This is a genomic window from Deinococcus piscis, from assembly GCF_014653275.1.
GTDB classification, from domain to species: domain Bacteria; phylum Deinococcota; class Deinococci; order Deinococcales; family Deinococcaceae; genus Deinococcus; species Deinococcus piscis.
In genome coordinates this window covers 56,406-111,656 of record NZ_BNAL01000004.1, presented here as the reverse complement: position 1 = coordinate 111,656, position 55,251 = coordinate 56,406, and the positions used below count along the sequence as shown (strand labels likewise).

57 protein-coding genes and 4 tRNA genes (1 of these 61 cut by a window edge) are annotated in these 55,251 nt (G+C 63.1%); 36 read left to right on the top strand and 25 right to left on the bottom strand.

Features of this window, described 5'->3' with window-relative positions; translation table 11 throughout:
- Positions 1–183 precede the first annotated feature (183 nt).
- The 3 genes from IE158_RS03030 to IE158_RS03020 all read right to left on the bottom strand — a co-directional run bounded on the left by IE158_RS03030 (position 184) and on the right by IE158_RS03020 (position 1,951).
- Positions 184–993, bottom strand: coding sequence for a PSP1 domain-containing protein (locus IE158_RS03030; RefSeq protein ID WP_189642195.1), 810 nt, complete (start codon positions 991–993; stop codon positions 184–186).
- 117 nt (positions 994–1,110) lie between these two features.
- A tRNA-Leu gene (locus tag IE158_RS03025) sits at positions 1,111–1,193 on the bottom strand.
- 392 nt (positions 1,194–1,585) lie between these two features.
- Positions 1,586–1,951 carry a hypothetical protein gene (locus tag IE158_RS03020; RefSeq protein WP_189642194.1) on the bottom strand — a complete coding sequence of 122 codons (366 nt, stop codon included), beginning with the start codon at positions 1,949–1,951 and terminating at the stop codon, positions 1,586–1,588.
- Positions 1,952–2,227: 276 nt separating this feature from the next.
- Here IE158_RS03020 and IE158_RS03015 point away from each other — a divergent pair, with 276 nt between their 5' ends.
- The 3 genes from IE158_RS03015 to IE158_RS03005 all read left to right on the top strand — a co-directional run bounded on the left by IE158_RS03015 (position 2,228) and on the right by IE158_RS03005 (position 4,792).
- Positions 2,228–2,524 carry a DUF4212 domain-containing protein gene (locus IE158_RS03015; protein ID WP_189642193.1) on the top strand — a complete coding sequence of 99 codons (297 nt, stop codon included), beginning with the start codon at positions 2,228–2,230 and terminating at the stop codon, positions 2,522–2,524.
- A gap of 1 nt (position 2,525) precedes the next feature.
- Positions 2,526–4,229, top strand: coding sequence for a sodium:solute symporter family protein (locus tag IE158_RS03010; RefSeq protein WP_229838859.1), 1,704 nt, complete (start codon positions 2,526–2,528; stop codon positions 4,227–4,229).
- 110 nt (positions 4,230–4,339) lie between these two features.
- Complete coding sequence (locus tag IE158_RS03005; protein WP_189642191.1) at positions 4,340–4,792, top strand: RidA family protein; 453 nt, start codon at positions 4,340–4,342, stop codon at positions 4,790–4,792.
- A gap of 83 nt (positions 4,793–4,875) precedes the next feature.
- On the opposite strand, the gene IE158_RS03000 is transcribed toward IE158_RS03005, so the two are convergent.
- Positions 4,876–5,607, bottom strand: coding sequence for a GNAT family N-acetyltransferase (locus tag IE158_RS03000; RefSeq protein WP_229838858.1), 732 nt, complete (start codon positions 5,605–5,607; stop codon positions 4,876–4,878).
- A gap of 87 nt (positions 5,608–5,694) precedes the next feature.
- Here IE158_RS03000 and lepA point away from each other — a divergent pair, with 87 nt between their 5' ends.
- The 3 genes from lepA (at position 5,695) to IE158_RS02985 (ending at position 8,847) form a co-directional block, all read left to right on the top strand.
- Positions 5,695–7,494, top strand: a complete 1,800-nt coding sequence (gene lepA, locus IE158_RS02995; RefSeq protein ID WP_189642190.1) for a translation elongation factor 4 — start codon at positions 5,695–5,697, stop codon at positions 7,492–7,494.
- A gap of 119 nt (positions 7,495–7,613) precedes the next feature.
- On the top strand, positions 7,614–8,504 hold the full coding sequence (locus IE158_RS02990; protein WP_189642189.1) for an alpha/beta hydrolase: 891 nt from the start codon (positions 7,614–7,616) through the stop codon (positions 8,502–8,504).
- A gap of 175 nt (positions 8,505–8,679) precedes the next feature.
- Positions 8,680–8,847 carry a hypothetical protein gene (locus IE158_RS02985; RefSeq protein ID WP_189642188.1) on the top strand — a complete coding sequence of 56 codons (168 nt, stop codon included), beginning with the start codon at positions 8,680–8,682 and terminating at the stop codon, positions 8,845–8,847.
- A 74-nt stretch (positions 8,848–8,921) separates the two neighbouring features.
- On the opposite strand, the gene IE158_RS02980 is transcribed toward IE158_RS02985, so the two are convergent.
- Together IE158_RS02980 and lepB are read right to left on the bottom strand one after the other, a co-directional pair.
- Positions 8,922–9,443: a hypothetical protein gene (locus IE158_RS02980; protein ID WP_189642187.1), complete on the bottom strand. Its 522-nt coding sequence runs from the start codon at positions 9,441–9,443 to the stop codon at positions 8,922–8,924.
- 121 nt (positions 9,444–9,564) lie between these two features.
- A complete protein-coding gene (gene lepB / locus IE158_RS02975; protein ID WP_189642186.1) occupies positions 9,565–10,161 on the bottom strand; it encodes a signal peptidase I in 597 nt (198 codons plus the stop codon).
- A 66-nt stretch (positions 10,162–10,227) separates the two neighbouring features.
- On the opposite strand from lepB, the gene IE158_RS02970 reads away from it, so the two are divergent.
- The 5 genes from IE158_RS02970 (at position 10,228) to lplA (ending at position 14,073) form a co-directional block, all read left to right on the top strand.
- On the top strand, positions 10,228–10,563 hold the full coding sequence (locus IE158_RS02970; RefSeq protein WP_189642185.1) for an FKBP-type peptidyl-prolyl cis-trans isomerase: 336 nt from the start codon (positions 10,228–10,230) through the stop codon (positions 10,561–10,563).
- A gap of 79 nt (positions 10,564–10,642) precedes the next feature.
- Complete coding sequence (locus IE158_RS02965; RefSeq protein WP_189642184.1) at positions 10,643–10,795, top strand: hypothetical protein; 153 nt, start codon at positions 10,643–10,645, stop codon at positions 10,793–10,795.
- Positions 10,796–10,843: 48 nt separating this feature from the next.
- The gene (locus IE158_RS02960) at positions 10,844–11,347 is read left to right on the top strand and encodes a tetratricopeptide repeat protein (RefSeq protein ID WP_189642183.1); all 504 of its coding nucleotides are present in this window, start codon (positions 10,844–10,846) and stop codon (positions 11,345–11,347) included.
- A 34-nt stretch (positions 11,348–11,381) separates the two neighbouring features.
- Positions 11,382–12,914 (top strand): DNA polymerase/3'-5' exonuclease PolX, encoded by a 1,533-nt coding sequence (locus IE158_RS02955; RefSeq protein WP_189642182.1) that lies wholly within the window; start codon positions 11,382–11,384, stop codon positions 12,912–12,914.
- A gap of 145 nt (positions 12,915–13,059) precedes the next feature.
- Positions 13,060–14,073, top strand: a complete 1,014-nt coding sequence (gene lplA / locus IE158_RS02950) for a lipoate--protein ligase (RefSeq protein ID WP_189642181.1) — start codon at positions 13,060–13,062, stop codon at positions 14,071–14,073.
- Positions 14,074–14,275: 202 nt separating this feature from the next.
- Here lplA and ftsY read toward each other — a convergent pair whose 3' ends face one another.
- Complete coding sequence (ftsY, locus tag IE158_RS02945) at positions 14,276–15,223, bottom strand: signal recognition particle-docking protein FtsY (RefSeq protein ID WP_189642180.1); 948 nt, start codon at positions 15,221–15,223, stop codon at positions 14,276–14,278.
- A 60-nt stretch (positions 15,224–15,283) separates the two neighbouring features.
- Entirely contained in the window at positions 15,284–15,592 is a 309-nt protein-coding gene (locus IE158_RS02940) for a glutaredoxin family protein (RefSeq protein ID WP_189642179.1), read from the bottom strand.
- Positions 15,593–15,673: 81 nt separating this feature from the next.
- Here IE158_RS02940 and IE158_RS02935 point away from each other — a divergent pair, with 81 nt between their 5' ends.
- Positions 15,674–17,002 (top strand): N-acetylmuramoyl-L-alanine amidase family protein, encoded by a 1,329-nt coding sequence (locus tag IE158_RS02935; protein WP_229838857.1) that lies wholly within the window; start codon positions 15,674–15,676, stop codon positions 17,000–17,002.
- 22 nt (positions 17,003–17,024) lie between these two features.
- Positions 17,025–17,516, top strand: a complete 492-nt coding sequence (locus tag IE158_RS02930; protein ID WP_189642178.1) for a phosphoribosylanthranilate isomerase — start codon at positions 17,025–17,027, stop codon at positions 17,514–17,516.
- A 5-nt stretch (positions 17,517–17,521) separates the two neighbouring features.
- On the opposite strand, the gene IE158_RS02925 is transcribed toward IE158_RS02930, so the two are convergent.
- A complete protein-coding gene (locus IE158_RS02925; RefSeq protein ID WP_189642177.1) occupies positions 17,522–18,838 on the bottom strand; it encodes an MFS transporter in 1,317 nt (438 codons plus the stop codon).
- A 58-nt stretch (positions 18,839–18,896) separates the two neighbouring features.
- On the opposite strand from IE158_RS02925, the gene IE158_RS02920 reads away from it, so the two are divergent.
- On the top strand, positions 18,897–20,093 hold the full coding sequence (locus tag IE158_RS02920) for a peptidylprolyl isomerase (RefSeq protein ID WP_189642176.1): 1,197 nt from the start codon (positions 18,897–18,899) through the stop codon (positions 20,091–20,093).
- Between the two features lie 46 nt (positions 20,094–20,139).
- Here the strand turns inward: IE158_RS02920 and IE158_RS02915 are convergent, their stop codons facing one another.
- The 7 genes from IE158_RS02915 to rpsP form a co-directional block, all read right to left on the bottom strand.
- A complete protein-coding gene (locus IE158_RS02915) occupies positions 20,140–21,003 on the bottom strand; it encodes a DNA/RNA non-specific endonuclease (RefSeq protein WP_189642175.1) in 864 nt (287 codons plus the stop codon).
- A gap of 96 nt (positions 21,004–21,099) precedes the next feature.
- On the bottom strand, positions 21,100–22,257 hold the full coding sequence (locus IE158_RS02910; protein WP_308430667.1) for an acyl-CoA dehydrogenase: 1,158 nt from the start codon (positions 22,255–22,257) through the stop codon (positions 21,100–21,102).
- Positions 22,258–22,345: 88 nt separating this feature from the next.
- Positions 22,346–22,621, bottom strand: coding sequence for a hypothetical protein (locus tag IE158_RS02905; protein ID WP_373295817.1), 276 nt, complete (start codon positions 22,619–22,621; stop codon positions 22,346–22,348).
- Entirely contained in the window at positions 22,618–24,366 is a 1,749-nt protein-coding gene (locus tag IE158_RS02900; protein WP_189642174.1) for a VanW family protein, read from the bottom strand. The genes IE158_RS02905 and IE158_RS02900 overlap by 4 nt, the downstream gene beginning before the upstream one ends.
- Positions 24,367–24,475: 109 nt before the next feature.
- On the bottom strand, positions 24,476–25,594 hold the full coding sequence (locus IE158_RS02895; RefSeq protein WP_189642173.1) for a phosphohydrolase: 1,119 nt from the start codon (positions 25,592–25,594) through the stop codon (positions 24,476–24,478).
- The gene (locus IE158_RS02890) at positions 25,594–26,391 is read right to left on the bottom strand and encodes an enoyl-CoA hydratase/isomerase family protein (RefSeq protein WP_189642172.1); all 798 of its coding nucleotides are present in this window, start codon (positions 26,389–26,391) and stop codon (positions 25,594–25,596) included. Before IE158_RS02890 ends, IE158_RS02895 begins: the two co-directional genes overlap by 1 nt.
- A 126-nt stretch (positions 26,392–26,517) precedes the next feature.
- Positions 26,518–26,766, bottom strand: coding sequence for a 30S ribosomal protein S16 (rpsP, locus tag IE158_RS02885; protein ID WP_189642171.1), 249 nt, complete (start codon positions 26,764–26,766; stop codon positions 26,518–26,520).
- A gap of 241 nt (positions 26,767–27,007) precedes the next feature.
- Between rpsP and IE158_RS02880 the strand changes: the two genes are divergently transcribed.
- On the top strand, positions 27,008–28,834 hold the full coding sequence (locus tag IE158_RS02880; protein ID WP_189642170.1) for a 30S ribosomal protein S1: 1,827 nt from the start codon (positions 27,008–27,010) through the stop codon (positions 28,832–28,834).
- A gap of 220 nt (positions 28,835–29,054) precedes the next feature.
- Here the strand turns inward: IE158_RS02880 and rpmE are convergent, their stop codons facing one another.
- The 5 genes from rpmE to IE158_RS02855 all read right to left on the bottom strand — a co-directional run bounded on the left by rpmE (position 29,055) and on the right by IE158_RS02855 (position 31,098).
- Entirely contained in the window at positions 29,055–29,270 is a 216-nt protein-coding gene (gene rpmE, locus IE158_RS02875; RefSeq protein ID WP_189642169.1) for a 50S ribosomal protein L31, read from the bottom strand.
- Between the two features lie 177 nt (positions 29,271–29,447).
- A complete protein-coding gene (gene tuf, locus IE158_RS02870; protein WP_189642168.1) occupies positions 29,448–30,665 on the bottom strand; it encodes an elongation factor Tu in 1,218 nt (405 codons plus the stop codon).
- A gap of 147 nt (positions 30,666–30,812) precedes the next feature.
- A tRNA-Thr gene (locus IE158_RS02865) sits at positions 30,813–30,887 on the bottom strand.
- 19 nt (positions 30,888–30,906) lie between these two features.
- Positions 30,907–30,992, bottom strand: a tRNA-Tyr gene (locus tag IE158_RS02860).
- Positions 30,993–31,022: 30 nt separating this feature from the next.
- Positions 31,023–31,098: transfer RNA gene (locus IE158_RS02855), tRNA-Thr, on the bottom strand.
- Positions 31,099–31,589: 491 nt separating this feature from the next.
- Here IE158_RS02855 and IE158_RS02850 point away from each other — a divergent pair.
- From IE158_RS02850 to IE158_RS02825, 6 genes are all read left to right on the top strand, one after another.
- Positions 31,590–33,485, top strand: a complete 1,896-nt coding sequence (locus tag IE158_RS02850) for an ABC transporter ATP-binding protein (RefSeq protein ID WP_189642167.1) — start codon at positions 31,590–31,592, stop codon at positions 33,483–33,485.
- Positions 33,482–35,347, top strand: coding sequence for an ABC transporter ATP-binding protein (locus tag IE158_RS02845; protein WP_189642166.1), 1,866 nt, complete (start codon positions 33,482–33,484; stop codon positions 35,345–35,347). Before IE158_RS02850 ends, IE158_RS02845 begins: the two co-directional genes overlap by 4 nt.
- Positions 35,348–35,619: 272 nt before the next feature.
- On the top strand, positions 35,620–36,003 hold the full coding sequence (gene rpsL / locus IE158_RS02840; RefSeq protein ID WP_041222713.1) for a 30S ribosomal protein S12: 384 nt from the start codon (positions 35,620–35,622) through the stop codon (positions 36,001–36,003).
- 116 nt (positions 36,004–36,119) lie between these two features.
- Entirely contained in the window at positions 36,120–36,596 is a 477-nt protein-coding gene (gene rpsG, locus IE158_RS02835) for a 30S ribosomal protein S7 (protein ID WP_013615185.1), read from the top strand.
- Positions 36,597–36,731: 135 nt separating this feature from the next.
- The gene (fusA, locus tag IE158_RS02830; protein ID WP_189642165.1) at positions 36,732–38,837 is read left to right on the top strand and encodes an elongation factor G; all 2,106 of its coding nucleotides are present in this window, start codon (positions 36,732–36,734) and stop codon (positions 38,835–38,837) included.
- 97 nt (positions 38,838–38,934) lie between these two features.
- Positions 38,935–39,357 carry a hypothetical protein gene (locus tag IE158_RS02825; protein ID WP_189642164.1) on the top strand — a complete coding sequence of 141 codons (423 nt, stop codon included), beginning with the start codon at positions 38,935–38,937 and terminating at the stop codon, positions 39,355–39,357.
- Between the two features lie 68 nt (positions 39,358–39,425).
- On the opposite strand, the gene der is transcribed toward IE158_RS02825, so the two are convergent.
- Positions 39,426–40,751: a ribosome biogenesis GTPase Der gene (gene der, locus IE158_RS02820; protein ID WP_189642163.1), complete on the bottom strand. Its 1,326-nt coding sequence runs from the start codon at positions 40,749–40,751 to the stop codon at positions 39,426–39,428.
- A 155-nt stretch (positions 40,752–40,906) separates the two neighbouring features.
- On the opposite strand from der, the gene IE158_RS02815 reads away from it, so the two are divergent.
- From IE158_RS02815 to IE158_RS02800, 4 genes are all read left to right on the top strand, one after another.
- A complete protein-coding gene (locus IE158_RS02815) occupies positions 40,907–41,668 on the top strand; it encodes a uroporphyrinogen-III synthase (protein ID WP_189642162.1) in 762 nt (253 codons plus the stop codon).
- Between the two features lie 221 nt (positions 41,669–41,889).
- Positions 41,890–42,984, top strand: a complete 1,095-nt coding sequence (hemA, locus tag IE158_RS02810; RefSeq protein WP_189642161.1) for a glutamyl-tRNA reductase — start codon at positions 41,890–41,892, stop codon at positions 42,982–42,984.
- A gap of 71 nt (positions 42,985–43,055) precedes the next feature.
- Entirely contained in the window at positions 43,056–43,970 is a 915-nt protein-coding gene (ygfZ, locus tag IE158_RS02805; protein WP_189642160.1) for a CAF17-like 4Fe-4S cluster assembly/insertion protein YgfZ, read from the top strand.
- Positions 43,960–44,439, top strand: coding sequence for a hypothetical protein (locus IE158_RS02800; protein ID WP_189642159.1), 480 nt, complete (start codon positions 43,960–43,962; stop codon positions 44,437–44,439). The genes ygfZ and IE158_RS02800 overlap by 11 nt, the downstream gene beginning before the upstream one ends.
- Before the next feature lie 125 nt (positions 44,440–44,564).
- Here IE158_RS02800 and IE158_RS02795 read toward each other — a convergent pair whose 3' ends face one another.
- On the bottom strand, positions 44,565–45,584 hold the full coding sequence (locus tag IE158_RS02795) for an ABC transporter permease (RefSeq protein ID WP_189642158.1): 1,020 nt from the start codon (positions 45,582–45,584) through the stop codon (positions 44,565–44,567).
- Positions 45,584–46,624, bottom strand: coding sequence for an ABC transporter permease (locus IE158_RS02790; RefSeq protein ID WP_189642157.1), 1,041 nt, complete (start codon positions 46,622–46,624; stop codon positions 45,584–45,586). Before IE158_RS02790 ends, IE158_RS02795 begins: the two co-directional genes overlap by 1 nt.
- Before the next feature lie 489 nt (positions 46,625–47,113).
- Between IE158_RS02790 and IE158_RS02785 the strand changes: the two genes are divergently transcribed.
- The 7 genes from IE158_RS02785 to IE158_RS02755 all read left to right on the top strand — a co-directional run bounded on the left by IE158_RS02785 (position 47,114) and on the right by IE158_RS02755 (position 51,860).
- Complete coding sequence (locus tag IE158_RS02785) at positions 47,114–47,482, top strand: Asp23/Gls24 family envelope stress response protein (RefSeq protein WP_189642156.1); 369 nt, start codon at positions 47,114–47,116, stop codon at positions 47,480–47,482.
- Entirely contained in the window at positions 47,479–48,069 is a 591-nt protein-coding gene (gene nusB, locus IE158_RS02780; protein WP_229838856.1) for a transcription antitermination factor NusB, read from the top strand. The genes IE158_RS02785 and nusB overlap by 4 nt, the downstream gene beginning before the upstream one ends.
- Positions 48,070–48,110: 41 nt before the next feature.
- Positions 48,111–48,965 (top strand): bifunctional 5,10-methylenetetrahydrofolate dehydrogenase/5,10-methenyltetrahydrofolate cyclohydrolase, encoded by an 855-nt coding sequence (locus tag IE158_RS02775; RefSeq protein WP_189642155.1) that lies wholly within the window; start codon positions 48,111–48,113, stop codon positions 48,963–48,965.
- Positions 48,966–49,036: 71 nt separating this feature from the next.
- Positions 49,037–49,822: a hypothetical protein gene (locus IE158_RS02770; RefSeq protein ID WP_189642154.1), complete on the top strand. Its 786-nt coding sequence runs from the start codon at positions 49,037–49,039 to the stop codon at positions 49,820–49,822.
- A 22-nt stretch (positions 49,823–49,844) separates the two neighbouring features.
- Positions 49,845–51,134, top strand: coding sequence for a flavodoxin-dependent (E)-4-hydroxy-3-methylbut-2-enyl-diphosphate synthase (gene ispG / locus IE158_RS02765; protein ID WP_229838855.1), 1,290 nt, complete (start codon positions 49,845–49,847; stop codon positions 51,132–51,134).
- Positions 51,127–51,399, top strand: a complete 273-nt coding sequence (locus tag IE158_RS02760) for a DUF7710 domain-containing protein (protein WP_189642153.1) — start codon at positions 51,127–51,129, stop codon at positions 51,397–51,399. The genes ispG and IE158_RS02760 overlap by 8 nt, the downstream gene beginning before the upstream one ends.
- The gene (locus tag IE158_RS02755; RefSeq protein WP_189642152.1) at positions 51,396–51,860 is read left to right on the top strand and encodes a zinc-binding metallopeptidase family protein; all 465 of its coding nucleotides are present in this window, start codon (positions 51,396–51,398) and stop codon (positions 51,858–51,860) included. The genes IE158_RS02760 and IE158_RS02755 overlap by 4 nt, the downstream gene beginning before the upstream one ends.
- 3 nt (positions 51,861–51,863) lie before the next feature.
- On the opposite strand, the gene IE158_RS02750 is transcribed toward IE158_RS02755, so the two are convergent.
- Entirely contained in the window at positions 51,864–52,364 is a 501-nt protein-coding gene (locus tag IE158_RS02750) for a hypothetical protein (RefSeq protein ID WP_189642151.1), read from the bottom strand.
- Between the two features lie 107 nt (positions 52,365–52,471).
- On the opposite strand from IE158_RS02750, the gene IE158_RS02745 reads away from it, so the two are divergent.
- The 4 genes from IE158_RS02745 to IE158_RS02730 all read left to right on the top strand — a co-directional run.
- Positions 52,472–53,080: a hypothetical protein gene (locus IE158_RS02745; RefSeq protein ID WP_189642150.1), complete on the top strand. Its 609-nt coding sequence runs from the start codon at positions 52,472–52,474 to the stop codon at positions 53,078–53,080.
- 7 nt (positions 53,081–53,087) lie between these two features.
- The gene (locus IE158_RS02740) at positions 53,088–53,825 is read left to right on the top strand and encodes an endonuclease III domain-containing protein (RefSeq protein ID WP_229838854.1); all 738 of its coding nucleotides are present in this window, start codon (positions 53,088–53,090) and stop codon (positions 53,823–53,825) included.
- Between the two features lie 61 nt (positions 53,826–53,886).
- The gene (locus tag IE158_RS02735) at positions 53,887–55,125 is read left to right on the top strand and encodes a butyrate kinase (protein ID WP_189642148.1); all 1,239 of its coding nucleotides are present in this window, start codon (positions 53,887–53,889) and stop codon (positions 55,123–55,125) included.
- Positions 55,122–55,251, top strand: the beginning of a protein-coding gene (locus IE158_RS02730) for a hypothetical protein (RefSeq protein WP_189642147.1). It continues 248 nt past the right edge of the window; the window shows 130 of its 378 coding nt (coding positions 1–130); it begins with the start codon at positions 55,122–55,124; the stop codon falls past the right edge of the window. Before IE158_RS02735 ends, IE158_RS02730 begins: the two co-directional genes overlap by 4 nt.

Sequence of the window (55,251 nt, the reverse complement as noted above, 5' to 3'; positions counted from 1 at the left end):
TGATGGGGCCGTCTGTTGGTTTTTGCCGTCTGGAACGAGGTCAAACTGAAGTTGTCACCTACTGAGGGAAGTAATAACCCCCTGACGTTTGATGTGAAGCTGCACCGTTTAAAATATGTCTGTCTGTGAAACACGCACTTGCAGCGCTGTCCGTCAAAACTGCACTCTCTGCCTGGTGTTCACTCAGCGTTTGCCCTTGCCGCGCTGCACTTCCAGTTCGCTGACAGGGACGTGTTCCAGGAGGCCGTTCTCGGTGGCAAGGTCCACCTGGGCCGTGAGGGGGTGTAGCTTGGTCACTTTGCCGCAAGCGCCGCTGCCCGTGTGGCAGGCGTGCGCGCCCCGGCGGGGCAACTCGCGCAGCAGTTCCAGGTACATGGGATGTTCGTACTGCAAACAGCACATCAGCCGCCCGCACGGCCCGCTGAGCTTATCGGGATTCAGGGGCAGTTGCTGGTCACGGGCCATGCGGATGGTGATGGGCGGTAGTTCCTGCAAAAAGCGGCTGGAGCAGTTTTCCCGCCCACAGGCCCCGATGGCACCCAGCGTGACTGCCTGCTCACGTGCGCCTACGGCGGTGAAGTTCACGCGTGCCGGGGTGTAGTGGCGCACTTCGGCAATCAGGCTACGCAGGTCCAGCCGGTCTTCCGCCGAGTAGCTGAGGGTCAGCAACGCTTCATCCAGCGTGAATTCCAGGCTGACAATCTTGACCGCCAGCCCCTGCGCCCGGGCCTGCGCCCGCAAGTTCCACTTGAGGTCTTCGGCGAGGGCGCTCAGGCGCTCGGCCTGCGCCAAGTCCTGGGCGTCTGCCGCCCGCAGAATCTGACCGCTGGGTGCTTGCTTGGCGTGCGGGCTTTCTGCGCTGGGCTCGCCGCGTGTGTGGGCCAGGGCCAGTCCACGCTGGCTCTGCACCACCACCGGCGTGCCGCTGGGATAGGACTGCTCACTCAGAACGGCATGGAGGGCCGGGCTACGGGGATAACGGACAAGCTGCATTCTCTGTTCAGCATGCCACGTGACGGCCCTGAAGATGGTGTCCCCGGGAGAAGATGGCCTCCCGAACCGGAATCTCAAGCAAAAGCCCCCGCTGATATGCAGGGGCTGAGGCCAGGGTGGTGCCGGCGGGGGGACTCGAACCCCCACGGTTTCCCGCTTGATTTTGAGTCAAGTGCGTCTACCAATTCCGCCACGCCGGCAGCGGGAAATGTTTCAGCCGAATCCTAGCGTGACCTGCCCGAGTGGTCAACACCCTTGAGTGCGGGGCGTGTCTGTTGGGGCCAGCCGGGCAGGGTGCGGGGCCGGGGGAAGTCGCTTAACTGCAGCTGTTCCCGCTTGTGTTCGGCGCGGTCCCGCTGTGCTGGCAGCTGGCACACGGGCTGTCCGCCTTCTGGCTGCCAGAGCTGTTGCGTAGCTGTTCAGGGCTTGCCGGGCAAAGCCACCCTGGAGCATTTGCCAAAAGAAGGACGCATTTGCTGCAAGCTCAGCCTATGCAGCGCGCCCAGCAGGTCACGGCATGGCGTGATTGAGGGAGGGGAGAGGGGGTCAGTTCGGGTCCTTTGGGATTGCCCAGCTTTGACAGTGCCCAGGCTCAGCGCGTTGAGGGCGCGGCGGAGTCTATCGGCAGACGCCACTGTGACCCCAGAAAGGCCGCCAGCGGCAGGATCAGCGCCGTGACAGGCGGCTGTAAGGTCAGGGTCAAGGCCATCGCCAGGCCCATGGCAGGCAGCGTGATGAGCGCGGTCCGGATGGCGCGGGCCATGGGAGAGCCGCTCAACGGCCAAAATCGGGCAAAGGCCAGCCCCAGCGCAAAGCCGGCGCCACTCAGTCCCAGGGTCCACAGCACCCCAGCAGGCGTCAGGGGCGAAGCCTGTGGGGTCTGGGCACGCAGCAGCAGGATCAGCGGCAGCAGGACCACATTCAGCCCCAGCCAGAAGCGAATGGCGCTCAGCAGCATACGCCGCAGCATAGCAGTCGGTGGGAATTTTGCCCGTGGGCATAGCGTCTGATGCAGAAATCCACCTGGCAGCTTCTGAATGAATCCTGACAATGTGTAACGGCTTAACAAATACTTGCCCCGCCGGAGGGTGAAGTGTTACATTTAAGTTCCACACCCCACAATTCTTCTTCTCTGGATGTTTGGGACAAGCCTGCTTCCAGGGCCCTGTTTCCAGCCACACTGCTTTGGCTGGTCCTTTTTCTGAGCCTTGCTTTTTTCCGATAGGAGGACCGTATGACCCAGACTCCGACTTCTCTTGCGCCCAGCATCCCCGCCGAGGAGCAGCGCCGACGTCAGCAGTATTGGCAGGCCACCTTGCGACTTACGCTGGGGTTGCTGGCCGTATGGCTGTTTGTGAGCATCGGCCTGGGCGTGTTGCTGGCACCAACCCTGGACCGCTTTCAGATCTTGGGTGGGCCGCTGGGCTTCTGGATTGGGCATAACGGTGCCATTTACGCGTTCATAGCCTTGATCGCCATCTATGCCAACCGGATGGCGGCGCTTGACCGGCAGTTCGGAGTGGGGGAATAGCGTGACTGACGTTCAACTGTGGACTTACGGGCTGATTATCGCCACCTTCGCCCTGTATATCGGCATTGCTTATGCCACCCGCGTGCGCGACACCAAGAGCTTTTATGTGGCGGGTCAGGGCATCGCGCCCGTGTGGAACGGCATGGCCATTGCCGCTGACTGGATGTCGGGGGCGTCCTTCCTGTCGCTGGCGGGCATCGTGGCTTCGCTGGGCTACGACGGCAGCATGTACCTGATGGGCTGGACCGGCGGCTATGTGCTGCTGGCGCTGCTGGTGGCTCCTTTTCTGCGCAAATTCGGCAAGTTCACGGTGCCGGATTTCGTGGGTGACCGCTACGGCTCTAACCTGCTGCGGGGGCTGGCTGCCCTGACTGCCGTGCTGATTTCCATGACCTACATTGCCGGGCAGATGCGCGGGGTGGGCGTGGTGTTTTCACGCACGCTGGACGTATCGGTGGATATCGGGGTGATGCTGGGGGCTGTCATCGTGTTCTTTTATGCGGGACTATCGGGTATGAAAGGCATTACCTGGACGCAGGTGACCCAGTATCTGGTGCTGATTCTGGCGTTTATCATTCCGCCCATCATGCTGAGCGCGCAGCTGACCGGGAACCCGGTGCCGCAGATTTCCTTTATGGGGATGGTGCCCGAGCTGAACAGCCTGCTGTCTGAGCTGGGCTTTCCGGCCTACACCGAGCAGCTGCGCTCCATGACCGACAAGGTGGCGCTGACCATGGCGCTGATGCTGGGCACCGCCGGATTGCCACACGTCATCACCCGGTTTTTCACCACACCGGATGTCAAAGGAGCCCGCACCAGTGCGATTTATGCCCTGGGCTTTATCGCGGTGCTGTACACCACCGTTCCGGCCCTGTCGGTGATCGCCAAGTCCAACCTCATCAACCGGCTGGACGGCACGGTCTACACCGAAGCGCCGAGCTGGTTTACCAAGTGGGAAAATACTGGCCTGCTCAAGCACGCCGACAAAAACGGCGACGGCATCATTCAGTACCGCCCCGGCAAGGCCCTGCTCGCCGACGGCGCCCCTGACCCCAAGAACGCCAACGAACTGCATTTTGACAACGACATCCTCGTGATGGCGACCCCCGAAATCGCTGGTCTGGCTCCCTGGGTGATTGGCCTGGTGGCTGCTGGGGCAATGGCGGCGGCACTCTCTACCGCTTCTGGCCTGCTGATTACCATCTCGGGAGCGGTGGCGCACGATATCTACTACAAGCTGCTGCGCCCAGATGCCAGCGAAAGTGCCCGCCTGAATGCTGGCCGCCTGACCGTGCTGGCGGCGTCGGTCCTTGCAGCTTACTTCGGCATCAATCCGCCGGGGCTGGTCGCCGAAACAGTGGCGATGGCCTTCGGGATTGCGGCGGCCACCTTCGCGCCGATGCTGATTTTGGGCATTTTCGACAAGCGAATGAACTGGCAGGGGGCAACCGCGGGCTTGCTGGTGGGCCTGGTCTGCACCGCCGCCTACATCTGGTACTTCACGCCGACGCTTGGGGGACCGGGCACGCCTGACCAGTACCTGTTTGGCATCGGCACGCAGGGCTTTGGCACCATCGGCCTGCTGCTGAATGTCGCTGTGTCGCTGCTGGTCAGTCGTCTGACCCCGCCGCCCAGCGCTGAAACCCAGGCCATTGTGGAAAGTGTGCGCTACCCGGATGGTGCGGGCGCGGCCCAGGTCCACTAGTGTTCACGTCTCCTCATCTGCCTTCGCTCCTAGAGATGACAGATGAGGGCTGCCCTCAGCAAAATTTAGGGGACGCCGGAGATTCCCGGCGTTCCTTGCTACGGTGAGGCATGAAACCCTTCACTGTGCTGGTTCCCCTGCTGCTCGTTCCGGTGGCCCTGGCTGGCGGCGCTGAAGTGCCCGCGCCCACGCCGACACTGGCCATCACTTACCATCCGTCGGGCGGCACGCTGCCTTTTTCGGACGCGGTAGAGGTCGGAAATACCCTGTACCTGTCGGGCAAAGTTGGCACCGGCGCGGACGGCAAGCTGGTGGCAGGCGGTGTGCAGGCCGAAACCCGCCAGGTGCTCGACAACATCGAAGCTTCGCTGGAGCGGTACGGCTATGCCCGCGCCCACCTGGTCAAATGCACGGTGATGCTCACCGATATGCAGGATTTCGCGGCCATGAACGAGGTGTACGGCGCCTGGATGGTGAAGCCGTATCCGGCCCGTTCGACCCTGGGCGTGTCGGGCTTGGCGCTAGGGGCCAGCGTAGAAATCGAGTGCATCGCTGCCAAGTAAGAGTGCTTGCAGGCGCAATGCGTGAATGCCTCAGGAGTGGCGGATACACCCTGTAGCTATCAGCTTGCCACTCGGTGCTTTTCTCAGGCGGGCCGCGTCCAAGTCAGGCGCAGGCCCGTCAGCTTGAACCCCGCCCGCAGCACATTGCGCTCACTGCCCGTGTCTGGGGTCACCATGACCGTGGCGAGCGTGGCCCCTTCCCCCTTCGCCGCGTGCAGGCGGGCCGCCAGCAGACCTGATTGTAGGCCGCGCCCCCGGAATTCTGGCCGCGTGGCTGCGCCGTGCAGCATGGCGACACCGTCAAGCAGGCTATAAGCCCCCGTCGCTGCTTTTGCACTGTCCACCTCGGCCCACCACAGCCGCTTGCCGGGAGCCTGCGCGACTGCCCGCATGATGCTCTCTGTGCCCGTGCCAAAGCCCAGCGCGGCGACCCTGGCCCAGGCTTCGGCGTCGTGGGTGAGGCGGACGTGTGCTGCCTTCAGCTCTGGCAATTCGCGCAGGTCATGCGTGTAAAGGTGCAGCAGGTCCTGCAAGTGGTAGCCGCGCCCGTTCAGCGTGGGCAGCAATGAGGGTGCGGCGTGTGACAGGGCGTGAACGGTAGGCGTCTGTCCGTGCTGGTTGCAAAACATCTCGAAAGCGGCCCACTCCTGCGGTGTAGGCGGGCGGCTGCCATCATGCCAGGCGGTGTCCAATGGCTCTGCGTCCTCGGTCCAGACGGCGAGCAATGGCCCGAACCGCTCATGGCCTGCCGGAGCCTGTGCTGCGTGAGCCCCAGCTTCGGCGTGGGCGATGCGGGAGAGCAGGGAAGAAGACATGCTGAATATCCTAGGGTGACGCCTGCTTCCGGTGGCAACGACTCCTATACCTGCGCTGCGCCGCCTTTTCCCCTAGACTGCGGAGCAATGACCCGCAGCCCGAACATTCGTAACTTTTCTATCATCGCCCACGTGGACCACGGCAAATCCACGCTGGCGGACCGCATTCTTGAGCAACTTGGCGCCATGGGCGAGCGCGACAAGCGCGACCAGACCCTCGACACGCTGGAGCTGGAGCGCGAGCGCGGGATTACCATCAAGTCCACGCCCATTCGCCTGCAATATGTACGGCCAAATGGCGAGGAATACGTCTTCAACCTGATTGATACGCCCGGCCACGTGGATTTCAACTATGAAGTGTCGCGCAGCCTCGCGGCCTGTGAAGGCGTGCTGCTGCTGGTGGACGCTTCGCAGGGCGTGGAAGCGCAGACCATCGTGAACGCTTACCTGGCGATTGACAACGACCTGGAAATCGTGCCGGTGGTGAACAAGATTGACCTACCTGCCGCCGATCCCGAAGGCGCTGCCGCCGAGCTGGAAGAAGTGATTGGCATTCCTGCCGACAATGCCGTGTTCGCTTCGGGCAAGACTGGGCAGGGTGTGCCTGAGATTCTGGAAGCCATCGTGGAGCACATCCCGGCTCCCAGCGGTGACCCGCAGGCTCCGCTCAAGGCGCTGATTTTCGATTCCTTTTTCGATGCTTATCAGGGCGTGATCCTGTTCGTACGGGTGCTGGAAGGCACGCTGAACCCCAAGGACCAGATTCACCTGATGAACGCGGGCAAGTCGTTTGAGGTGGACAAGGTCGGCACCTTTAGCCCTGGCCTGGTGGTGGGCGACACGCTGCCAGCGGGCGCGGTGGGCTGGGTGGCCGCAGGCATCAAGGACATTCAGGATGCGCAGGTGGGCGACACGCTGACCGGCAAAGAAAGCCGCACTGCCGAGCCTTTTCCCGGCTTCAAGCCCGCGCAGCCGGTGGTATTCAGCGGTCTGTATCCCACCGACACCGAGGATTACCGCAAGCTGCGTGAGGCCCTGGAAAAGCTCAAGCTCAATGACGCCGCCTTCAACTTCGAGCCTGAAACCTCCGAGGCGCTGGGCTTTGGCTTTCGCTGCGGCTTCCTGGGGTTGCTGCACGCTGAGATCATTCAGGAACGCCTGGAGCGCGAGTACGACCTGGACCTGATTGCCACTGCGCCCGCTGTGGTGTACCGCGTCACGCTGACCAACGGCGAGGTGTTCGAGACCCAGAACCCCGCCGAATTCCCGACCCGTGACCGTATTGAGTTGGTCGAAGAACCTTACATCAAGCTGAGCGTGATGGTGCCTGAAGAGTACGTGGGGCCCATCATGCAGCTGCTGCAAGAGCGGCGCGGCGCGATGCAGACCATGAACTACATCGGCAAACGGGTGGAACTGGTCTACGAAGTGCCGTTCGCGGAGATTCTGTACGATTTCCATGACCGCCTCAAGAGCATTTCGCGTGGCTACGCCAGTATGGACTACGAGCAGATCGGTTACCGCGAGGGCGACCTGCGCAAGGTGGACATTCTGGTCAACAACGAAGTGATTGACGCGCTGGCCGTGATCGTCCACGAAACCAAGACCTACTCGCTGGGCCGCAAAATCGTGGACAAAATGGCCGAAGTCATCCCCCGCCAGATGTTCCCGGTGCCGGTACAGGCCACCATTGGCGGCAAAATCATTGCCCGCGCCACCGTCAAGGCCTTCCGCAAAGACGTGCTGGCCAAATGTTACGGCGGCGATATTACCCGCAAGAAAAAGCTGCTGGAAAAGCAGAAAAAGGGCCGCGCCCGCATGAAGCAGTTCGGCACGGTGGAAGTGCCCCAGGAAGCGTTCCTGGCGGTGCTGGCCAACGAAGACTGAGACAAGGCTGCGGTGAGGGCGGTGGCTGAATGGTGGTCACGGCAGGGCTGGTGGCCGTCTCTGGCTGTCCTCACAGAGCGGAAGGCCGCTCACCTTGCCGCAGCGGCTCAGGGTCAATCATGCCTGCTATGACTTCCCACTCTTTTCGCCGTACTGCGCTGCTAACCGCTGGCACGCTGGCACTTGCTGTTGGCCTGAGCAGCTGCTCGGCCCAGAACGCCCAGCAGAACCTCAACCGCCTGATTTCGACTCGGGGGCTGGCCGTACAGACCGACCTGGCCTATGGTGAGGGCGCCTGGCAGCGGCTGGACATCTACGCGCCGCAGGGTGCCAACAATGCGCCCACCGTGCTGTTTATACACGGCGGCAGCTGGAACAGCGGCGAGAAGTCCGAATACCGCTTCGCAGGTGAGTCGCTGGCCCGCGCTGGCTACGTGGTGGGCGTGATGAATTACCGCCTGGCGCCGCAGTTCCGCTACCCCAGCTACGTGCAGGACGGCGCTCAGGCCCTGGCCTTCTTGCGCTCTCAGGCTGCGACATACGGCGGCAGTCCTGACAATCTGTTTGTGGTGGGGCACTCGGCGGGGGCTTTTAACGCAGTCGAGATGGCCGTCAACGAGCGCTGGCTGCGTGAAGTAGGTGTGCCAGTGTCGGCAGTGCGCGGCGTGATTGGGCTGGCGGGGCCGTATTCCTACGATTTCCGCGACTATTCCAGCCGTGAGGCTTTCCCCGAAGGGGGCCTTCCGGATGAGATCATGCCCGACCGCCACGTGCGCCGGGACGCCCCGCCTCACCTGCTGCTGGTGGCGGAAAATGACACCACTGTCCATCCCCAGAACGCCCTGAACATGGAGCGGGCGCTCCGGGTCGCTGGGGTGCCGGTTGAGCGCCGGGTCGTGAGCAAGGTCAACCACGTGACTATTGCTGCGGCCCTGGCCCGGCCCCTGAGCTGGCTGGGTGACACCCGGGGGCAAGTGCTGGACTTTATTGAGGCTCGCCGCCTGCGCTGATGCCCCGGAGGGCTGAAGACCTGGACACAGGCCTACCCCCGCGCAGTGTGTGAAAAACTCCGCGCCGTGCCTTTCGGCAAGCTTTGAACTGCAGCTCCTGACCCGTTCGGCGTGTGCGGCTGGGTCCTAGCGTGGAGTATGGAAGTTTCCTTTCACCTGTCCGGGCCGCCTGCCGGTGTCCCTCGTCAGCTTCGATACCGAGGCCCGGCCCTCACGCGGCTGGTATCGGCCGCACCCGGTGCCTACCGAGCGCTGCACCGCTGGTGCACCTGACCCAGTACGGACCCTGTTCCTGGGCGGTCTGGGGGCAGCTGCCGCCACTTGGCTGTGGCTGCGGCGCTAGCCCAGGGAAATGGCAAAAGGAGCGCTTCCCATGAGGGGCGCTCCTTTCTTAGGTCTTATGTCTGAGTGACAGGCTTACTTGAACTTGACCGACTTCAGAATGGGGCTGAAGGTCTTGTCGCGGTTGGCGGCGTAGGTGGCAGGCTTGTCCATCAGCTGGAAAGCGTAGACGTTCTTGGCACCCAGGCCCATCCACAGGCGCACGCGCAATTCGTTGCCGCCGCCGGTTAGGGAATATTCCATTTCCTTGCCAGCAATGTTGCCGTAGCTGGCGTCTTTGGCTCCCAGACGCTTGAGGTTGATGGTGCCGCCGCCACTCAGCTCTTTTTCAAAGGCGGCCACGGCTTTGGGCAGCGTGTTGACGGCAGCCGTCTTGGGGATATAGGTCAGGCGAATCAGCGGCAGAAAAGGCGCTTTTTGGGCCGAGGTGAGGTTCACACCGGCGGGGCCGTTCATTTGCAGGCCGTACCAGTCGGCGGGCAGGCTCACGGTATAAGGCAGGGCATTTTCGGTATAGGTCACGTACTGCTGAGCTGAAGCGGGTGCGGCCAGCATGGCAGCAGCCGTAGCGAGGGCAATCTGGGGCTTGAAGTTCATACTTGCAACCGTAGCAACTGCGCATGAGCGTTCGATTGGCCCGGGCTGATGGAAAGCTGATGCGGACACAGGTTTTGGGCGATGTAGGTCGGCCAGATGGGGACAGCTGAAGCAGGGAACCTCAGGGCAGTCGGCCTGGTTCGGGCCACAGCCGCTGGGGCACTTCGCCCAGTACGTCCCGCACGCGGACCGGACCATATGCCCGCGAATCCAGACTGCTGCCCACCTGGCGGTTATCACCCATGACCCACAGCTCACCGGCAGCCAGCGTGCGGGGGGCCTGATCGTCTACCCAGCTGCCGGGTGCGTAGTTTTCGGCCAGAGCCTGCCCATTGACCCACACTTGCCCGCCGCGCAGCTCGATCTGATCGCCGGGCAAAGCCAGCACCCGCTTGATGTGCACCGGGCGGGATTTGAATTCGAGCCCCAGCAGGGTGTGGGTGGCATAGGCATAGGGGCTGTCTGGCGGTCCCCGGAACACGACCACACTGCCGCGCCGTGGAAAGTCCGGGTCCAGCCAGCGCGGATATTTCAGTAGCAGCAGGGTGTCGCCGCTGCGGAGGGTGGGGTTCATGGAATCTCCGCTCACCCGCGCGAGCGACGCACCGAAGCCCAGCACCAGCCACAGCGCCAGCGTGCCCAGCAGCCAGGGCCAGCTTTCCTGCCAAAAGGACGGACTGGGCCGCTGAAGTGAGGGTCCAGAAGAAGCGGGCGGCATGACCTGAAGTTTAGAGCTTGTTCAGCCCCGCTGCCGGGAAGCGCCCTGACCGCTAGTCTGGAAGGCATGAGCCAAGCACTCAAAGTCGAGAAGTATCAAGAAGGCAGTGGAGCCGTGGCTGAAAAGGGCCACACCGTGAGCGTGCACTACACCGGCACCCTCGAAAACGGCCAGAAGTTCGATTCCAGCCGTGACCGGGGCGAACCGATTTCGTTCGTGTTGGGCGGCGGCCAGGTGATTCAGGGTTGGGACCAGGGCCTTCAGGGCCTGCGCGTGGGCGACAAAGCCCGCCTGACCATTCCCAGTGACCTTGCCTACGGCCCGCGCGGCATCCCCGGCGTGATTCCTGGCGGTGCCACGCTGATTTTCGACGTGGAATTGATGGACACCCGCCAGGGCTGAGAGCTTCTCTTGTTCCCCCCGGCTGCTCATGAACTGAGGGCCGGGGGTTCACATTGCCTAGACGTCCTAAACTCTGCCCATGAGCAAGCGTGCTAAGAGGACCGAGCGAGTACCGCCCCGTGACCGCTACGAGCAGCAGCGTGAGCGCAATGGCCGCTTCTGGAAGACCAATATCCTGCTGGACGCCGTGATGGCGGTGGTGGTGGCGCTGGGCCGAATATGGGGACGCTAGGCCATCTGGCCGATATACGAAGGGGCTGATTCCAGGCAGACTAGGAGCATGCCGACTTCTTCAGACCTTTCTACCTGGCATCAGCAAGTGGAGGCACTGTGGAAGCAGGCCGACGTTTTGCCCACCGCTGAGCTGGTCCGCCGGATGGATGCGCTGGCGGCCCAGGCTCCCCACCCCGCGCTGGCCGCTTTCGAGCAAGCGGGCGCCCGTGACAGCACCGGCGATGAAGCTGGCGCAGAGGCCTTTTACCGTGTGGCTCTCACGGCAGGCTTGGATGAACCCCGCCGCCGTCAGGCCACTATCCAGCTGGCGAGCACGCTGCGCAACCTGGGGCGGCCAGAGGAGAGCCTGGCCCTGCTGGACGCTGAGCTGGAGCAGCGGGACGACTGGTGGGAGGCCGTCCGGGTCTTTCGCGCCCTGATGCTGGCCGACCTGGGCCGTGAGCGGGAAGCCCTGAGCGACGCCCTCCACCTGCTGGCCGGACATTTGCCGAGGTATCAGCGTTCGGTCCGGCACTACGCGGCGGCGCTGCTGGAAGCCCAAGAAGGCTAGGTCGCTGCGCCCAAGCCTCTATCATGCGGGGGTTATGGCTGATGTCACCCGCAAAGACCTGGTCCATGCCCTGAACTCCGCCGCTGACCTGCTGGATGTCCTGGGGAGTGACGCAGGCGGCTTCCGGGCCACTGCTTACCGCAGCGCTGCCCGTAGCCTGGACCGGCATGAGGCCAGCCTGGACGAGCTGCGGGAGAGCCGCTTTGCGGGAGTGCCCAAAGTCGGGAGGGGCATTGCCGCCGAGCTGATGGACTACCTGGACACGGGCCGCTTCGCCCCGCTGGACGAGGCCGCAGAGGGCGTGCCCGAAGGGGTGCAGGGCCTGTTTGCTGTGCGGGGACTGGGGCCGAAAAAAGTGCGGACCCTCTGGGACGCCGGGATTGATTCGGTCACTCGGCTGCGGGACGCGGCGCAGAGCGGTGAGCTGGCGGCCATCAAAGGCTTTGGGGCCAAGGGAGCGCAGACGCTGGGTCAGGCCGCACAGTTTGTGCTGGACGCGCAGGACCGCTTTTTGCTGCCGCAAGCGCTGCAAGCCGGTGAAGCGGTGCAGCAGGCGCTGGCCGGAGCGGGGCTGGAAGCGACCTTCAGCGGCGAGCTGGGCCGCCTCCGCGACACCCTGGGCGGTGCCGAGCTGGTACTGAGCGGCGACCCGGACGCCTGGGCCGGGGCACTGGCAGGCGCGGCGGGCTGGGAAGTGCGCGAGCAGGGCGCAGATACCCTGAGCGGGCGCTTTGGCGGGGTGCCGCTCACACTGCGCCGGGGCGAGGCGGGCGTAGGCTTCCTGCCGTTCGACGAACCCGAGCACGCTGGCCTGGACCTGCCAGACCCGGCGGCTTTGATTCAGGTGCAGGACATCCAGGGGATGCTGCACACCCACTCGGTCTGGTCCGACGGCACGGCCACCCTGCGCGAGATGGTGGCCGGAGTACGCGACCTGGGCCATGCCTACCTCGGCACCGGCGACCACTCGCAGGCGGCGGCCTACGCGGGCGGGCTGACGCCTGCGCGACTGCGCGAGTACATCGCCGAAATCCGGGGCCTGCAAGCGGAGGGCCTGCCTATCCTGGCCGGGGCCGAGGTGGACATCCTGGCTGACGGTTCGCTGGACTACCCTGACGAGCTGCTGGCCGAGCTGGACTACGTGGTGGCGAGCGTGCATTCGGGCTTTGGCCTGAGCGCTGCCGACCAGACCGCCCGGCTGGTGCGGGCCGCTTCACACCCGCTGGTCAGCATTCTGGGGCATCCCACCGGACGGCTGCTGCTGCGCCGTGAAGGCTACGCGTTGGACATAGACGCCGTGCTGGAAGCCTGCGCCGCTTCGGGCACCGCCGCCGAAATCAACGCCAACCCCTGGCGGCTGGACCTGCGCTGGCAAGATGCCCTGCGCTGGCGTGGGCGGGTGCGCTTTAGCATCAACACCGACGCCCACTCGGTGGCCGGTCTGCGCGACATCCGCTACGGCGTGATGATGGCGCGCAAGGCGGGCCTGACCCCAGCCGATGTGGTCAACTGCCTGGACATGGCCGCGTTCAAAGCCTGGGCGCGGCCAGAGGTGAGCGGCAGATAGGATGTTTTGTCAAAGGGTCTAAAGGACTAAGAGTCTAAGAGAGGGCCAAGAGCGCGCCTTACCCTTGGACCCTCAGACTGTTCGACCCTTTGACCTCCTGACACCTTGGCCGGAAGCCCAGCAGCGCGGCAGTAGACTGAGCGCCATGCACTACATCCGCAACGCCGACAACCACGACGTGACCGTTAACCTGGCGCTGGAAACCTATCTGGTCCGTAACCGGCTGGTGGACGGTCCGCTGCTGCTCTTTTATATCAACGACCCCTGCGTGATCGTGGGGCGCAACCAGAACACCATTGAGGAAATCAACCGCGAGTATGTCGAGCAAAGCGGCGTGCAGGTGGTGCGGCGGCTCTCGGGCGGGGGCGCGGTGTATCAGGATCAGGGCAACCTCTGCTACTGCTTTATCAAGGACGACGACGGCTCATTCCGCGATTTTGCCAGCTTTACCGGGCCGGTGGTCGAAGCCTTGCAGCGCCTGGGAGCCACAGACGCCGCGCTGCGGGGACGCAACGACCTGGTGATCGGTGAGCAGAAGATTTCGGGCAATGCCATGTATGTGTCGGGAGGCCGCATGACCGCGCACGGCACGCTGCTGTATGACGTGAACCTGGACCACGTGGCCGCCGCGCTGAAGCCGCCCAAAGAAAAAATCGAGTCTAAAGGCATCAAATCGGTGCGTGCCCGCGTGACCAACATCCGCCCGCATCTGGCCCCTGAATTTCAGGGCCTGAGTACCGGCGAGTTCCGCGACGAGATTCTGCGTCAGCTGGCCGAGCAGCTCGCACATCAAAGCGGTGAAGAAGTCACCGAGTACCACCTGACCGAGCAAGACTGGCAGGAAATCGAGAAGATTCGCCAGGAGTATTTCCTGAACTGGGACTGGAACTTTGGCCGTTCGCCCGACTTCAGCCTGGAGCGCCGTCACAAGTTCCCCAGCGGCCTGATTGACGTGCGGATGAATGTAGAGAAAAAGCATATCGCGGCTATCCGCATCTACGGTGATTTCTTTGCACTGGATGACGTTTCCGAGCTGGAGCGGGCGCTGACCGGCGTGCCTTACCGCCCGGAGGACATTGCGGCGGCGCTGGAGCCGTTTGACCTCAGCCGTTACTTCGGCGCGGTGGAGCGGGATGAATTCATTCGCCTGATCGTGTAAGAGGGGGTGGCTGCTAATCCGCTGTTTTCCACCAGTTGCCCCGCGTGAGCAGCGCACCCAGGGCGAGGGGCGCGGCCTCTTCGGAATTTGTGGCGGCGTAGCGGGCGAGAAGGTGATCCAGGTTTTGCAACAGCTGGCCCGTGTCCGCGTCGGAGAGGCGCAGCGGGGCTGGCGCGAGTGCTGGCCGAGCCCCGCCGCAGCCTCAGGGAGCCAGCAGCGCCTCGACGAACTCCGCCGCGTTGAAGGGTTGCAGGTCGTCGGCCTGCTCGCCCACGCCGATGAACTTAATCGGCACGCCCAGTTCGCGCACAATCGGAATCAGGATGCCGCCCTTGGCCGTGCCGTCCAATTTGGTGACCACCACGCCGGTCAGGGGGATAGCTTCGTTGAACTTCTTGGCCTGCTGCAACCCGTTCTGGCCAGTCACAGCGTCCAGCACCATCCAGACTTCGGCGGGTTCGCCTGCGTCTGCCTTGCCAATCACGCGGTGAACCTTCCCCAGCTCCTGCATCAGGTTGGTCTGGTTGTGCAGCCGCCCGGCGGTATCCACCAGCAGCAGGTCGGTGCCGCGTGCCTTGCGTGAACTGGCTCCATCAAAGGCCACGGCGGCGGGGTCGCCCCCTTCACGGCCCTGAATGACCGGTACGCCCAGGCGGTCCCCCCAGACTTCCAGCTGCGCTCCAGCGGCGGCGCGGAAGGTATCGCCCGCCGCGAACATCACGCTTTTGCCGTGTTCCATGTAGTGCTGGCCCAGCTTGGCAATGGTGGTGGTCTTGCCCACGCCGTTGACGCCGATCACCATGACCACGTGCCCGGCGGGTTCGACAGGCGCAGGTTTGACTGCTGGCTCGAACCAGGGGGTCAGACCGCTGCTATTCTCCTCGCCTGCCTCTTTGGGCGGTTCGAGTTGTTCAATCAGGGCGTCGGACAGGGCTGCCAGCAGGTCGGGGCGGCGGCTGGCCTGCACGCTCCTGAGGATATCGGCGGTGGCCGGGCCGCCCACATCGGCGGCGAGCAGGGCCATCTCCAGGTCTTCGAGGGCGTCAGCGTCGCGGGCGGAGGAGAGACTGCGGCCCAGAAAGCCAGCATTCTGATTCAGTTGGGCGCGGGTTTTCTGAAGGCCCCCGCGCAGTCGTTCTGCCCATGTCATGCCTCTCACCATAGCGTCTGCCCGCAGGGCGCATTCGGGCGGAAATGGCACAGTTGGGCCTCAGTTCAGCTGCCGGGGCACTGTCTGGGCAGCTTCGCGGCGCAGGCGAATCAGCCGCAGCTGGAGCGCGGGCAGTCCGCTGCGCGACAGCGGCCCCCGGTGCAGCGTGCGCTCGCCTGTCGGCAGGGGCAGGGAAAGGACCGGGACATGGTGGCCGTAGCGGGCAATCAGGTCTTCATCACCCGCAATATCCACGCGCTGAAAGGAGAATTCCCATTCCAGCAGCAGCGCCTCGGCCTGCTGGCAGAGCTTGCAGCTGGCACGGGTATAAAAAACTGGGACAGGCAAAGGTGAGGCGGGGTGGGTCATGGCTGCGGTGTAGCACGCGGCGGGCCTGCTGTGCCAGTGCCCGGCAGGGTTCTGTCAGGCGCGGCCCTTACACTGTGGGCGATGCAGTACGGGCAGCGCAAGATGAGCGGACAGTGGCCGGGAGGAGGCCAGGGCAGCAAAGGCAGGGCGGGGGAGCGTGGACTGAACACGCTGCTGGGCCTGGGCGTGTGGCTGGCCACCGCACTGCTGGGCACAGCGGCAGCGGCCAGCAGTGCGGCTGCGCTGCCTTCCACGGCTGCATTGTCTGCTGCGCTGCCGCCCACCGCTGATGCCGCCTCTGTTTCACCTGCGGCTCCCGCAGTGCTAAAGCTGGAGCTGCGGCAAGCGGCACAGCAACGCCGGGTGTTTGTCACACTGCCGGCTGGAACAGCCCCGTTCACGCCACAGGTGAGCGTGCAGGGTGGGGAAGCGCAGGTGGACCTGCCCTTTGAGGTTGCGCCGCTGCGGGGCGGACTGGGCGCGGCACTCCCCGCCTACACTGCTCAGGGCCGCCGCCTGAGCATGACGCTGGGGCCAGGCGTGTCGGGCGTACAGGCGCAGTTCTGGCCTGCGGTGGGCAGCTGGCCGCCAGGGTTGATGCTGGACTTGCTGCCGTCCGGTGCCGCGCCTGCACGCCTGGCCCCTGTCCCGGCTGCCTCTGTTCCAGCTGCACAGGCCGCATCTGCACTGGCTCCCGCTCCGCCTGCTTCCAAAGCCGGGCCGGTGCGGGCCAGCATTGTGCTGGACCCTGGGCATGGTGGGATTGACCCCGGCATGACCAGCCGCTGGGTCCGCGAGGCCGATATCAATCTGGACGTGGCCCTACGGGCGGCGCGGCTGCTGCAAGCGCACGGCGTGGCCGTGACCCTCACCCGGCGCAGCGATACCCATCTGCATCCCGACAAGGGCACCGACCTCAATCTGCGCTCGCGTATGGCGACCACTGGTCAGGTGAGCGCCTTTGTCAGCATTCATGTCAATGCTGCGACCAGCCCGGCGGCGCAGGGCATCGAGACCTTTTACTTTGGGCAGCCGCTCCCGGGGCAGGGCCGCAGCCTGGCCGTGCGTGAAAACGGCGGTGGAGACGTAGGCGAGGCGCTCACGGCCCAGGCCTCCCGCTCGGCGCAGGGGGTGCTGGGCGACTTGCTCTCGCAGGCCAAGCTGAGCTTCTCGCGCCGCCTGGCCGGGCTGGTGCAGGCTGAGCTGGTGGCTGCGACGGGCGCTCAGAACAGAGGCGTCAAGACCGACACGTTTTATGTGATTCGTAGCCCCACCACCCCCGCCATCTTGACCGAGTTGGGCTTTGGGTCCAGCCCCACCGAAGGCCCCCGCCTGGCCTCAGCCGAGTACCGCCAGCGTCAGGCTGAAGCCATCGCGCGCGCGCTGCTGCGCTTTTTGAACACACCCTGAATGCCGTAGGAGGCCTGGTTCTATGCTGGATGAATTTCTACGTATTGCCAGGGCACTGAATGGCGCCGGAATCGTTCCCACGCTGATGGGGTCGCTGGGACTGGAAGTGGCCACGGGCCGGAGCTGGCAGCCCTCGGACATTGATATCCATGTGCGGGGCGATGCCAGAGGCTGGGACGCACCAGACGAGCTGCGCCTTTCGGACAGTGAGACCATCCGGCGGGTGATGGCTGCCCTGGGCTATGAGCTGACCGACCTCCACGAGCATGAGTTCCGCAGGGGTGGCCTCTCGGTGGAGTTCGGGACCATTAACGCTCTCTATGAGTTCGCCGGGGTGCACTGGGCCGAGTTGCCGCTGCGGGCGCAGGCTGGAGTGCAGTTTCGGTTGCCCACTCCAGCCCAGTTTTTGCGCATGTACGAAGCTTCCGCACAGGACAGCTACCGAGCTGCCAACAACAATTCCAAAGGCTTGCAGAAGATTGATTTCCTCAGGCAGCTGGTTTCCTCGCCTTGAGACAGTCACGCCCCCCTACGGTATGCCGCCACTCCGTGGCCCTGGGCTATTTCGGGCACCCGCCGCACCAGCAGCAGGCCCGCCACGAAAAATATCGCGGCCAGGCCGAATACCGCCGTGTAGCCTGCCGTTCCGCCGCCCCGGTTGAGCGTATCGAGCAGGGTGCCCATCGGCAGGCTGACAAACTGTGGAGCCACAAAGGCCACGTGCCAGATGCCCATATCGCGTGCAAAGCTGCTTTTGCTGGGCATGGCGTCGCTGCCCAGTGCCCAGTCCACACTGGTAAAGGCCCCAAAGCCCAGACCGAACAAGGCAGCAATGCCCAGGGCCAGCGTGTAGCTGCCGTTCAGGATCAGCAGCACGGCGGCCAGCGCCATCAGGGTGCCCGCCAGGTAGATCACCGGCTTGCGCCCCAGGCGGTCACTCAGTCGACCTCCCAGCAGGGCACTGAGGATGCTGGCAATGATGATGGCGGCCAGCATGACCGACGTGCTCTGCTCCGGGTTGCTTTGGCGCAGCACGTCGCGGTTGTAGTAGTTCAGGAAAGGCTGCACCGAGTACTGCCCCAGCGCAAACAGCACCCGCGTCCAGAACACCCAGAAAAAAGGCTGATAGGCGAACAGCTCCTGCAGGCTCAGGGTGGGCGCCGCTGGCGTGCCCGCCGCTGCCCTGGTGGCCTGCATAGTGGCCTGGTCTGCAGCGGCAGTGCCGCGCAGGGTGATCAGAGCCGGGAGGGTCAGCATCGCCGCCACCAGCACATAATTGGCGGCTGCGGGCAGGTGCAGGGCCGCCACGGCAAAAGTGGCCGCCGCAGCCAGCAGTTGCCCCACTGCCTGTAAGGTTGCCATCACCCCGGAATAGTGCCCGCGCTGCTCCGGCGGAACCAGCTGCGGAATGAGGGCCGAGTAGGGCGCTGTGGCGTAGTTGTTGCCAAACTGCACCAGCAAAAAGCCCAGCACAAAGACTCCAAAGCCGCTCACGCCTTCTAGCCAGGTCACAGCTCCACCCATCACGGCCAGGCCCAGCAGGTTCACGGCCAGACCCCAGCGCAGGTAGGGCAGCCGCAGGCCACTGCGGTCACTCTGCGCCCCCACGAGCGGCGGCAGGATCAGGGCCACCAGGGCCCCCACTGCGGTCAGCACGCCCAGCCAGGTGCCTTTGGCCGCTTCGCCCATAAAGTGAACCACGCCCGCCGGTATGGCAATCAGGAGCAGGGCCAGCCAGTGAAAGGCAGTCCCGAACCAGAAAGCGGAGAGGACCGCGGGGTGGGGCAGGGCTGAGGACGCACTGGCCGGTGCGGGCGGGGGCAGGGTGGGGACCATCTGGTGACCGAGTATAGAGCGCCTGCTTGGCCTGCCCATATGCTCTACAGTGGAGGCCATGACGGCTTTCTGCAGCAAGTGGGCAGTCCTGCTGGCCCTGGGAGCGCTGGCCGGGGGGCCAGTGGCCACTGCTCAGGCAGCTGGTACTCAGGCAGTTGGCACTTCAGTGGTGGGTACTCAGGTTGGTGGTGTGTCGCTGGGCCTGTCCTCTGCCCAGAGAATCACCGCCGAAAGCTTTTCGGGTCAGCCCATGCCCGTGCAGATAGTGCCAGGGCAACCAGTGCTGGTGCAACCAGGACCAACAGGACAAGTGGCCGCCACTCTGCCCGGCAGTGATTTGCTCGCCGTGATCGGCACAGGTCCCGGCGCTCTGCGGGTCACCCGCGCCGACTTTGACCGGGCGTTCCGTCTGGCTGTGGGCGAAGTGCTCAACCGTCAGGGGCTGCCGCTGCGTGATGATCTGCTCCAGTCATTTGCGCCATCACGCGCGCAGTTCTTTGACCAGTTCATTCATGACAAACAGATGGAGTATCTGGCCCGCCGGGCGCTGCCCGATTTCGTCTATCAGGGGCCGCCGCGCATCGGGCCGCAGTCGTTTGCGCAGCCACAGGGGTACGCCGATTATCTGACGGGCGCTGGCTACCGCGATGAAGCGGATTACCTCCGTGAGATGAGTCGTCAGGCGCTGATAGAGGCTTACCGCCAGGAGCTGCGCAGCCAATTTACCTTCAGCGACGCCGCAGTTCAGAGCTACTACGCCCTGAACCGCCGCAGCTTTATGCAGCGCGAAGAAGCCTGCGCCCGGCATATTCTGGTGACCGATCAGGCCCAGGCCCGTGACCTGCGCAGCGCCCTGGTGGGTGGGGCCGATTTTGCCCTGCTGGCCCGCTCACAGAGCCGTGATCCTGGCAGCGCCTCGCGCGGTGGTGAGCTGGACTGCTTGGTTCCCGGAACGACTGTGCCTGCATTTGAGGCGGTGCTGTTCGGCGCAGCGCTGGGCACGCCGCAGGTGGTGCAGACCGATCATGGCTGGCATGTGATTGAAGTGACTGAACGCCGCGCCGCTGGCCTGCTTCCGCTCGCACAGGCGGCCCCACAGGTCCGCAGTATTCTGGCCCGCCGCGCCGCCAGCCAACTGCTCGAAACTCAGCTCAAGCGTGTCCCTACGCAGTTGTTCCCTGAGCGCTTGGGGCTAGAGCCGCCCTCTGCAGAACCGCTGCCTGTGCAGCCGCTGGGCTGGCCCGCCGACCACTGAGCATTGCACTGCCCGGTTTGCCTGAGCCCTGGGCCCCGGCCAGCGCTCAGCCTCCAAAGGAGCCCCGGCAGAAGCGGCCCGGCTTGTCCAGGGGAACGCTACCATCGGGGAAGAGGGTCAGGCTGGTCAAGCCTTCTACCATTTCGGGTGTCACCTCATAGCGGCCAAAGTTGGTGTCGCTGGCCTGGTCCTTGTTGGGAATCACGAAGGCGCGGGCCTCTTTGCCCGAGACAATCACCTTGAACAGTGCGTCCGGTACGGCCACCCCGCCCCCGATGATCGCTGGATTCTTGCCCAGCACCGGCCCAGTCAGCACAAACACGCCGCCCCGGTCTTTGGCGCAGGCGCGGGTCGCACTTTCCAGCGCCGCCCACACGCCAGTGTTCATATCGTGGTTCTGCGGCACCATATTGGACAGATAAAACGACTCTGCCATGGCCTGCGCGCTTGACTTGAAGTCGGCAGCGGGGGCCATATGGCCCCGGTCATAGCCACTGCGGCGGTAATCGTTGAGCTCGGCGCTTTCGCCCGTGGGCAGGTCGGGGTCAGGTACAAAGTTGTCCTGGCGCTGCACGTTCCCGTCAAACTCGGTAGGGACCAGGTACTCGCCCACCACGCGGGGCACGCGGCGCTGCGGGTCGTACAGGGCCACATATTCCTGACGGCACAGCAGCCGGGTCGGCGTATTGCCCCCCAGCGTGGGAATGCCGCCGCGCCACTCGTCACGGCACTGTCCAGTGTCCCCAGAAGCGCCGGGCACGCTGTCGCCAGGAGGGCGGGGCAGCTGCACATCTTCGCCGCAGCCCCACAGCGCCGCTCCGGCGGCCAGAAGCAGACCCAGCAAGGAGAGCGTGGCCTGACTGATTCCGGCCTGGCGGCGGGCTTTCCGGGATGAAGACGTGCGGGGCATAAGGGCCGCATTGTAGCGGCTTTGCGGGCCAGTTTGGCCGGGCTCTCGGCCTCAAATTCCATGTGGCAGAACTGGAGAGGAGCCAGCCCAGGGCGTTCAGCGGGTCAGTTCGCTCAGCACGGCCCGGCCAATCACCAGCTGCTGAATCTCGCTGGTGCCTTCGTAGATTTCCGTGATTTTGGCGTCGCGGTACAGTTTTTCCACCGGGTATTCGGCGCTGTAGCCGTTGCCCCCGAAAATCTGCACGGCGTCGCGGGTCACGTCTACAGCTGCTTCACTGCCCAGCAGTTTCGCCATGCTGGCCTCTTTGGAAAAGGGCTGGCCCTGATCCTTGAGCCAGGCGGCTTTGAGGCCTACCAGCCGGGCCGCCTCGACCTGGGTGGCCATGCGCGCCAGCTTGAAGCTGACTGCCTGGTGCCCGGCGATGGCCTTGCCGAACTGCTCACGCTCAGCCGCGTAGCGGGCTGCATGTTCTAGCGCTGCTTGTGCAATGCCGACCCCCAGCATCCCGATGCCGATGCGGCCAGAATCCAGGCTCGACAGGGCCACAATCAGCCCCTGGCCTTCTTCCCCGATCATGGCTGTGGCAGGCACCCGCATCTGGTCAAAGGTGACTGCAGTGGTGTGTGCGGCGTGCTGGCCCATCTTCTCTTCGGGCCGCCCAAAGCTCAGGCCGGGGGTGCCGTCTTCCACCACAAAGCAGCTGACGCCACGTGCGCCCTCGCCCCCGGTGCGGGCCATCACCATGTACAGGTCCGCGTGTCCGCCTGAAGTAATCCAGGCTTTGGAGCCACTGATCACCCAGTCGTCGCCGTCGCGCACGGCGCGGGTCTTCAGACTGGCGGCGTCGCTGCCTGCTTGCGGCTCGGTCAGGCAAAAAGCCCCCAACTTTTCGCCCGTCGCCAGTGGACGCAGGAAGTTCTCCCGCTGCTCATCGCTGCCGTAGTTCAGGATCATCTGCTCCGGCAAGCCATTTTGCACACTCACGATCACCGCCACACTGGGGTCGGCGGCGGCAATCTCGGCCAGGCATAGCGCGTAGGTCACGCTGTCCAGGCCCGCCCCACCCCACTGTTCGGGGACGGTGGCTCCCATCAGGCCCAGTTCTGCCAAACCGCGCAGCTGTGGCTCGGGCCACTTGTGCTCGCGGTCATACTCGCGGGCCAGCGGCGCGATCTCACTGCGGCAAAAGTCGCGCACATGCTGCACGATCAGGCGTCCCTCGTCGTCCAGGGCAAAGTTCATTTGTGGCATGGGTTTTAGGCTAGCAGAAGGGATGGGCTGCCCTCCCAAAGACACGGGGCGCAGTTATGGCATAGGAGAAAGCGTATATCGGCGCACGCTAGACCGGCAGTGTGGATTCGTTCGCCAGCGCGTGGGCTAGGGCCTCTTCAATTCCCTTACCGCGCCAACCGGGAGCCACCGCCACCTGCGGGCCGCTGCCGCAGTCCAGCGCTGCCCCGATCACGCTGCCGCCTGCAATGGCCAAGGCGGCAGCCTGCACCTGCGCGGGATCGGTGTCTGGCAGCAGGTGTGCGGCGGCCCTCGCCAGAGCGGGGGCCAGCGGCAGGGGAGGGCGGGTGACGCGCACGCGTGCGGGCAGGGGCAGGGTGGTCACTGCGCCGGTCCCCGCTCAATGGTGCCGCGCCAGGGTTCATAGCGGGTATCCAGCCGCTCGGTGCGGGTGCCGCTGGCATCCTTGATGGTGCGTGTGATGTACAGATACAGGCCGGGGCGCGACCCTTCCACGTGGCGCTGCTGACCGGGAGCCAGCTTGGCGTTGGTCACGTAGCGCGGAGCTGGTGCAGGCAAGTGGGCAGTAATCACAGCTTTGCTGACCTGGACCTGCCGGGCTGGCTTTTTGCCCCACAGCTCTACGGTGAGGTGGCTGCCGGCATTGTTGTTGATGGTGCGGACCACCAGCGGTGCGCCGGTATCGTTCTTCATCACCAAGTCCAGGCCGGGGTCATACACCGCCGCCTCGAAGCCGGTTTGCGGCTCGTAGTACGACACGCGGTAGGAGTGCTGGTTGCGCTCTACGATAGGCAGGCCCGCGTTGTACAGGCTGCGGAAGGCGGTGGTGGACACCTGGCAGACTCCGCCGCCCAGGCCATCTACTGTCTGCCCGCCAGCGATAATCAGCCCATCCACAAAGCCGTCCTCGGCGGTGATGCCTCCAATCGCCTGCAAAAAGCTGAAGTTTTCACCGGCTGGCACCACATAACCGTCCAGCTTTTGCGCGGCCACACGGACATTTTCACGCCGCGCCGGGCTGCTGCCGTCATAGGTACTCACGCCGCTGGCGATCAGCTCCAGGCCAGCGGGGTCGGGCAGGTCCGCCGCAGTAAAGGAGGGCTCGGTCTTTTGCGCCGGCCAGACCGACTCGGACACCGCCGGGTTCAGGGCGTCGCGCCCAAATGCTTCGCGGGCCTGTGCACGCTGCACTTCATGTCCGCTGCGGCCTTCCTGGGTCACCCATTCTGCGCCCTGAGCCACGTAGCGCGCTGGCGTGGCGGGGCGGTCCAGCTGCGCCAGCACCCCCTTGAAGGTGGCTTCTATGGCCTCGGGGTCAGGTTTGATGCCGTCTTTGGTGGCCCAGTACAGGTTGGCGACCTGCCGCGCTGTCAGCTGCATAGACGCGTCCGAGCCTCCCAGCCGGACAGTGAGTGGCCGAATCAGGGCGTTGCCCTGGTCCGCCTGCGCCTTGAGTTTGGCCGGAGAATACTGCGAGGAGACCGCGTGGAACGGCACTTTGAGTTCGGTGGCTTCGGGATGTGCGGCGAACTGCCGCGCGGCGGCCTGCGCGTCGGCCTGCTTGCCCTCGCGGCCTCCTTTGACCACGTATCTGTAGGCCTTCTCGTCAAATTTGATCTCGCCGTCCTGCGGGGCGGTACCGAGCGGGGCCGCGAGCTGTGCGATCTTGGCGGCGGCCTGCTGGGGGTCTACTCGCGTCTCAACGCTAAATTCTGCCGGTTGCCCCTGCCCCGTCATACCGCGTAGCCGCTCCGGCAGACTCCGGGCCGCGGTGTAGGCTTCGGCCTGATCTAAGGCGGCTGCGGTGTCCCGCTGCCAGCCCAACTCGGCGGCGCTCAGCTTCCAGCTCTTGTCGCCTGCCCGGATGGTCACCTGTGGCGCGGCGGGCAGCGCCTGGCTCAGCTGTGCCTGCGCTTCCTCGCGGCTTAGTCCGCCCACGTCCACGCCCCCGATTCGCACGCCAGGGGCCAGTTCGCTGCCGCTCTGACCCAGGCTGAAGGCCAGGGCACTTCCCAGCAGGGCCGTCAGGGCGGCTGCTCCCCACAGCCAGGGACCAGGGCGGCGTGAGCGAGGCAGAGAAGAAGAAGCTTTGGCAGCGTGTTCAGACATCACCGCAGTCTAACAACCCCACTGCTCACTGCGGTGAAATTTGCCGACTGGCTGGAGATTTCTTAAAGGAGTTGGGGCCATGCTCGCCTGGCGAGGCAGGCCCAGCAACTTAGGGCTCCGGCACGGGCGCACTTTGTGCCTGCGCCTCAGCCGCTTCGGCTGCGGAATTGTCCACGTCTACAGCGACCTCGCCGCCAGCTTCTAGGTCCACCACGAACTGACTGCCCTCCAGCCGCACCCGCGTCAGGATTTGCTCGTCGCCGCTGGGGCGGGTCGCTGCATGCAGCTCGATGTGGTCGCGCAGTGGGGTATTGATCACTTTGGAAGCTAACACTTCTTCCACCTGAAAAATCCCGCCGGAGTTGTTCATGGTCACGCTGATCCGCACCGGGCGCTGGGCGCCGGGTTCAATCACCACCTGATCCACCGCCAGAGCACTGATGGAGTGAATGTCCACGCTGCCCATCTTAAAGGCCTTGCGCCCGCGTCCTTTGGTGATGTCAGTGCCGTCGGCAACAGCCGTGATCCCGGCTTCGATGGTCAGCGGCGGCGGGTTCAGGTCGTGGCAATTGATCGCCCCCAGGACAAAGGAGCGCACCTTGATCCGCTTGAAGGTGTCTTCGTACAGCGGCGTCATGATCCGGTCCAGGATGGGCATCGCCAGATTGACGCCGTGCATCTCGTGGCCAGCGCGGTGCACCTGATTGCCGATGTCGTGCAGCATGGTCCCCAGAATGACCGTCAGGAACACATCGTCCGCGTCACCGATGCCGCTCTCAATCAGGTCGGGTTTGACCCCAGCGTCCAGCAGCAGATGGGCGATGGTCACGCCCGCCGCCCCGGTGATGAAGGCGTGCACCCGGCCATGGTCGTTGTAGCCCAGTTTGCGCATGGTGATGTAGTTCGCCATATCCCAGTGGGCCAGCGCTTCGGGATCGTTCTGAAGCGCCTCAAATGCGGCCAGCGCCCGTGGATACTCGCTTAGGTCAGAGCGAATCGAAGCCTGCGCCGCTTCAATCAGCTTGGCCTTGGGGGTCTCGAAGCGCAGTTGTGACGCCAGCTCTTTTTCCTGAAGGTTGCTGGCCGGTTCTTGGCCAGGACCAATGCCCATCTCCTGTAGTGCGCCGCCCAGAACTTCCAGGCGGAAGGTGCCCTGTGTCCTGCGGCAACGCTGGCGCTCCGCCTGAGCTACTGCCCCAGCTTGCTCCTGTTCCGGCTGCCCAGCCATTACTCGCCCTTGAATTCGGGGCGGCGCTTGTCCAGAAAAGCGCGCGTCCCCTCGGCAAAGTCGCTGGTGGCGACGGCCATGCCGAACAGGTCTGCTTCGATTTCCATGCCTTCTTCTACGCTGAGGTGAGCGCCGCGCCGCACCGCTTCTTTGATCAGAGCCAGCGAAATCGGAGCGCCCCGCATCATCTGCTCGGCCACCTCGCGGGCTTTGTTCAGAGGTTCGTCGGAGACGTAGTTCACCAGTCCCATTTGCAGGGCTTCCTCGGCATCCACCTGCCGCCCCGTCAGCAGCAGGTCCAGGGCGCGCCCCATGCCAATCAGGCGAGGTAGGCGCTGGGTACCGCCGAACCCAGGAATGACGCCTAGCGTGGCTTCGGGTAGGCCCATACGGGCACGCGGCGAGGCAATCCGGATATCGCAGGCCAGTGCCAGTTCCAGGCCCCCGCCCAATGCAAAGCCCTGAATGCAGGCGATGGTGGGCAGTGGCAAGTTGCTCAGCGACTGCATCACTTCCTGGCCGCCCAGCGACAGCTCACGGCCCGAGTAGACGTTGTTCATCTCGCTCAGTTCGCTGATATCTGCACCGGCCACGAAAGCTTTCTCGCCCGCGCCGGTCAGGATCAGGGCGCTGATGTCGGCGTTTTCGGCAATTAAATCCACCGCTTGTCCAATCTCGGCCAGGGTGTCGGTGTTCAGCGCGTTCAGCGCTTTGGGCCGGTTGATGGTCAAGACCGCCAGTGGGCCGTGTTGGTCCAGTTGCAGGTTGGAAAATTCCAGTTCGTCAAAGAGGCTCATGCCTCTATAGTGGCACGCCTCGCCCAGCAGGCGGAATGGATCCAAAAAAAGAGGACCGCTCAAGAATGAACGGCCCCTGCTTGGTCCTCTCTAGGAATTAAGAGAAGAGTGATGTTGCTGGCCCGCTTAGCGGACGCGCACGCCCTGCGCCTTCAGCAGGCGGCGGGCGGTGGCAGTGGGCTGAGCGCCCTTTTCCAGCCAGTACTGGGCGCGTTCCACGTCCACCTTCAAGAAGGTTTCGGTCTTCTTGCGGGGGTCATAGTGGCCCAGGTTCTCGATGTAGCCACCGTCACGGGGACGGCGGGCGTCAGCGACGACGATGCGGTAGTGGGGGTTATGGGCCGAACCAAAGCGGGACAAACGAATCTTAACCATAGTGATGCCTCAAGAGTGTGGATTTGAGGGTTGTCCGTCATTAGGAAACGGACAGCATGCGCTTTACCAGCAGCCACGCAAAAAGCGCACCGCAGGAGTGTAGCAAAGAGTCTGTGAACGCCGCAACCTTGACGCCGGCATCTGGCCGGGTTTTTCTCTTGCCCCGGCACGTACGCAGATGCTAGGCTGAGGTGTTGCCGCGCCACGACGCGCAGGCTATATCCAGGAGGATTAGGAGTTCATGGAAGACAAGACCCAGACCCCCGCCCAGGAAGGCGGGATGATTCAGCCCGATCAGGGCACCGAGACCGCGACCCAGAGTGTGCAGCAGGAGCAGGCCCAAGTGGCCAAGCCCCAGGCTACCCAGACCGAGGAGCGCGATTACCCCGAAATGACCATGGAAGACGTGCTGGCGAGCGAAGCTCAGGAACCCCAGAACGTCAACCGTGGCGACATTGTTGATGGCACTGTGGTGTTCATCGGTTCCGAAGGCATTGCTGTAGATATTGGTGCCAAGGTAGAAGGCATCGTGCCTCTGACTCAGTTGGGTGAAGAGCCGATGACTGCCGAAGAAGCCCAGGCTCAGTACAAGCCTGGCGATTCCATCACCACTTACGTGGTGCGTGTGGATATGGCCACCGGCCAGATTGTTCTCTCCAAAAAGCGTGCTGACCAGAACAAGGGCTGGCGCGTGCTGGAGAAGATGCAGGAAGAGGGCCAGACCTTTGAAGTTGAAGTGCTGGAGAAGGTCCGTGGTGGCCTGGTGGCCCAGGTCGAAGGCATTCGTGCTTTCCTGCCCGCCAGCCAAGTGGATACCCGCCGCGTCAACGATCTGGACCCCTATGTCGGCAAGCCCCTGCAAGTGCAGCTGATTGAGCTGAACCGCAAGCGCAACCGCGTGATTATCAGCCACCGCTCCATCCTGGATGCCAAGAAGGAGCAGGCCAAGCAGGAAACCATGACCCACCTGGAGTCTGGTGCTGAGTTTGAAGGCACCGTGGTAGAAATTACCGACTTCGGTGTGTTTGTGAACCTTGGTGGTATCGACGGCCTGGTTCACCGCAGTGAGCTGACCTATGGCCGGTTCAACCATCCCCGTGAAGTGGTAGCTGTGGGCGACAAGGTCAAGGTGCAGGTGATCGACGTGGACGAGAGCCGCGAGCGCATCAACCTGAGCATGAAGTCGCTGACCAATGACCCCTGGGAAGGGGCCATGGAGCGCTACAGCATCGGTCAGCGCGTCAAGGGTAAAGTTACCAATCTGACCAACTTTGGTGCTTTTGTGGAGCTGGAGCCGGGCCTGGAAGGTCTGGTCCATGTCAGCGAAATGAGCTGGACCAAGCGCGTGCGTCATCCCAACGAAGTGCTGACCGAAGGCGAAGAAGCCGAAGCTGTGATCCTGCGTATGGATCCGGTGGAGCGCCGTATCAGCCTGGGTATTCGTCAGACCACGGATGATCCCTGGAGCGCCCTGCCTGATCGTTACCCCCCAGGCACGCCCGTTAAGGGACAGGTCACTGGCCTGACCGACTTCGGTGTGTTCATGGAAATCGAAGAAGGCATCGAAGGTCTGATTCACATCAGTGAACTGGACATCCAGCGCGTGAACAATCCCGCCGATCTGTTCAAGAAGGGTGACGAAATCGAAGCCGTGATCCTGAACATTGATCCGGTGGAGCAGCGTGCCAGCCTCTCTCGCCGCCGTGCACTGGGTGGTGGCCCTGCTCCGCGTGAAGGTGGCAACCGTGACTTCGTGAGCCAGGGTGGCGGTAGCCGTACGGACCGTTACAGTGGCGGTGGCAACAGCCGTGGTGGCCGTGGTGGCCGTGGTGCCGACTACAACTACTCTGCTAAAGATGCCAGCCAGGGCGGCAAAATCAGCACCAAGCTGGGTGACGTTTATGCAGACCTGTTTGCTCAGTTCGGCATGAGCTCCGATGGAGATAAAGCGGAAGCCGGCAAGACCGATGAGCAGGTCGCAGCAATCCCAGACGCCAAGTCTCCTGAGATGAGTGCTGGTGATGCAGTAGCACTGACCGAAGGCTACGACAGCGATTCTGAGAGCTGAAGCTTAGGCTGAAGAAGTCTGTACAAAAGGGCGGCTCCTCTTGGGGCCGCGCTTTTGTTATGAGCTGCTTGGATATGCTGAGTGCTTATTGGCTGTATTTATTCGGATTACCTCAGAGATGTACAGACGGCTTTCCTGGCTGGTAAATCCTTGGCACGGGAAATAAAAAAAGGAGAAGCCCTCAAGGCCTCTCCTTTTAAATTTGTACCTGATGCTCGGCTCAGCCGCGCTTGCGGTAGCTGTCGCCAAAGCGCTTGGAGAACTTCTCCACGCGGCCTTCAGTATCGACAAAGCGCTCTTCGCCAGTCCAGAAGGGGTGAGAACCACTCCACACGTCCACGTGAATTTCGGGACGGGTCGACAGGGTTTCCATCACAACTTGGCCCTGGTAGATGATTTTGCAGGGAACAGCTTTGGGGTGCAGATCTTTCTTCATAAGTTCCTCCTTGACCACGTCATGTGCGTAGTCATGAACCTGAGAAGTATAACATGGCGGGCCTGTGTAGGGGGAGAGGGAGCAATGAATGGTTGCTGCTTTGCCAGTGAAGAGTATGGAAAAAGAGGCGGACAGGAGTTCCCTGTCCGCCTCTCTAGAAGTCTTAAACGCTTAGGCTTACTTGATGACCTTGGTGACAACGCCAGCGCCGACGGTACGGCCACCTTCGCGGATCGCGAAGCGCAGGCCTTCTTCCATGGCGATGGGTTTGATCAGCTCCACGGTGAATTCGACGTTATCGCCGGGCATCACCATTTCCACGCCTTCTTTCAGTTCCACCACGCCGGTCACGTCCGTGGTCCGGAAGTAGAACTGGGGACGGTATCCACCGAAGAAAGCGCTGTGACGGCCACCTTCGTCCTTGCTCAGCACGTACACGCTGGCTTCGAACTGGGTGTGGGGGGTGATGCTGCCGGGCTTGGCCAGCACCTGACCACGTTCCACGTCTTCACGGCTCACGCCACGCAGCAGCACGCCCACGTTGTCGCCGGCCATACCGCTGTCCAGCAGCTTGCGGTGCATTTCCACGCCGGTCACAGTGGTCTTCTTGGTGTCGGTCAGACCCACGATTTCTACTTCGTCGCCGACCTTCACGATGCCGCGTTCCACGCGGCCCGTCGCCACGGTGCCACGACCCGTGATGGTGAACACGTCTTCGACGGGCATCAGGAAGGCTTTGTCGGTGTCACGCTCAGGGGTGGGGATGTAGGAGTCAACGGCGTCCAGCAGTTCCCAGATACGGTCAACCCACTCGTCTTCGCCGCGGGCGGTCTTGGGGTTGGCCTGCAGGGCTTCGAGGGCCTTGAGGGCGCTGCCCTTGACGATGGGCAGATCGTCGCCGGGGAATTCGTAGTTGCTGAGCAGTTCGCGAACTTCCATTTCGACCAGCTCGAGCAGTTCTTCGTCGTCGACCATGTCCACTTTGTTCATGAAGACAACGATGTAGGGCACACCGACCTGACGGGCGAGCAGGATGTGCTCACGGGTCTGGGGCATGGGGCCGTCAGCGGAGCTGACGACCAGGATCGCGCCGTCCATCTGGGCAGCACCGGTGATCATGTTTTTGACGTAGTCAGCGTGACCGGGGCAGTCTACGTGGGAGTAGTGACGGCCTTCGGTGTTGTATTCAACGTGGCTGGTGTTGATGGTGATACCACGGGCCTTTTCTTCGGGGGCCTTGTCGATCTGGTCGTAGGCCAGGGTTTCGACGGTGTCATCCATCGCAGCAGCGGTGAAAGTGATGGCCGCGGTCAGGGTGGTCTTGCCGTGGTCAACGTGTCCGATGGTGCCCACATTCACGTGGGGCTTGGTGCGTTCAAACGTACCTTTTGCCATAAGTTCCTCCTGGATTCTTTACCCGCTGACGGGTAAGCCTTACTAGAATACACAACCTCTGCGCCTAAGAACACCAGTCATGTCAGCTTGGCCCGCCTGTGAGTATGACCAAAAAAAGTGACTTGCTTTCTAGGGCAAGTCACGGTCTGGAGCTCCTGGTCGGAATTGAACCGACGACCTCTCCCTTACCAAGGGAGTGCTCTACCTCTGAGCTACAGGAGCGATACACCTTTGAGTGTGGTGGTGGGCAGGGGCGGATTCGAACCGCCGTACTCGTACGAGAACAGATTTACAGTCTGTCGCCTTTAACCACTCGGCCACCTACCCATTCGCTTTGAATTGTCTGGCTCTATGATGTGGAGCCACCCAGGAGAATCGAACTCCCAACCTTCCGATTACAAGTCGGGTGCTCTACCAGTTGAGCTAGGGTGGCGTTCCCATTATCAACCTAGCAACCCGGTTCGGAACCGAGAGGTTTCCCAGGTCAGAAGCGCTCTTTTCCCGGCTTGCGGGCCTCGCTCACTTCCGGATGGAGATAGTAACACTGGGGCCAGGCTGTGTCAACATCCACAGTTTGGCAGGCTCTTCTCGTACTGCCCTTGCCTCTTTGTGCCCCTCCTGGAGTGTGCTGACCACCTCTTCGCATGAATTCGGATGCGCGTAGAACTTCGGAGCTGGCAGGCTCCAACTATGGGGCTCATTGACTGGCGAACTGTGAAACATGGCAGCCGCATATTCGGGCAGTTGCAAGGGATGAGGCTGCACTTCTGTAGGGCGTCAGGGCTTAGACTGAACCACTTGGGTCTGAGCCGAGACCGATTTGGTCAGAGATAAACCAGCGCGTCTGGCATGAATCAGTCACCGGCAGGCATTCAGAGTAGGTATAGATACGGGCTGCGCAAGCTGCCTGTCAAGGGAGTATGGATGGACCGAAATCTCAGCACACTATGGGCTTATCTCTACCGGCACCGCCGTCAGTATCTGATCGGCATCGTCGCTGTGACCCTCTCCAACGCTGCGGCATTGCTGCCCTTCTATTTCATTCGCCTGATTATTGATGGGCTCGGTGCGCGGGTGCAGGGAGGCTCACTGACAGCCATCACCCTGAGCCAGATTGGCTGGTATTCCCTCGGTATCGTGCTGGCCGCTCTTGTCTCAGGCGCACTGATGCTGATTATGCGCCGGCAGATTATCGTGGCTTCCCGTGAGATTGAGTATGAAGTCAGGCGCGACCTGTTCTCACACCTTCAGACGCTGGACAAGGCGTATTTTGACCGCTCGCGCACGGGCGACCTGATGAACCGCCTGACCGGCGACCTGGGCTCGGTGCGCGAACTGCTCGGCTTTGGCTCGTGGCAGATTGTGAATATCGCGGCGTCCTTTACGGCCAGCTTGGCGGTAATGTTCGCACTCAGCTGGCAGCTGACCCTGGTGGTGCTGGGCATGCTGCCGATTATTGTAGGGGCACTCTATGTGCTGGCCCGCATGATCAACGCTCGCCATACCAGCGTGCAGGAACAAAACAGCGTCATTGCGGCCAAGGCGCAGGAGAACTTCAGCGGGGCGCGTGTGGTCAAAGGCTACGCCCTGGAGGAGCGTGAACTGGCCGACTACCGCGCCATGAACTTGGAATTGCTGCGCCGCAACATTGCGCTGACCAAGGTAGACGGTCCTCTGCGGTCCTTCGCCACGATGCTGCTGGGCCTGGCGTTCGGCCTGGTCTTGCTGGTCGGTGGGCGGCAGATTTTGCAGGGCGGTGACTTTACGGTGGGGATGTTTGTGCAGTTCGTGGGCACGCTGGACCGCCTCGCCTGGCCGATGCTGATGGCGGGATGGATCACGTCCGTGACCCAGAGGGGACTGGCCTCATGGCGGCGGCTGGTGGAACTGTTCGACGCCCGCCCAGAAGTGGCCCGTGTTCCCGCCGAAGCGGTGAGACCTGTGCCAGTAGCGGGCACTGTGGATTTCAGGAACGTGACCCTGCGTTACGGCGATACCGAGGTGCTGCATGACATCAACCTGCATATTCCTGCGGGCACTTTTCTGGGGATTACCGGGCCTACGGGTAGCGGCAAGACCAGCCTGGCACACCTGCTGACCCGTCTGGTAGATCCCAGCGAGGGCCGAGTAGAGCTGGATGGGCGTGATCTGCGGGCCATACCCACGCGGCAACTGCGGGACGTGATTGGTGTGGTGCCGCAAGAACCTTTCCTCTTCAGCGATACGCTGGCGAACAACATCACTTTCGGGCTGGAGCGCGAAGACTTGCCCGCCATTCCTACTGAAGTGAGTGTGCTGGATGTTCCGGCTCCACCACTGATTCCTCAGAAGCCCGATGAGGACCAGGTGCGGCGTGCCGCTGAGCTGGCCGGCCTGGCCGGTGATGTTGAGCATTTCCCACAAGGCTACGCCACGCTGCTGGGGGAGCGCGGCGTGACCCTCAGTGGTGGGCAGCGGCAGCGTACAGCCATTGCCCGCGCTATTGCCCGCGAGCCGCGAGTACTCATTTTGGACGACAGCCTGAGCGCGGTGGATACCGAAACTGAGCGCCGCATCATTGAAGGCCTGCGCGAAGTCAGCCGTGGCCGCACGGTGATTCTGATTGCGCACCGCATCAGTACCCTGCGCCACGCGGACACCATTGCGGTGCTGGAAGAGGGCCGCTTGGTCGAACAAGGCAGCCACGAGGAGCTGCTGGCTCTGGGGGGCCACTACGCCGAGCTGGAGCGCTTGCAGAGTCTGAGCAGTGACGTCGAGCGTGAAGAAGACGGAGACCCTGTGGCGGCACCTGCGCCTACCCTGGCAGGAGGAACCCCATGACCCGCCCCGAACAGCTCAAGCCCGAAACTCAGGACCTGGATTTCCAACTGGTCCGGCGCATTTTGCGCTACGTGCAGCCCTACTTGTGGCTGGCGCTGGGTGCGATTGTGCTCACGCTGGTACACTCGCTGATCCAGCCGCAATTTGCCCTGATTCAGAAGCACGCCATTGACGCCTATCTGGTGCCGTTTGAGCGTGACCGGAGCCTGGATGCGGAAGCGCTCTACCAGGGGCTGCTGACCGTGGCACTGGGCTACATGGGCCTGCGGTTGCTGGATTTTGCGGTGCAGTACGCCTCTACAGTGGCGATTGGTTATCTGGGGCAGAACGTGCTGCGCGATATCCGCGCCGATGTGTTTGGCAAGTTGCAAAAGTTGCAGCTGTCTTACTTTGACCGCAACCCGGTGGGCCGCCTCATCACCCGCGTGACCAGTGACGTGGACGCCATCAACCAGTTCATCACTGGGGGGCTGGTCAGCCTGATTAACTCGGTGTTCTTGATCATCACCTATGTGTGGATCATGCTGCGCGTGGACTGGCGGCTCAGCCTGATCAGCTTTACGGTGCTGCCGCTGATGTACTGGGCCACCAACTTTTTCCGTGGCAAGATGCGCGAGGCCTTTCGCCGCACCCGGCTGGAGCAGGCGGTGGTTAACACCCAGCTAAACGAGAATATTTCCGGGGCCATGACGGTGCAGCTGTTCGGGCGTGAAGCCCGCTCGGCACTGGATTTCGACCATGCCAACCGGAGTCTTCTGGCCGCGCACATCAACTCGGTGCAGTGGTTCTCGCTGTTTATGCCTGCAGTCGCGCTGCTCGGCCAGCTGGCGGTGGCACTGGTGGTGTACTTCGCCGCCCGTTTCCTGCTGCAAGACGAAGCGGCGGGTGTGGTCGCTGGCGTGACGGTGGGGACCATCTTCGCCTTCGTGCAGCTGACGCAGCAATTGTTTCAGCCGATTCAGGACCTGGCCGATGTGTTCAATAACCTCCAAGCCGCGATGGCGTCCAGCGAGCGCATCTTTGAGGTGCTGGATGAAGAGGAACAAATCACGGACCGCCCCGGTGCTGCCACGCTGGGCCAGCTGCAAGGCCGGGTAGACCTGGAAAATGTCTGGTTTGCCTATGATCCTGAGGTCACTGCCGATACACCCGATGACGACCCGCGCTGGATCTTGCGGGGCGTGGACCTGCATATTCAGCCGGGCGAAAGTGTGGCGCTGGTGGGAGCCACTGGAGCCGGCAAAACCAGTGTGACGGCGCTGATCAGCCGCTTTTATGATGTGCAGCGTGGTGCGGTCAAGGTAGACGGCCACGATGTGCGCGACCTGAAACAGCACGACCTGCGCCGTCATGTGGGCGTGGTCCTACAGGACGTTTTCCTCTTTGCAGGGACCATCGCCTCCAATCTGTCGCTAGGTAACCCAGCGGTAACACAGGCGCAGATTGAGGAAGCCTGCCGCTACGTAGGTGTTCACGACTATGTGATGAGCTTGCCGCAGGGCTACCAGACTGAAGTCCGTGAGCGCGGCGCAGGGCTGAGTACCGGCCAAAAGCAGCTGCTGGCTTTTGCGCGGGCGCTGCTCCAGAACCCCGACATCATTTTGGTGCTGGACGAAGCCACCGCCAACGTGGACACCGAAACCGAGCTGCGTATCCAAGCAGCGCTACAGCGGGTGATGCAGGGCCGCACGTCCATCATCATCGCGCACCGCCTGAGCACCATTGAGGGCTGTGACCGCATCGTGGTGATGCGGCGCGGACGGATTGTGGAGCAGGGAAGTCACCGGGAGTTGCTGGCCCAGGGCGGATATTATTCGCGGCTTCAGCAGTTGCAGTACTCAGGTCAGCGCCGTCCCGTTTAGGGGGCAGGCTAAAAGGCAGGGCGGGGCAGGCGTTCTCTTTTGAGGGGTCTGTTTTTGCCGGTGGACACCGAGTCTCGGTTTGCTGCTTGGGTCTTGATTCGCTCACCGGCATGGCGCTAAACTGCTTCGGTTGAACCTGGAGCAGACGGGTTGCTCTGTCCACGGTTTCGGCAGCCACACCGCTCACCTGGATGCTGACAGGGAAGAGGGAGCCACTGGCCCCGCTCATGAGGGTGAAGGCATATTTCCAGCCCCAGATAGGAGTGATTGAACTGCCAACTGTACAGCAGCTTGTCCGTAAGGGTCGTAAGACCGTTGCCAAGAAGACCAAAGTGCCCGCTCTGAAGGGAAGCCCCTTCCGCCGTGGCGTGTGCACCGTGGTGAAGACCACCACCCCCAAAAAGCCCAACTCGGCCATGCGTAAGATTGCCCGTGTGCGCCTGAGCAGCGGCTACGAAGTGACTGCTTATATCCCCGGCGAAGGCCACAACCTGCAGGAGCACTCCGTGGTGCTGATTCGCGGCGGACGTGTGAAGGACCTTCCCGGTGTGCGCTATCACATCGTGCGCGGTGCGCTGGATACCCAGGGTGTGAAAGACCGCAACCAGGCCCGCAGTAAGTACGGCACCAAGAAGCCCAAAGCGGCTGCCAAGTAATCCCGGAGACGGCCCAGGCTCGCCGCTGTGTGATGCCTGGGCCTGGGCTGTGTAGGCCGCCTATGAGCGTGTCCCGCCCTACTCCCCCACCCGCTTTCCTAGAGGAGGAACACTGAATGTCCCGTCGCCGTAGAGCAGAAGTGCGCCAGCTCCAGCCTGACCTGGTTTACCAGGACGTGCTGGTGAGCGCCATGATTAACCGCCTGATGCAGGACGGTAAAAAGAACCTGGCCAGCCGTATTTTTTACGGAGCCTGCCGCCTGATTCAGGAACGTACCGGCCAGGAGCCGCTCAAGGTCTTCCGTGAAGCCTATGAGAACATTAAACCCCGCGTCGAAGTGCGCAGCCGCCGCGTGGGTGGCAGCACCTACCAGGTGCCGGTGGAGTTCGATAAGAACCCCCGCCGTCAGCAAAGCCTGACCCTGCGCTGGATGGTCAACGCCGCCAACAGCCGTCCTGAGCGCACTGCGATTGAGCGACTGGCCGGCGAAATCATGGACGCTGCCGAAGGCCGTGGCGGTGCCATGAAGAAGAAAGACGACGTGGAGCGCATGGCCGAAGCCAACCGCGCTTACGCTCACTACCGCTGGTAATTTCCCTACAGTGAGGCGAGGGAAGTCGGTCCGCTGTGACCCTGACCCCTTCGCCTTTTTTAGAGGAATATCCGTTACTTCAACGTGCAGCGCGTGACATACAGCTCACGCCCCGCTGCCAAGATGAGGGAGTCTATGACCACCAAAGCCCAGAACTACCTGCAGAACTTCCGCAACATCGGAATTGCCGCGCACATTGACGCCGGCAAGACCACCACCACCGAGCGCATCCTGTACTACACCGGACGTATTCACCAGATCGGTGAAACCCACGAAGGTGCTTCGCAGATGGACTGGATGGAGCAAGAGCGCGAGCGCGGTATTACCATCACGGCCGCGGCGACCACGGCCCAGTGGACCCGCTCCGGCACCGACGATGTGTACACCATCAACATCATTGACACCCCCGGACACGTGGACTTCACCATTGAAGTAGAGCGCTCCATGCGTGTGCTGGACGGCGCTGTGGCTGTATTCGATGCCTCGCAGGGTGTGGAGCCTCAGAGCGAGACTGTGTGGCGTCAGGCAGACCGTTACGGCGTGCCCCGCATTGCCTTTGCCAACAAGATGGACAAGACCGGGGCCAGCTTCGAGCTGGTGATCGGTGACATCAAAGAGCGTCTGGGCGCCATCCCTGCTCCGGTCCAGTACCCAATGGGCGCTGAGAACGAGTTCCAGGGCATCATTGATGTGATTCGCCGCCGCGCTTACTTCTACACCAACGACCTGGGCACCGATATCCGCGAGGAAGACGTACCGGCTGAATACAGCGAAAAGGTCGAAGAGATGCGCGCTCAGCTGATTGAAGCCGCCGCCGAGGTGGACGAAGAGCTGATGATGATGTACCTCGAAGGCGAAGAGCCGAGCGAGGAGCAGCTGGTGGCCGCCCTGCGTCAGGGGACCGTCAACAAGCAGATTTTCCCGGTGCTGTGCGGAAGCTCGCTGAAGAACAAGGGTGTACAGCTGCTGCTGGACGCCGTGGTGGACTTCCTGCCTAACCCCCTGGAAGTGCCGGCCATCAAGGGCGTGCTGGCCGACGACGAAAGCGAAGAACCCGAAACCCGCACCTTCCCTGCTGATCCCGAAGGCAAGCTGGCTGCTCTGGCGTTCAAGATCATGGCCGACCCCTACGTGGGCCGCCTGACCTTCGTGCGCGTGTACTCGGGCACCATGACCTCGGGCAGCTACATCTACAACGCCTCCAAGGGCAAGCGCGAGCGCGTGGGCCGTCTGCTGAAGATGCACGCCAACAGCCGCGAGGAAGTGGATGTGCTGAAGGCGGGCGAACTGGGCGCTGTGATCGGCCTCAAGGACTCCGGCACCGGCAACACCCTGATCGGTGACGGTGACGAAGAAGTCTTGCTGGAAAGCATTGATGTGCCGGAAGCCGTGATCAAGCTGGCCATTGAGCCCAAGACCAAGGCTGACCAGGAAAAGATGGGCCTGGGCCTGAGTAAGCTGGCCGAAGAAGACCCCACCTTCCGCGTGGAAACCGACGCTGAAAGTGGTCAGACCACTATCGCTGGCATGGGCGAACTGCACCTGGAAATCCTGGTGGACCGCCTCAAGCGCGAGTTCAAGGTGGAAGCCAACGTGGGTGCGCCCCAGGTGGCCTACCGCGAAACCATCACCAAGCACGTGGAAGTGGACTCCAAGTTCGCCCGTCAGTCGGGTGGACGTGGTCAGTACGGTCACGTGAAGATCAAGGCCGAGCCGCTTCAGCCCGGCGAAGGCTTCGTGTTCGAGAACGCTGTGGTGGGCGGCACCGTGCCCAAGGAGTACATCGCTCCTGCCCAGAAGGGTATTGAAGAAGCCATGCAGAGCGGCCCTATGCTGGGCTTCCCCGTGGTGGACCTCAAGGTCACCCTGTATGACGGCTCCTACCACGAAGTGGACTCCTCGGAAATGGCGTTTAAGATCGCTGGCTCCATGGCGCTGAAGGAAGCCGTGCAAAAGGGCGCTCCAGCCATCCTGGAACCTGTGATGCGCGTAGAAGTGACTGTGCCCGAAGAGTACATGGGCGACATCATCGGTGACCTGAACAGCCGCCGTGGTCAGGTGCAGGGCATGGAAGCCCGTGGCAACGCCCAGCTGGTCAAGGCCTTCGTGCCCCTGAGCGAGATGTTCGGTTACGCCACTGACATGCGCTCCATGACCCAGGGCCGCGCCAACTACTCCATGTTCTTCGATCACTACAGCCAGGTGCCCAACAACTTGGCCCAGGAACTGATCAAGAAGTAAGGCCATAGCCTAAGAAGGGTCGCCTTCCCTGGTGGGAGGTGGCCTTTTTTGTGCGCTCCAGTGCATGCCTCTTCAGAGGACGCGTAAAATAAACAGAATGACCCGTGAAACCACCGCTTCCTCCACTCGTCCAGTGCCGCCGCAGCTGAAATGGCTGACACTGCCTCTTCTGATTGAACTGGTCAGCAACGCCATTGCTCTGCTTACTTTGCCATTTGCGCAGGACACGTTGATCGCGCAACTTCAGACCACCCTGCCTCAGCTGGGCATTGAGAACCTGGAGCTGACGCCAGCACTCCTGCAAAGTACACTGTGGACCACCTTCTTTATTCTGATGGCGCTGACGTTGCTGCTGTACTTTGTGCGTGAAGGTGTCAAGGATGGCCGAGGCTGGGCCTGGGTGATGTGCATCCTGATCGGTGTCTTCTCACTGCTGAACCTGCCGCTGGGGCCTTTTATTGGACTGGCGCTGCTGTACGGAGCGTTTCAGCCAGCTGTACGTGCCTATTTTGGCCGCTGAACAGAGTGTAGATCAGCAAAAGAGAGGGCCGGGAAGGCAAATGTTCCCGGCCCTTCTCACGTGTTGCTTTATTCTTCGGCTTGCTGACCTTTGCGGCCCTTCTTGTAGGGGCCTTTTTCCTTCCACTTGAGCCGGACCGGAATCCCTGCCAGGTCCAGGTCGTCGCGGATGCGGTTTTGGATAAAGCCTTCGTAGGAGCGGGTCACGTAATCCGCCCGGTTGCAGAAGATGGCAAAAGTGGGCGGTGCCGTTTCGACCTGGGTCATGAAGTACATCTTCAGCGGCCTCCCCCCGAAGTTGGGCACAGCGTGCTTCATCTGCCAGATTTCCAGCCAGCGGTTGAGCTCGGCGGTGGGCACGCGTGACTGCCACTTGTCGTATAGCTTCATGGCTTCGGCCAGCATGTCGTGAATGCCGTAGTCGTTGATGGCGCTGGTATACACGCGGGGCGCGTAGGCGATGTGGAACAGTTTCTGGTCCAGCTCCTTTTCGGTGCGCTTGAGCTCCTCGTCCGGCACCAGGTCCCACTTGTTGACCACCACGATCACCGGTTTGCCACTGTCGTAGGCCAGGTTCGCCAGCTTGAGTTCGTGGTCGCCCAGGTCGTTCGCATTCAAGACCAGCCAGATCAGGTCACTGCGCTCAATGGCGGCCTGGCTGCGCTGAATCGCGTAATCCTCAATGGCGGTATCGGGCTTCTTGCGGATACCGGCGGTGTCTACCAGCACGAAGCGCTGGCCGCCGTAGTCCCACTCCACATCCAGGCTGTCGCGGGTGGTGCCGGGCATGTCGGCCACGATGGCGCGGTCTGACTGGGTGATGGCGTTCAGCAGGCTGGATTTGCCCACGTTGGGCCTCCCGATCAGCGAAATGCGGATGGGGGCCACTTCGGACACGTCGCTGTCGTCTTCTGGCAGGTGTTCCATCACACGGTCCATCAGATCGTCCAGGCCACGGGCATGCTCGGCGCTGATGGCGACAGGTTCCCCAAAGCCCAGGGCCCACAGTTCGGCCAGATAAGGCTCATGCTTGGGCGAGTCAATCTTGTTGGCCACCACAACCACCGGGCGGCCCAGGCGGCGCAGCCAGTCGGCCACCTCGTAGTCGGCGGCACTGAGGCCGTCGCGGGGATCTAGCACGAAGATGACTGCGTCGGCACCTTCCAGCGCCCACTCGGCTTTTTCACGAATCACGGCTTCCCACTCGTCGCCGCTCCACAGACCGCCGGTATCTATCAGCGTGATGCGGTGATTGTGGTACAGCATGACTTCTTCCTTGGCGTCACGGGTGACACCAGGGAAATCGGCCACCACTGCTTCACGGCGGCCAATCAGGCGGTTGAACAAACTGGACTTGCCCACGTTGGGCCGGCCCACAATAGCTACTTTATGCATATAGACGCTCCTTTCGGTGCCGAAGCCCTCCTGCGTCTGTGGGGGCTTCGCCGCTTGCGCCGGGCCACGGGCCTACGGCGCAGAGATATGGACACTCACTATAGAGGGCTGCCCCCTGACTGGCTGTGAGAGTCGGGGTGATCTACCCTGAAGCCATGCAGCCTGAATCGTCCGAACGGTCTTTGGCCTCGCCGGTAGGCCGCGTGGTCGTGACCTTGACCGGCAGCGGTGGCAAGCGGCTGACGGCTCTGGCGAGGTGCGCCGGGTGGCAGGCGAACCTCTGGCCAGGGCTGACGTTTGTGCCAGTGCAGGAGCGTGTGGCCGAGCTGGCGAACCTGGGGCACTACCGCTGGCTGCTGCTGACCAGCCCTCAGGGAGTCCGGAGCCTTATCGGTGGGCTGGCAGACCTGGGACAGGGGCCGGAAGCATTGCTGGGCCTGCGCGTGGCGGCCGTGGGGGAGGGGACGGCACAGCACCTGGCGGCGTGGGGGCGGGCCGCTGACTTTGTGCCCGCCCAGGCGGATGCCCGTACCCTGGCGGCACAGCTCCCAGCCCAGTCTGGCGAGCTGATCTTGCATGTGACTGGTCAGGACAGCCGCGACCAGCTGCGCCAGGGGCTGAAGAACCGTGGCCTGGAATACCAGCGCCTGGCCCTGTACCGTTCCTGCGCGGTGACCTACTCCGCTGAGGCCCGAAGTGACCTTCTGGCGGCAGACTACGTGGTGGTGGCTTCGGGAGTTGCGGCCCGTGGGCTGGCCGAGCAACTGGGCCTGGGACTGCCACTGCTGGCGATGGGGGAACAGACCGCCCAAGCGGCCCGCGCAGTGGGCTTTGGCTGGGTCGAACAGGCCCAGTCCCCATCGGTAGAAGGGCTTCTACGGAGCCTAAACTCACTTGCTCCCCGGCCACCTGTCTGACCGGTCAGATGTGAAAAGTGCGTCTGCAACGCTGTCCGAACGGTCAGTACGGGACGCGTGCCCCCCGCGCCTGGAGTATGCTGGGCTCTGTTGGAGAAGGCGGGCATTTGTTTTTGTGTCTGTGCCTCTCATGTCCCGTAAGGACACCTCCGCTGCCAGGTGCTAGAGGTTGTCTGTAGAGCTGCCGCCCATTTGCCCCTTGTTGTGGAGGATTTCCCATTTTGATGCTGACCTGCCCTACGGCCCAGTCTTTGCTGGCTGCCGCACCGAGCTCACCGCGCACCCTTGATTTTGCTGTGGTGGGCCTTAACCACCAGACGGCCCCAGTATCGGTGCGTGAGCAAGCAGCCGTGCCGGTGCAGGGGGCACAGGTGCTGTACGGCACGTTGCAGGACTACGCCGATGAGGTAATGGTCGTGGCCACCTGCAACCGCACTGAGGTCTACCTGGCGGGCATTCGCGGTGCGCCTGAGGCGGCCTTTAACCAGGCCTTCCGGGGCGAATTCGGGGAGCATCTGTATCTTCATCAAGAACGCGACGCTGTGCGTCATCTTTACCGCGTGGTGGCTGGCCTGGACAGCCTGATGGTGGGCGAGACCCAGATTCAGGGCCAGGTCAAAAGGGCGCTGGCCGAAGCAGCGGGCTACGGCAGCACCGGCACCCTGCTCAATAAAATCGTGCAGGGAGCGCTGGCAACCGGCAAGCGCGTCCGCAGCGAAACGGGACTGAGTGACCGGGTGGTGAGTGTCTCAAGCGCCGCTGTGGAACTGGCGCGCGAGGTGCTGGGCGATTTGCAGGGCCGCACTGCTCTGATTCTGGGCGCCGGTGAGACGGCCGAGCTGACCATGACCCACCTCAAGGCTGCTGGGGTGTCGGACGTGCTGGTGGTCAACCGCACCGAGGAACGGGCGCGGACCCTGGCGGACCGCTGGGGTGGACGCACCTGTCCCTACCAGGAACTTCAGCGGGCTTTGCCGCAAGCAGATGTGGTGATTGCTTCGGCAGCCACGCCGCACTGGGTGGTCCAGGGTGCAGACGCCGAGCAGGCCATTCGGGAGCGGGCCGGGCGACCTCTGTTCTTCTTTGATATCAGCATGCCGCGTATCCTGGCACCTGATATCGCCGAAGTGTCGGGCGCTCACCTGTACAATTTGGACGATCTGAACAGCATCGTGGCACAGAATCTTCAGTGGCGGCGCTCCGCGTTGCCGCATGCCGAGGCGATTATCCGCGAGTCCGCCGCCGACCTGATGCGCTGGCATTTGACCCGCGAGGCGCAGCTGCGCCGTCACGCTGCGGCTGTGCTTGCTGGCTAAGGCGTGGTGTTGCTCACGGCCTCAGCAGAACCGCCAGTCTCGGTGCTTGTCCCATGCTTTAGGCTAAAGCCATGACTACTTTGCTGAGCGCGGTGCCGTCGAGTGCGTTGCGTGTGACTGGGGCTGACCGCCTGGATTTCGTGCAGGGGCAGATGACCAATGACCTGCGTAGTTGCCCTACGCCCGGCCACGTGGCGGCCTGCTTTTTGAATGTCCGTGGGCAGATAGAGCAGTTTGCCCGCATTTACCGCCGCACGGATGATATCTACCTTCATCTGGATGCGGGGCAGGCCCCCGCCCTGGCCGAGCGTCTGCGCCGCTACGTCATCTTCGATCAGGTCGAGATTCAGGACTTGAGTGAGGAGTTGCGGACCGTGCATCTGTGGGGCGGGTGGCCTGTGTTGGCTGCGGAGGGCTGGCCGCAGGAGCCAGGCCAGGTGGGCGCAGCCTGGACGGCCACTCTGGGCGGAGCTGCAGTGCTGCTTGGCGCTGTGGACCGCAGCGGACAGCTGGGGCTGGACCTGCACTATCTGGCCGCGCAGGAAGCTGCGGTCATGGATGTGCTGCACGCGCAGCTCTCCGTCACTGAGCGTTCCTGGGCCGAGCTGCAGACGGCGCGGGTGGCGGCTGGTTTGCCTGAGCCGGTGTTGGATGGATTCCTGGGACATCTGCCGCAGGAGGTGGGGTTGGACATTGGCGGCCCCCTGCCCGCCATCAGCTACCGCAAGGGCTGCTACGTGGGGCAGGAAATCATGGCCCGCCTTGAAGCACGCGGCAAGGCTCGCTATGGTCTGAGTCGCTTGCAGGTTCCGGCAGGGACTCCCGTTGGAAGCGAGGTCCATTCGGCGGGCAAGGCCGTAGGGCACACTGGCCTGGAGGCAGGGGGCCTGGCCCTATGCCGGTTGCGCCTGGACTTGCCCGCTGATACCGCCCTGGAAGTGGCAGGGCAGCCCGCCTCTATTGCTCCCCTAAGCCATGCCCTTTGAGAGTCAGCCGCTCAGGGTGCGTCTGGCCCTGCTCACCCGCGCTCTGGAGACCGGCGACCCGGCGCAGCTCCTTCGCGGGGCGCAACTGGCTTACGCGCTGGCGTTCGGGCTGACAGCAGGCTTAGGTGCGCTGCTGGGCTTGCTGGGGCTCTGGTGGCAGCCACTGGAGCTAAAGCATCCGGCGGCCACCTGGGCGCTGACAGGCACAGCGGTCTTGCTGGCTGCCCTGACATTTCGGTTCAGCGGTCAGTCTCTGCGCCGGGGACTGACACAGGCGAGTGAGCCCCGGCAGCGGCGTTCCCAACTGCTTACGGCAGCTTTCGGTCTCTCAGCAGCGCCCGCCATTCCCTGGCTGCTGGCCTGCGCCGCCTTGCCCCGGCCGCTGCTGGCACTGGGCCTGGTCGCCCTGACCGCGCTGATTTATGCCCTGGGACACCGGCAGCTGGGGCAGTGGCTCAAGCTTATCTAGTCGGGCCTCTTTCCTGGTCTTCACCAACTCCCTGAAGTGCCAACTCTCTGAAGTGAAGTTGGCCGGCCACTCGTCATAAAAAAAGCACGGGGATAATCCCGTGCTTTTGGTGGAGTGTGGCGGTTTCAGCGGGTCCGTGGGTCGAAGGCGTCACGCAGGGCGTCACCGAACAGGTTGAAGGCCAGGCTGAACAGTACGATAAAGGCCGCAGGGTACATCAGCACGTACCAGAATTCAGGCTTGAGCCAGGGGCGGGCAAAGTCGATCATCTGGCCCCACTCGGTGTAGCCGACCGGGTAGCCCAGGCCCAGGAACGACAGGGCAGCGACACCCAGTGGCACGGTAGCCAGGTCCATCACGGCCAGGGTGAGCAGGGTTGCCAGCGAGTTGGGCACCACATGCTTGAAAATCAGGCGGGCGTCGCTGCCCCCCAGAGCGCGGGCGGCGTCTACATATTCCAGGCGGCGGGTCTTGAGCACGTCGGCGCGGACATAGGTCGAGTAACTAGCCCAACCGGTAATGACATAAGCGATGATGATGGGAATGGTGGGGTCGCCGCCTGGATTCTTGGCCCGCAGGATGGTCAGAATCACGATGGTCAGCACCAGGCTGGGCATAGCAAAAATCACGTCAATGAAGCGCTGAATCAGGTTATCCACCCAACCGCCGAAGAAACCGGAGATAGCGCCGATGACAATGCCCAAAACGACATTGATGCCGGTGATGATAAAGGCCAGCTTGAAGACCAAGCGGGTGCCCCAGACCATGCCGTGGAAGATGTTGTAGCCGTTCACGGTGCCGAACGGAGCCTCGGCGCTGGGGGGCTGCGGGGCCTGCGCGAAGCTGATGCGCTGCGTCTGATAGCAGGTGAGCGGCGGGGCGAACATGGCCTTCCACATCACTGGACTGGCCGGGTTGTACACCTGGCTTTCTTCGGTCATGCCCAGGTCACGGGCGCAGTTGAACTTGGGGGGCGCAATCATGGGAGCAAACAGGGCAATCAGGCCAAACAGCAGCGTGATGATCAGGCCTGCCATCGCCAGCTTGTTGCGGCGCAGCTTGCGCATGGGCTTGCCCTGCCAGAATTCCTGAAAGCGTGACTTTTTCTTGAGGACGGTGAAGTCCTGGGGAGCAGCAGTGGTCATCAGTCGTACCTCACGCGGGGATCAACAAGGGTAAAGCCAATATCAATCAGGGTGCGGATGCTCACCACCAGCAGGGCCACGAACAGCGAGTAGCCCAGCACCGAGGCGATATCCAGGTTGCGGGCCGAGTCAAGCAGCCAGCGGCCAATGCCGGGGTAGGCGTAGATGGACTCGGTAATCATGGACCCGGTCAGCAGGCCCAGCAGAATAAAGCCGCCCGAGTTGACAATCGGAATCAGGGCGTTGCGGCGGGCGTGCTTGTTGTTGACCATTCGCTCGCTGAGGCCCTTGGAGCGGGCGGTACGCACAAAGTCACTGGTGAGTGATTCCAGCATGCTGGTGCGCATCAGCTTGACGATGGTGGCCGTGATGACCAGCGAAAGTGTGATGACCGGCAAGATCAAGTGGGCCAGGACATCACGGGCAATGCGCCACTGACCGTTGAGCATGGCATCAAGGCTGAGCATGCCGGTGTATTTCTGGAACTCGCCGGAAGCGATGAGCTGATCCAGCAGCAGCCGGTTTTCTACGGTGATCTGTCCGGGGCCAGGGGCCCAGCCCAGGTAGCCGTAGAACACGGCCAGCAGCACAATACCTAGCACGAAGGTTGGCAGCGAAAAAGCCAGCACCACCAGCACACGGATGACCTGGTCAACCAGCCCGTCCTTTTTGAGGGCGGAGAGCGTGCCCAGCCAGACGCCCAGCACAATAATGGGGATAAAGGAAAATAGGGTTAGCTCGATGGTGTTGGGAAGGCGGGTCAAGATGGCGTCCAGCACCGGCTCGCCCACCGATTTGGAAAAGCCCAGGTCGCCCTGGAGGGTGTTTTGCAGCCAGTTCCCGTACTGCGTGAAGAATGGCTGGTCCAAGCCGCGCTCGCGGATGATCTCGTCAATGCGGACGGCCTGCTGCTCGTTTTTCACGTAGCCAGCGGCGCGCTGTGCGGGCGTCAGCAGCATGGTCAGGCCCAGCACCAGCATGGACAGCACCAGCATGATGATGGGAATCTGAAGCAGCCGCTTGACAATCAAGTTGAACATTTCAGCTCCTAGAAGGGGGGAAGCCGGAGAAAGAGTCGGCCAGGAGAAAGAGGGAAGGGACGAATCCAGGCTGAGCCTGACGGGCAAAAGGATAAAGGTGGTACTTGATTCACTGGGCCAGCGCGAGTGCTCGGCGGGCCCGCTTCAGTGATGGTTGGTGTTCTTGCGCTGAAGCATAGCTCACAGACCCGTGCTCTGATGATGGGCGCAGCAGTCCAGCGCCGATAAACACCAGAAAAAGCCTCACCCGCACGGCAACCCTGCCGGGAGAGGCGGCACACAAGACAACAGAACGCACTGAAAAATTCACTGACCTGGTCACAATACAACATTGTGAAAACTGGGTAAATATGCAGCCCTACCAGCAGCTGCCCTCCCGCCCCATCTGTGCTGCCCCCTTGTCAGCCCCATCTGGCGAGAGGTTCGCTTTTGCGGCTGCCTGCGCCGCCTACACCGTTTGCCGCAGGGCAAGCACTAAGATGGAGCGGTATGGAACTGAACATCAACAAAAACGTGATGCGTGACATTGTCATAGCGGCTGTGGAAGACATTGACGGTATCTGCATCGCTCCCGCCCCCACGCCGGTGGGCGAGGTTCTCAAGGAGAGCGAGGCCGCACGGTTGCCGCGTGCCCTGCGCCTGACGCAAGATGGCCCCACCGTCGCGGTGGACCTGGGGCTGAATGTGGACTACGGGCGGGATCTGTTGGACCTGGCCGCCCGTGCCCAGCGCTCGGTAGCCGAGAACCTGGAGCTGATGTGCGGCTGCCAAGTCGAAGCCGTCAACGTCACGGTGCTGGGGGTGTCGCTTCCCGCTGCGCCTGTGCCCGGGCGCAGCCAGTCAGGAGCGGGCGCTTGACCCGCCGCCGTGAGCGCAGTGTGGCCCCCAGCGGGAGTCGCCGCGCTGCCCGTGAATTTGCCTTTCGCGCCCTGTTCGAGTCGGAGCGGGGTGAATTGCCGCTGGAACAGGTCTTTATGCGGACGGCTGCCCAGATGCATGAAGGCGACGACACCCTGACGCCACTGACCCCTGAGGCCACCGCTTTTGCCCGCTCGCTGGCCGAGGGGTTGGACATGCACTGGGACGAAGTTCAGAGCATGTTGCAGCGCACCATCCGTGGCTGGTCCTTTGAGCAGATGGCCCAGACGGACCTGAATGTTCTGCGCTTGGCTGCCTTTGAGATGATGTTCACGCCCGAGCCGCACCCGCCAGTCATTGAAAGTGCGGTGCGGATTGCCCGCAAGTTTGGTGGGGAGGATTCAGGCCGCTTTGTGAATGGTGTCCTGGGCACGCTGAGCCGCTCGCTGGGCGGGCAGCCGGTTCCGGCCACAGGCAGCGAGAATACGGCCGTGGCCAGCACTGACAGCGCGGCTGAAGAGGACGATTCTGCCGTAGATGCCCGTGATTCGGGCGCTGCCCCGGCCACCTCAGCGGAACAGGACTGAGCGGTGGCTGGTTCGGTTCCGCTGGGGCTGGGGGGCTGGGCATGACGGCGCGGCCCCTACCCGGCGCCCCGGTGGCCGACGCCTTGCTGGCCCGCGTGGCTGGTCGGGTCAGCGCCTTGCCGCAGGCCCCCCGGCTGGCGCTGGTACGGGTGGGAGAAGACCCCGCCAGTGTCAGCTACGTCAGGTCAAAGGACAAAAAGGCGCACCAGGTCGGTCTTCAGAGCGAGGTATTTGCTTTGCCCGAAAGCACCTCCCAGACCGAACTGTTGGCCCTGCTGGACCGGCTGAATGCCGACGTGGCAGTGAGTGGGATTTTGGTGCAGCTGCCACTTCCGCCCCACATTTCCGAAGAAGCTGTGCTGCTGGCGGTGGACCCGGCCAAAGATGTTGACGGCTTTCATCCGTACAACGTGGCGCAGATGTGGGCGGGCCGCGCTGCACTGAACCCCTGCACCCCCGCCGGGATTCTGGAACTGCTGGACTTTTACGCGGTTCCGGTGGCGGGCCAGCGGGCCGTGGTGGTGGGCCGCAGCGAAATTGTGGGTCGGCCAATGGCGGCCATGCTGTTGGCCCGTGACGCCACCGTGACCATCGCCCACAGCCGCACAGCGGACCTGGCTGCCGTGACCCGCGAAGCTGACCTGGTGGTGGTGGCCGTGGGCCGCCCGCATTTCCTGACGCCCGACATGGTGAAGCCGGGCGCAACCGTGATTGATGTGGGTATCAACCGCATTGAAGTAGAGGGGAAAGGCAAGATCGTGGGCGACGTTCATCCGGACGTGGCGCAGGTCGCTGGCGGCCTCACCCCGGTGCCGGGCGGCGTAGGCCTGCTGACCGTGGCGCAGCTGATGGCGAATACGGTGACAGCGGCGGAGCTGGTGCAGGACCGGGGCTGAGGGTGGGGTAGAAAGCAGAAGGCGTTCCCAGGTAGATAATGGGAACGTTTCTTTTTTCGTTAGGCTGGTGCATGGGCAGACACGAACGCTTTTCGCAGTATCAGTGGGCCGCCTGGCCGGACGAGGGCTTATGCAGGGCAGCCGAGCATCTGTTCATGCCGTATATCACGCGGATAGAGCAGCGGTTGGACGGGCTGACGGCCTTGGTTATTGAGCTTGAAGGCGAGTATTTCGCTGATACTGAGCAGGTCAGGGCCAAATACGAGGCGTATGGCGGCGGCGTGAGTGGGCCAAAGCGGGCGCTGCGGCTCAGTTGGGAAGATGGCTGGGAAGAGCGCGACGGTGGGCTGAACCGGGGAGGGGTGACGGTGTATCGCTCCGAGCGCATCTTTTTCCTGGAAACTTACGAGGAGTTCTACGCGGGGCCGTTCGGCACTTTTCATCCCTCCAGACAGGGCGTGAGCAGCCCTGATCTCTATGAAGTCGTGAACGAACCCGACCCCTGGGTGATGGAAATCCTGTGCGAGAACCGCAACACCGACACCTTTCCGCCGTATGGCCCCACCGTTCTGGAATATCACCGCGCCACGGATACCTTCAGCGGAGGCGGACGCTTCGCCTCGTCGGAAAGCCACCGTGCACATGACTACTTCTGGACTGGCGAGCAGCCGCCCACGCCAGAACAGCGGGCTGAATTTGAAGCCGCTGTAGAGCGTAATGACTGTGCACAAGCCGAACTGGACCGCTCGCGCCCGCGTTACCGTCACCTGTTCATCGCCTCCAACTCGGTGATGGTCGAGATTCTGTGTGAAGGCTTGCCGCGCTGGGAGTGGGTGGAGATTCCCGAAGACGCCTAAGCAGACGCCGTACACTGGGCATATGAGTTTCGAGTCGCTGCCCCAGCTAGAGATGGACGGTGTGGAATCTGCCACGCTGCCCGCATTTGCCGCCATCCCGCGCCGCCGGACCGTGAGTGTGGACGTGGGCGGGGTCAAGATGGGCTCGGACCACCCCATCGTGGTGCAGAGTATGACCAATACCCACACCGCCGACGCCGAAGCCACCGCCATGCAGGTGGCGCAGCTGGCCCGCGCCGGTTCCGAGGTGGTCCGCGTGACGGTGAACAACGGCGAAGCGGCGGCAGCGCTGCCCGAAATCGTGGCGCGGCTCGCCGACCTGGGCATCAGCGTGCCGATTGTGGGCGACTTTCATTACAACGGCCACCAGCTGCTGCGCGAGTACCCGCAGGCCGCCCGGCTGCTTGCGAAGTACCGCATCAACCCCGGCAACGTGGGGGCCGGGCAGCGCCACGACGCCAACTTTGCCACCATGATCGAGGTCGCCAAGGAGTTTGATAAACCTGTGCGTATCGGCGTGAACTGGGGCTCACTGGACCAGCAGGTGCTGGCGCGGCTGATGGACGAGAATGCCGCCCGGGGCAATCCCAAGTCCCCCACCGAGGTGACCATTGAGGCGATGGTGGTTTCGGCGCTGGAATCGGCGGCCTACGCAGAGAAGCTGGGGCTGCCGCATGACCGCATCATCATCTCGGTCAAGGTGAGCAGTGCCCCGGAGCTGTGGGCGGTCTACCGCCGCCTGGCCGCGCAGTGCGACTACCCGCTGCACCTGGGCCTGACCGAAGCGGGCATGGGGATGAAAGGCATGGTGGCGACCAGCGTGGCCCTTGCGCCGCTGCTGACCGAGGGCATCGGCGACACCATTCGCGTGAGCCTGACGCCGGAGCCGGGGGCCAGCCGCAAGCTAGAAGTGGAAGTGGCCCAGCAGATTCTGCAGAGCCTGGGCCTGCGCCAATTTTTGCCGCAGGTCACTTCCTGCCCCGGCTGTGGGCGCACCACCTCTACCTTCTTTCAGAGCCTGGCCCAAAAGATTCAGGACTATATCCGTGACCAGATGCCCGAGTGGAAAGGCCAGTACCCCGGTGTGGAGGAGATGCAGGTGGCTGTGATGGGCTGCGTGGTGAACGGCCCCGGCGAGAGCAAGCACGCGCACATCGGCATTTCTTTGCCCGGCACCGGCGAAGACCCCCGCGCCCCGGTGTATCAGGACGGCCAGCTGCTGACCACGCTCAAAGGGCCGCGCATCGCCGAGGAGTTTCAGGAACTGCTGGAAAAGTATGTGCGGGAGCGGTACGGTCGAGCTAATGGGTAATTCTGTCTGGGTCTTTCATGGTCAAGGTGCCCGCTTTGCTTCGGGTGTTTTCACTTCGAAGGACTTGGCGGAAGTATGGATACGAAAGCACAAGCTTGAAGGTGTCCTGATCGAATATCCGCTGGATACGGGCGTTTACGATTGGGTGGTAAAACGCGGATCATTCACGCCTGCCAAAGAACATCACAAATCGCCCGAATTCATTGGTAGATTTACGTCAGCCTCACAGCAGCATGAACATTACCGAAAATGTGATGACGAGTGAATGATGACCTTCTTGTCATTAACCGCCTCGTGTATGAGCGTTGGGGCGGGGGGCCGCAGCCGCCGCAGGTGGTCACGGGCCATTTGGACAGTGTGGCCCGGCGGCACGGCTGGACCTGGCACACGGAACCCGGCGACCTGCACCAACACCGCGCCGAGGACCGCTTCGGTGCGGTGCTGGGTTATGTTCTCCTGACTGGCAACGTGGCCGCCGTCGCTTCTGCGCCCTGCCAACCGTACGTTACCCCCTGGCCGCTGCTGGGCGGTGGGCCAGTCTGGGAGGCCCTGAGTGCGTCCGGCGTGCTGGTGCTGCCGGACCCCGCTTGGCTGCTTGCCGACCTGACTCCCGCCGAACGTGCCCGGCTGCTGAACTCTGAGTTTGGTGGTGGCTGGGAGGCGCGGGCGGTGCAAAAGGAGCGCCCCAGCACGTGGGCCGAGGCGCTGTTCAACAGTTGGGACTGAGGGTTACACCAGTTCGTACAGCCCGCTGCCTGCATCTCTCAGCCGCCCCGCTTCCTTCATACGCTGGACCACCTGCACCGCCTGCACCTCGGTCAGCGGGGAGGAGGCTGCCACGTCCTCCAGGCTGAAGCGTCCGCCCCTACGGTAAGCAAGCCGCAGCAGCATGCGCTCCTGCACGTCAGTGGCCTCAGCGCGGCCCGCCCGCGAGCCGAACAGTCGCCATACCGCGTACCCTGTCAGCACGCCCAGCAAAAGGCAGAGAGGCAGCATCCGCACAGCAAAGTCCGGGTCGGCGGCGGCGTCGGCCAACGCGTGGACCTGCGCCTGTGCAGCCGCCAGTTGCTCTAGTGTGCCGCCCGCTGCTTCCAGTCGGCGGGCGTCGCCGCGTGCGCCCAGATACCGGAACACACTGCCCAGGTCGCCGCGCACATAAAAGGCAGCGAAGGTGATCAGGCTGAAGGCAAAGCCGAAGATGATCGCGGTCAGGGTCCGCAGAGGCGTCATGGACCAGATGCTAGCGCCCACGCCCCGGCATTCACCACAGGGCAGGTCACTCCACGCGGGCTGCTGGGAGCGTGCAGGTATACAGCGTGCAGGTATACTGGCAGGCAATGAGCGGTTCGCAGCGGCACACATCCAGATTCGGCAAGTTCACGCGGGGGGTGGGTGCAGCGCTGCTGTTGCCCCTGGGACTGGGCAGCTGTGCCCGCCAGGTTGATACGTTCCAGCCCCGCATCGTGATCACTTCGCCTCAGGGCGGCGGGGTTGCCAAAGCCGACAACCTGTTTCTCAAAGGCTATGTGATGGATGACCGGGGAGCCATCCAGCTCACCATCAATGGACAGGCAGTGCCGCTGGACTCCGGCAGCCCCAAGATCAAGTACTTCAGCTATCAGCCGCAGGTGGAAGGCAATCAGAACACCTTTACGTTCAAGGCCCGTGACCGCGCTGGCAACGAGAGCACCTTGACGATGGACCTGGACCTGGACCCGCAGGTGCCTGAGCTAAAAATCACCTCGTTTGAACGCTTTGGCAACACCATCCGCGTGGCGGGCGTCGCCACTGACAATGACCGGGTGGCCGAGGTGCTGGTTGATGGCCGTCGGCTGAATATTGCCGTGGGCCAGAAGGTCAACTTTTATGCCGAAACCCAGGGCATCTACGCTGACATCACCGTGCTGGACCGCGCCGGGAACCGGGTCGAGCGCCGCGTCCAGTAAGTTGCCCTTGCCCCGCGCTGCCCGCCCGACGCCAGCGGCCTTGCCCGCGCCCGACTGGTGGGCTGAAGGCGTAGAGGCGCTGCTGGCCGCGCACGGGTTTGACCCAGGCGGCGTGACCCTGACCCCTAATCCCGAGCCGCTGGACGGTCTGCTCCGCTTGATTTTGGCCCAGCAGAACACCTGGACGGTGGCGCAGCGGCAGTGGGACGCCCTCAAAGCGGCCTACCCACGCTGGGAAGCAGCCCTGCTTAGCGAGCCCGAAGAGATCGAAGCCGTGCTCCGAGGTGCGGGTGGCGGCCTGGCACGCTCCAAGTCCAGGGCCATTTGGGGCATCCTGCGCCGGTTGGAGGAGGAGCGGGGGCAGCCTTCGCTGCGGTTTTTGCACCGCCTGTCTTCTGCCGAGGCCCGCGCTACGCTTCAGGCCCTGCCCGGCGTGGGGCAGCGCACGGCCAGCCTCTTGCTGCTGTTTCATCTGGCGCAGCCTGCTGCTGCCGTGGACGGCAATATTGAGCGGCTGCTGCAGCGGCTGGAAGTGGTGCCGCCCAACTGGAAAGCTGACCGCCAGGAGCAGTGGCTGGAAGGCGTTCTGCCCCCCAGTGCTGCGTTCCGGGCGGCTTTTCACCGGGCGGGGGTGCGGCATGGACGCGACATCTGCACCCGCAAGGCTCCCGCTTGCTCCGCCTGCGTGCTGCGGGAGTGGTGCCCTTCAGCGCAGTTCTTCATGGCAGAGTCGCTGCCGGAGTAACGCCCAAATCTGCGCTTTACTGCACAGACCCTTCGGAGCCTTTTGCTAAACTGGACTGTTTATGCGTGTCTACGTGCTGAGCGTGAGCAGCAGCCGACTGAAAGTGGCCCTGGCTGAATTCACTCCTCCTGAACTTTCTGCGCAGGACGGTCCTGAATTGGGCCTTCCTGATGACCGTCCGGCAGCACAGGCCCCGGATGTTCAGCTGGCCTTGACGCTGACCCGGACCGAGTTCCCCACCGAGGGCGAGCTGCTGGGCGGCACTGGCCTGGACCTGGAGCGTGCCCTGGCCTGCTTGCAGCAGACGGTGGCCGACTGGCCCCGCCCTGACGCTGTGGTGACGCTGGCGCAGTGGGAAGGCCCCCCTGCGGCCAGTCACGGGGCGACCCGGTCCCAGGTGATTCGGATTGAGCCTGAGCAGTTGGCGTTGGCCGAGCAGGATCTGCCCACCGGCGCAGTGCTGGGCATCCGTGGCCTGCGATTGGCAATTGCCTGGGCGCAGCAGCTGCATGTGCCCCTGCTCACTGTGCCCCTTCCCCAGAGCACCGAACTCCCCGCCGAGGCCCGTGAGACCGGGATTCCCGGCCTGCGCAGTGAGCCGCGCTTTCACGTGCTGAATTCCGAAATGGCAGCCCGTGACGCAGCCTTCAATGTAGGCAAGCGTTTCAGTGAAGCGGCGGTGGTGGCGGCGTACCTGGGCAGCACCAGCAGCGTGACCGCCTACCAGGGTGGGCGGCCCGTCAGTTCGACTGGGTCTGGCCTCAGCGGTGGGCCACTGGGAATGCGGCAAGCAGGCCCAGTCTCTCCGGCCACCTTGCAGCAGTTGTGGGACGGCGGTGAGCAGCACTGGCCGCCGCATCACAGCTGGACCGAGTTCTGGAGCGGCGAGGGGGGCCTGCGGGCCCTGACTGGATACGGCACCGTGCATGAACTGATAACTGCTGAAGGCACGGACGCCCGTGTGCAGGCGGCGGCGGCGACGCTGGCCTACCAGGTGGCATGCGCAGTGGGGCAGCAGGTGGGCGCGCTGACTGTGCGTCCTGACGCCATCGTCCTAGTTGGTCCACTGGCCCGCTGGAGCAGCGTCATGGACCGCCTGGAAGCCCGCTTGAGCTGGATGGCCCCTGTATTCGTGGTGCCGGGCGACCCTGAGTTTGAGGCGGTGGCCCACGCCGCAGGCCGCGCCCTGATGGGCTGGGCTACGGTGACCGCCTGGCCGCCGGGCGCAGACGCGGCGCCTGATAAGCTCCCCACTCCCTTACCCATTCCAGCGCCCGCCGAAGGCACTGACACCAGATGAAACGCCGTGGCCGCTCCCATGACACCGCTCACCGCCCCATCCGCGCGACAGCGATGTGGCGTGTGGACCAGGTGTTCCTGGCCCGCAAAGGCCAACGCCTGGAAGTGACCTGCTCGCTGGTCAACG

Coding starts and splice junctions, on each gene's coding strand:
- IE158_RS03030 (WP_189642195.1), bottom strand. CDS start 993: ATGCAGCTTGTCCGTTATCCCCGTAGCCCGGCCCTCCATGCCGTTCTG.
- IE158_RS03020 (WP_189642194.1), bottom strand. CDS start 1,951: ATGCTGCTGAGCGCCATTCGCTTCTGGCTGGGGCTGAATGTGGTCCTG.
- IE158_RS03015 (WP_189642193.1), top strand. CDS start 2,228: ATGACCCAGACTCCGACTTCTCTTGCGCCCAGCATCCCCGCCGAGGAG.
- IE158_RS03005 (WP_189642191.1), top strand. CDS start 4,340: ATGAAACCCTTCACTGTGCTGGTTCCCCTGCTGCTCGTTCCGGTGGCC.
- IE158_RS03000 (WP_229838858.1), bottom strand. CDS start 5,607: ATGTCTTCTTCCCTGCTCTCCCGCATCGCCCACGCCGAAGCTGGGGCT.
- lepA (WP_189642190.1), top strand. CDS start 5,695: ATGACCCGCAGCCCGAACATTCGTAACTTTTCTATCATCGCCCACGTG.
- IE158_RS02990 (WP_189642189.1), top strand. CDS start 7,614: ATGCCTGCTATGACTTCCCACTCTTTTCGCCGTACTGCGCTGCTAACC.
- IE158_RS02980 (WP_189642187.1), bottom strand. CDS start 9,443: ATGAACTTCAAGCCCCAGATTGCCCTCGCTACGGCTGCTGCCATGCTG.
- lepB (WP_189642186.1), bottom strand. CDS start 10,161: ATGCCGCCCGCTTCTTCTGGACCCTCACTTCAGCGGCCCAGTCCGTCC.
- IE158_RS02970 (WP_189642185.1), top strand. CDS start 10,228: ATGAGCCAAGCACTCAAAGTCGAGAAGTATCAAGAAGGCAGTGGAGCC.
- IE158_RS02965 (WP_189642184.1), top strand. CDS start 10,643: ATGAGCAAGCGTGCTAAGAGGACCGAGCGAGTACCGCCCCGTGACCGC.
- IE158_RS02960 (WP_189642183.1), top strand. CDS start 10,844: ATGCCGACTTCTTCAGACCTTTCTACCTGGCATCAGCAAGTGGAGGCA.
- IE158_RS02955 (WP_189642182.1), top strand. CDS start 11,382: ATGGCTGATGTCACCCGCAAAGACCTGGTCCATGCCCTGAACTCCGCC.
- lplA (WP_189642181.1), top strand. CDS start 13,060: ATGCACTACATCCGCAACGCCGACAACCACGACGTGACCGTTAACCTG.
- ftsY (WP_189642180.1), bottom strand. CDS start 15,223: ATGACATGGGCAGAACGACTGCGCGGGGGCCTTCAGAAAACCCGCGCC.
- IE158_RS02940 (WP_189642179.1), bottom strand. CDS start 15,592: ATGACCCACCCCGCCTCACCTTTGCCTGTCCCAGTTTTTTATACCCGT.
- IE158_RS02935 (WP_229838857.1), top strand. CDS start 15,674: ATGCAGTACGGGCAGCGCAAGATGAGCGGACAGTGGCCGGGAGGAGGC.
- IE158_RS02930 (WP_189642178.1), top strand. CDS start 17,025: ATGCTGGATGAATTTCTACGTATTGCCAGGGCACTGAATGGCGCCGGA.
- IE158_RS02925 (WP_189642177.1), bottom strand. CDS start 18,838: ATGGTCCCCACCCTGCCCCCGCCCGCACCGGCCAGTGCGTCCTCAGCC.
- IE158_RS02920 (WP_189642176.1), top strand. CDS start 18,897: ATGACGGCTTTCTGCAGCAAGTGGGCAGTCCTGCTGGCCCTGGGAGCG.
- IE158_RS02915 (WP_189642175.1), bottom strand. CDS start 21,003: ATGCCCCGCACGTCTTCATCCCGGAAAGCCCGCCGCCAGGCCGGAATC.
- IE158_RS02910 (WP_308430667.1), bottom strand. CDS start 22,257: ATGCCACAAATGAACTTTGCCCTGGACGACGAGGGACGCCTGATCGTG.
- IE158_RS02900 (WP_189642174.1), bottom strand. CDS start 24,366: ATGTCTGAACACGCTGCCAAAGCTTCTTCTTCTCTGCCTCGCTCACGC.
- IE158_RS02895 (WP_189642173.1), bottom strand. CDS start 25,594: ATGGCTGGGCAGCCGGAACAGGAGCAAGCTGGGGCAGTAGCTCAGGCG.
- IE158_RS02890 (WP_189642172.1), bottom strand. CDS start 26,391: ATGAGCCTCTTTGACGAACTGGAATTTTCCAACCTGCAACTGGACCAA.
- rpsP (WP_189642171.1), bottom strand. CDS start 26,766: ATGGTTAAGATTCGTTTGTCCCGCTTTGGTTCGGCCCATAACCCCCAC.
- IE158_RS02880 (WP_189642170.1), top strand. CDS start 27,008: ATGGAAGACAAGACCCAGACCCCCGCCCAGGAAGGCGGGATGATTCAG.
- rpmE (WP_189642169.1), bottom strand. CDS start 29,270: ATGAAGAAAGATCTGCACCCCAAAGCTGTTCCCTGCAAAATCATCTAC.
- tuf (WP_189642168.1), bottom strand. CDS start 30,665: ATGGCAAAAGGTACGTTTGAACGCACCAAGCCCCACGTGAATGTGGGC.
- IE158_RS02850 (WP_189642167.1), top strand. CDS start 31,590: ATGGACCGAAATCTCAGCACACTATGGGCTTATCTCTACCGGCACCGC.
- IE158_RS02845 (WP_189642166.1), top strand. CDS start 33,482: ATGACCCGCCCCGAACAGCTCAAGCCCGAAACTCAGGACCTGGATTTC.
- rpsG (WP_013615185.1), top strand. CDS start 36,120: ATGTCCCGTCGCCGTAGAGCAGAAGTGCGCCAGCTCCAGCCTGACCTG.
- fusA (WP_189642165.1), top strand. CDS start 36,732: ATGACCACCAAAGCCCAGAACTACCTGCAGAACTTCCGCAACATCGGA.
- IE158_RS02825 (WP_189642164.1), top strand. CDS start 38,935: ATGACCCGTGAAACCACCGCTTCCTCCACTCGTCCAGTGCCGCCGCAG.
- der (WP_189642163.1), bottom strand. CDS start 40,751: ATGCATAAAGTAGCTATTGTGGGCCGGCCCAACGTGGGCAAGTCCAGT.
- IE158_RS02815 (WP_189642162.1), top strand. CDS start 40,907: ATGCAGCCTGAATCGTCCGAACGGTCTTTGGCCTCGCCGGTAGGCCGC.
- ygfZ (WP_189642160.1), top strand. CDS start 43,056: ATGACTACTTTGCTGAGCGCGGTGCCGTCGAGTGCGTTGCGTGTGACT.
- IE158_RS02800 (WP_189642159.1), top strand. CDS start 43,960: ATGCCCTTTGAGAGTCAGCCGCTCAGGGTGCGTCTGGCCCTGCTCACC.
- IE158_RS02795 (WP_189642158.1), bottom strand. CDS start 45,584: ATGACCACTGCTGCTCCCCAGGACTTCACCGTCCTCAAGAAAAAGTCA.
- IE158_RS02790 (WP_189642157.1), bottom strand. CDS start 46,624: ATGTTCAACTTGATTGTCAAGCGGCTGCTTCAGATTCCCATCATCATG.
- IE158_RS02785 (WP_189642156.1), top strand. CDS start 47,114: ATGGAACTGAACATCAACAAAAACGTGATGCGTGACATTGTCATAGCG.
- IE158_RS02775 (WP_189642155.1), top strand. CDS start 48,111: ATGACGGCGCGGCCCCTACCCGGCGCCCCGGTGGCCGACGCCTTGCTG.
- IE158_RS02770 (WP_189642154.1), top strand. CDS start 49,037: ATGGGCAGACACGAACGCTTTTCGCAGTATCAGTGGGCCGCCTGGCCG.
- ispG (WP_229838855.1), top strand. CDS start 49,845: ATGAGTTTCGAGTCGCTGCCCCAGCTAGAGATGGACGGTGTGGAATCT.
- IE158_RS02760 (WP_189642153.1), top strand. CDS start 51,127: ATGGGTAATTCTGTCTGGGTCTTTCATGGTCAAGGTGCCCGCTTTGCT.
- IE158_RS02750 (WP_189642151.1), bottom strand. CDS start 52,364: ATGACGCCTCTGCGGACCCTGACCGCGATCATCTTCGGCTTTGCCTTC.
- IE158_RS02745 (WP_189642150.1), top strand. CDS start 52,472: ATGAGCGGTTCGCAGCGGCACACATCCAGATTCGGCAAGTTCACGCGG.
- IE158_RS02735 (WP_189642148.1), top strand. CDS start 53,887: ATGCGTGTCTACGTGCTGAGCGTGAGCAGCAGCCGACTGAAAGTGGCC.